At 59.6% G+C, this 57,451-nt stretch carries 55 protein-coding genes, 1 tRNA gene, 1 pseudogene and 1 riboswitch (1 of these 58 running past the window's edge); of the genes and pseudogenes, 38 read left to right on the top strand and 19 right to left on the bottom strand.

The genetic code is table 11. The annotated features are described in order from the left end of the window. Positions 1-87: 87 nt before the first annotated feature. The 21 genes from ETC27_RS17625 to ETC27_RS15125 all read left to right on the top strand — a co-directional run bounded on the left by ETC27_RS17625 (position 88) and on the right by ETC27_RS15125 (position 19,706). Positions 88-303, top strand: coding sequence for a multicopper oxidase domain-containing protein (locus ETC27_RS17625; protein WP_276605706.1), 216 nt, complete (start codon positions 88-90; stop codon positions 301-303). Between the two features lie 9 nt (positions 304-312). Beyond that, complete coding sequence (locus tag ETC27_RS15220) at positions 313-546, top strand: hypothetical protein (protein WP_136255824.1); 234 nt, start codon at positions 313-315, stop codon at positions 544-546. A gap of 106 nt (positions 547-652) precedes the next feature. Beyond that, positions 653-1,066 (top strand): hypothetical protein, encoded by a 414-nt coding sequence (locus ETC27_RS15215; protein WP_112056401.1) that lies wholly within the window; start codon positions 653-655, stop codon positions 1,064-1,066. Positions 1,067-1,544: 478 nt separating this feature from the next. Beyond that, on the top strand, positions 1,545-2,027 hold the full coding sequence (locus ETC27_RS15210) for an HAD-IC family P-type ATPase (RefSeq protein WP_276605705.1): 483 nt from the start codon (positions 1,545-1,547) through the stop codon (positions 2,025-2,027). Between the two features lie 984 nt (positions 2,028-3,011). Beyond that, a complete protein-coding gene (locus ETC27_RS15205) occupies positions 3,012-3,452 on the top strand; it encodes a DUF411 domain-containing protein (RefSeq protein ID WP_240724945.1) in 441 nt (146 codons plus the stop codon). 250 nt (positions 3,453-3,702) lie between these two features. Next, a complete protein-coding gene (locus ETC27_RS15200; RefSeq protein ID WP_136246719.1) occupies positions 3,703-4,173 on the top strand; it encodes a cupredoxin domain-containing protein in 471 nt (156 codons plus the stop codon). A 4-nt stretch (positions 4,174-4,177) separates the two neighbouring features. Further along, on the top strand, positions 4,178-4,843 hold the full coding sequence (locus tag ETC27_RS15195; RefSeq protein ID WP_136246720.1) for a response regulator transcription factor: 666 nt from the start codon (positions 4,178-4,180) through the stop codon (positions 4,841-4,843). Beyond that, on the top strand, positions 4,824-6,182 hold the full coding sequence (locus ETC27_RS15190) for an ATP-binding protein (RefSeq protein ID WP_112056394.1): 1,359 nt from the start codon (positions 4,824-4,826) through the stop codon (positions 6,180-6,182). The genes ETC27_RS15195 and ETC27_RS15190 overlap by 20 nt, the downstream gene beginning before the upstream one ends. A gap of 56 nt (positions 6,183-6,238) precedes the next feature. Beyond that, entirely contained in the window at positions 6,239-8,023 is a 1,785-nt protein-coding gene (locus ETC27_RS15185; protein WP_136246721.1) for a copper resistance system multicopper oxidase, read from the top strand. Between the two features lie 9 nt (positions 8,024-8,032). Then, a complete protein-coding gene (locus ETC27_RS15180) occupies positions 8,033-8,803 on the top strand; it encodes a copper resistance protein B (RefSeq protein WP_136255823.1) in 771 nt (256 codons plus the stop codon). Positions 8,804-8,913: 110 nt separating this feature from the next. Continuing rightward, complete coding sequence (locus tag ETC27_RS15175) at positions 8,914-9,660, top strand: TVP38/TMEM64 family protein (protein ID WP_205742751.1); 747 nt, start codon at positions 8,914-8,916, stop codon at positions 9,658-9,660. 394 nt (positions 9,661-10,054) lie between these two features. After that, positions 10,055-10,393, top strand: coding sequence for a cation transporter (locus ETC27_RS15170; protein WP_112056292.1), 339 nt, complete (start codon positions 10,055-10,057; stop codon positions 10,391-10,393). Positions 10,394-10,578: 185 nt separating this feature from the next. Beyond that, a complete protein-coding gene (locus ETC27_RS17775) occupies positions 10,579-10,731 on the top strand; it encodes a transposase (protein WP_112056372.1) in 153 nt (50 codons plus the stop codon). A 200-nt stretch (positions 10,732-10,931) separates the two neighbouring features. After that, positions 10,932-11,294 (top strand): NADH-quinone oxidoreductase subunit A, encoded by a 363-nt coding sequence (locus ETC27_RS15160; protein ID WP_112056293.1) that lies wholly within the window; start codon positions 10,932-10,934, stop codon positions 11,292-11,294. A gap of 119 nt (positions 11,295-11,413) precedes the next feature. After that, positions 11,414-13,225 carry a heavy metal-binding domain-containing protein gene (locus ETC27_RS17615; protein WP_240724944.1) on the top strand — a complete coding sequence of 604 codons (1,812 nt, stop codon included), beginning with the start codon at positions 11,414-11,416 and terminating at the stop codon, positions 13,223-13,225. Further along, positions 13,222-14,118, top strand: a complete 897-nt coding sequence (locus ETC27_RS15150; protein WP_112056301.1) for a complex I subunit 1/NuoH family protein — start codon at positions 13,222-13,224, stop codon at positions 14,116-14,118. Before ETC27_RS17615 ends, ETC27_RS15150 begins: the two co-directional genes overlap by 4 nt. Next, positions 14,118-14,654, top strand: a complete 537-nt coding sequence (locus ETC27_RS15145; protein WP_112056303.1) for an NADH-quinone oxidoreductase subunit J family protein — start codon at positions 14,118-14,120, stop codon at positions 14,652-14,654. Before ETC27_RS15150 ends, ETC27_RS15145 begins: the two co-directional genes overlap by 1 nt. Next, positions 14,651-14,962, top strand: a complete 312-nt coding sequence (nuoK, locus tag ETC27_RS15140) for an NADH-quinone oxidoreductase subunit NuoK (protein WP_136246725.1) — start codon at positions 14,651-14,653, stop codon at positions 14,960-14,962. Before ETC27_RS15145 ends, nuoK begins: the two co-directional genes overlap by 4 nt. Further along, positions 14,959-16,857 carry an NADH-quinone oxidoreductase subunit 5 family protein gene (locus ETC27_RS15135; RefSeq protein ID WP_136246726.1) on the top strand — a complete coding sequence of 633 codons (1,899 nt, stop codon included), beginning with the start codon at positions 14,959-14,961 and terminating at the stop codon, positions 16,855-16,857. The genes nuoK and ETC27_RS15135 overlap by 4 nt, the downstream gene beginning before the upstream one ends. A 15-nt stretch (positions 16,858-16,872) precedes the next feature. Then, positions 16,873-18,342 (top strand): complex I subunit 4 family protein, encoded by a 1,470-nt coding sequence (locus tag ETC27_RS15130; protein WP_136246727.1) that lies wholly within the window; start codon positions 16,873-16,875, stop codon positions 18,340-18,342. Continuing rightward, positions 18,342-19,706, top strand: a complete 1,365-nt coding sequence (locus ETC27_RS15125) for an NADH-quinone oxidoreductase subunit N (RefSeq protein ID WP_112056311.1) — start codon at positions 18,342-18,344, stop codon at positions 19,704-19,706. Before ETC27_RS15130 ends, ETC27_RS15125 begins: the two co-directional genes overlap by 1 nt. Before the next feature lie 400 nt (positions 19,707-20,106). Here the strand turns inward: ETC27_RS15125 and ETC27_RS17610 are convergent, their stop codons facing one another. The 8 genes from ETC27_RS17610 to ETC27_RS15085 form a co-directional block, all read right to left on the bottom strand. Continuing rightward, on the bottom strand, positions 20,107-20,364 hold the full coding sequence (locus tag ETC27_RS17610; protein WP_240724943.1) for a hypothetical protein: 258 nt from the start codon (positions 20,362-20,364) through the stop codon (positions 20,107-20,109). Positions 20,365-20,382: 18 nt separating this feature from the next. After that, positions 20,383-21,711: an APC family permease gene (locus ETC27_RS15115; RefSeq protein ID WP_240724949.1), complete on the bottom strand. Its 1,329-nt coding sequence runs from the start codon at positions 21,709-21,711 to the stop codon at positions 20,383-20,385. Positions 21,712-21,937: 226 nt separating this feature from the next. Then, complete coding sequence (locus ETC27_RS15110) at positions 21,938-23,008, bottom strand: YncE family protein (RefSeq protein ID WP_136255821.1); 1,071 nt, start codon at positions 23,006-23,008, stop codon at positions 21,938-21,940. A 116-nt stretch (positions 23,009-23,124) separates the two neighbouring features. Beyond that, positions 23,125-25,596 (bottom strand): copper-transporting P-type ATPase, encoded by a 2,472-nt coding sequence (locus ETC27_RS15105; protein ID WP_175070158.1) that lies wholly within the window; start codon positions 25,594-25,596, stop codon positions 23,125-23,127. 91 nt (positions 25,597-25,687) lie between these two features. Further along, a complete protein-coding gene (locus ETC27_RS15100) occupies positions 25,688-25,942 on the bottom strand; it encodes an SHOCT domain-containing protein (protein WP_205742484.1) in 255 nt (84 codons plus the stop codon). 175 nt (positions 25,943-26,117) lie between these two features. After that, on the bottom strand, positions 26,118-26,792 hold the full coding sequence (locus ETC27_RS15095; RefSeq protein WP_112056318.1) for a methyltransferase family protein: 675 nt from the start codon (positions 26,790-26,792) through the stop codon (positions 26,118-26,120). Positions 26,793-26,795: 3 nt separating this feature from the next. Further along, on the bottom strand, positions 26,796-27,140 hold the full coding sequence (locus ETC27_RS15090) for a DUF5676 family membrane protein (protein ID WP_205742485.1): 345 nt from the start codon (positions 27,138-27,140) through the stop codon (positions 26,796-26,798). Next, positions 27,133-27,486, bottom strand: a complete 354-nt coding sequence (locus tag ETC27_RS15085; RefSeq protein ID WP_112056319.1) for a YHS domain-containing protein — start codon at positions 27,484-27,486, stop codon at positions 27,133-27,135. The genes ETC27_RS15090 and ETC27_RS15085 overlap by 8 nt, the downstream gene beginning before the upstream one ends. A 481-nt stretch (positions 27,487-27,967) precedes the next feature. Here ETC27_RS15085 and ETC27_RS17310 point away from each other — a divergent pair, with 481 nt between their 5' ends. From ETC27_RS17310 to ETC27_RS15070, 4 genes are all read left to right on the top strand, one after another. Beyond that, positions 27,968-28,132, top strand: coding sequence for a hypothetical protein (locus tag ETC27_RS17310; protein WP_168709072.1), 165 nt, complete (start codon positions 27,968-27,970; stop codon positions 28,130-28,132). Between the two features lie 19 nt (positions 28,133-28,151). Further along, complete coding sequence (locus tag ETC27_RS15080) at positions 28,152-29,942, top strand: DUF3141 domain-containing protein (protein WP_168709071.1); 1,791 nt, start codon at positions 28,152-28,154, stop codon at positions 29,940-29,942. A 172-nt stretch (positions 29,943-30,114) separates the two neighbouring features. Beyond that, entirely contained in the window at positions 30,115-30,573 is a 459-nt protein-coding gene (locus tag ETC27_RS15075) for an ATPase (RefSeq protein ID WP_112056322.1), read from the top strand. Positions 30,574-30,682: 109 nt separating this feature from the next. After that, positions 30,683-31,405 carry a cytochrome c biogenesis CcdA family protein gene (locus ETC27_RS15070; protein WP_112056323.1) on the top strand — a complete coding sequence of 241 codons (723 nt, stop codon included), beginning with the start codon at positions 30,683-30,685 and terminating at the stop codon, positions 31,403-31,405. A 265-nt stretch (positions 31,406-31,670) separates the two neighbouring features. On the opposite strand, the gene ETC27_RS15065 is transcribed toward ETC27_RS15070, so the two are convergent. Beyond that, positions 31,671-31,760, bottom strand: a tRNA-Ser gene (locus tag ETC27_RS15065). Positions 31,761-31,855: 95 nt separating this feature from the next. Beyond that, the gene (locus tag ETC27_RS15060) at positions 31,856-33,565 is read right to left on the bottom strand and encodes a potassium/proton antiporter (RefSeq protein WP_136255820.1); all 1,710 of its coding nucleotides are present in this window, start codon (positions 33,563-33,565) and stop codon (positions 31,856-31,858) included. Positions 33,566-33,798: 233 nt separating this feature from the next. Between ETC27_RS15060 and ETC27_RS15055 the strand changes: the two genes are divergently transcribed. From ETC27_RS15055 to ETC27_RS15050, 3 genes and pseudogenes are all read left to right on the top strand, one after another. Beyond that, positions 33,799-34,947 carry an ABC transporter substrate-binding protein gene (locus ETC27_RS15055; protein ID WP_168709070.1) on the top strand — a complete coding sequence of 383 codons (1,149 nt, stop codon included), beginning with the start codon at positions 33,799-33,801 and terminating at the stop codon, positions 34,945-34,947. Positions 34,948-34,987: 40 nt separating this feature from the next. Then, positions 34,988-35,146: pseudogene (locus tag ETC27_RS18460) on the top strand (hypothetical protein); the annotation flags it as partial. 19 nt (positions 35,147-35,165) lie between these two features. Further along, on the top strand, positions 35,166-35,633 hold the full coding sequence (locus tag ETC27_RS15050; RefSeq protein WP_136255818.1) for a hypothetical protein: 468 nt from the start codon (positions 35,166-35,168) through the stop codon (positions 35,631-35,633). Here the strand turns inward: ETC27_RS15050 and ETC27_RS15045 are convergent. The 3 genes from ETC27_RS15045 to ETC27_RS15035 form a co-directional block, all read right to left on the bottom strand. Beyond that, positions 35,615-36,406 (bottom strand): alpha/beta fold hydrolase, encoded by a 792-nt coding sequence (locus tag ETC27_RS15045; protein WP_136255817.1) that lies wholly within the window; start codon positions 36,404-36,406, stop codon positions 35,615-35,617. The genes ETC27_RS15050 and ETC27_RS15045 overlap by 19 nt on opposite strands. A gap of 53 nt (positions 36,407-36,459) precedes the next feature. Next, a complete protein-coding gene (locus ETC27_RS15040) occupies positions 36,460-37,140 on the bottom strand; it encodes a 7-cyano-7-deazaguanine/7-aminomethyl-7-deazaguanine transporter (RefSeq protein ID WP_136255816.1) in 681 nt (226 codons plus the stop codon). Between the two features lie 123 nt (positions 37,141-37,263). Further along, entirely contained in the window at positions 37,264-38,760 is a 1,497-nt protein-coding gene (locus tag ETC27_RS15035; RefSeq protein WP_136255815.1) for an alanine/glycine:cation symporter family protein, read from the bottom strand. Positions 38,761-39,023: 263 nt separating this feature from the next. Here ETC27_RS15035 and ETC27_RS15030 point away from each other — a divergent pair, with 263 nt between their 5' ends. Then, on the top strand, positions 39,024-40,616 hold the full coding sequence (locus ETC27_RS15030; protein WP_136255814.1) for a Na+/H+ antiporter NhaC family protein: 1,593 nt from the start codon (positions 39,024-39,026) through the stop codon (positions 40,614-40,616). Between the two features lie 203 nt (positions 40,617-40,819). On the opposite strand, the gene ETC27_RS15025 is transcribed toward ETC27_RS15030, so the two are convergent. Then, a complete protein-coding gene (locus ETC27_RS15025) occupies positions 40,820-42,733 on the bottom strand; it encodes a propionyl-CoA synthetase (protein ID WP_136255813.1) in 1,914 nt (637 codons plus the stop codon). 486 nt (positions 42,734-43,219) lie between these two features. Between ETC27_RS15025 and ETC27_RS15020 the strand changes: the two genes are divergently transcribed. Then, positions 43,220-43,546 carry an ArsR/SmtB family transcription factor gene (locus tag ETC27_RS15020; protein WP_136255812.1) on the top strand — a complete coding sequence of 109 codons (327 nt, stop codon included), beginning with the start codon at positions 43,220-43,222 and terminating at the stop codon, positions 43,544-43,546. 140 nt (positions 43,547-43,686) lie between these two features. Here ETC27_RS15020 and sohB read toward each other — a convergent pair whose 3' ends face one another. Continuing rightward, positions 43,687-44,721, bottom strand: coding sequence for a protease SohB (sohB, locus tag ETC27_RS15015; protein WP_136255811.1), 1,035 nt, complete (start codon positions 44,719-44,721; stop codon positions 43,687-43,689). A gap of 208 nt (positions 44,722-44,929) precedes the next feature. On the opposite strand from sohB, the gene ETC27_RS15010 reads away from it, so the two are divergent. Continuing rightward, the gene (locus ETC27_RS15010; protein ID WP_136255810.1) at positions 44,930-45,241 is read left to right on the top strand and encodes an SCP2 sterol-binding domain-containing protein; all 312 of its coding nucleotides are present in this window, start codon (positions 44,930-44,932) and stop codon (positions 45,239-45,241) included. An 80-nt stretch (positions 45,242-45,321) separates the two neighbouring features. On the opposite strand, the gene nudC is transcribed toward ETC27_RS15010, so the two are convergent. The 4 genes from nudC to ETC27_RS14990 all read right to left on the bottom strand — a co-directional run bounded on the left by nudC (position 45,322) and on the right by ETC27_RS14990 (position 48,149). Beyond that, complete coding sequence (nudC, locus tag ETC27_RS15005) at positions 45,322-46,107, bottom strand: NAD(+) diphosphatase (RefSeq protein WP_136255809.1); 786 nt, start codon at positions 46,105-46,107, stop codon at positions 45,322-45,324. Further along, complete coding sequence (gene dnaQ / locus ETC27_RS15000; protein ID WP_136255808.1) at positions 46,107-46,877, bottom strand: DNA polymerase III subunit epsilon; 771 nt, start codon at positions 46,875-46,877, stop codon at positions 46,107-46,109. Before dnaQ ends, nudC begins: the two co-directional genes overlap by 1 nt. A 203-nt stretch (positions 46,878-47,080) precedes the next feature. Further along, entirely contained in the window at positions 47,081-47,542 is a 462-nt protein-coding gene (rnhA, locus tag ETC27_RS14995; protein ID WP_136255807.1) for a ribonuclease HI, read from the bottom strand. Continuing rightward, entirely contained in the window at positions 47,535-48,149 is a 615-nt protein-coding gene (locus tag ETC27_RS14990; RefSeq protein WP_240724942.1) for a class I SAM-dependent methyltransferase, read from the bottom strand. Before ETC27_RS14990 ends, rnhA begins: the two co-directional genes overlap by 8 nt. A 587-nt stretch (positions 48,150-48,736) precedes the next feature. Between ETC27_RS14990 and gloB the strand changes: the two genes are divergently transcribed. The 7 genes from gloB to thiM all read left to right on the top strand — a co-directional run. After that, positions 48,737-49,504 carry a hydroxyacylglutathione hydrolase gene (gloB, locus tag ETC27_RS14985; protein ID WP_136255806.1) on the top strand — a complete coding sequence of 256 codons (768 nt, stop codon included), beginning with the start codon at positions 48,737-48,739 and terminating at the stop codon, positions 49,502-49,504. Positions 49,505-49,644: 140 nt separating this feature from the next. After that, positions 49,645-50,787 (top strand): transglycosylase SLT domain-containing protein, encoded by a 1,143-nt coding sequence (locus ETC27_RS14980; protein ID WP_240724941.1) that lies wholly within the window; start codon positions 49,645-49,647, stop codon positions 50,785-50,787. A 204-nt stretch (positions 50,788-50,991) separates the two neighbouring features. Further along, positions 50,992-52,788 carry an extracellular solute-binding protein gene (locus tag ETC27_RS14975; protein ID WP_136255842.1) on the top strand — a complete coding sequence of 599 codons (1,797 nt, stop codon included), beginning with the start codon at positions 50,992-50,994 and terminating at the stop codon, positions 52,786-52,788. A gap of 183 nt (positions 52,789-52,971) precedes the next feature. Beyond that, positions 52,972-54,042 carry a microcin C ABC transporter permease YejB gene (locus tag ETC27_RS14970; RefSeq protein ID WP_136255804.1) on the top strand — a complete coding sequence of 357 codons (1,071 nt, stop codon included), beginning with the start codon at positions 52,972-52,974 and terminating at the stop codon, positions 54,040-54,042. Next, on the top strand, positions 54,042-55,142 hold the full coding sequence (locus ETC27_RS14965; RefSeq protein WP_136255803.1) for an ABC transporter permease: 1,101 nt from the start codon (positions 54,042-54,044) through the stop codon (positions 55,140-55,142). Before ETC27_RS14970 ends, ETC27_RS14965 begins: the two co-directional genes overlap by 1 nt. 1 nt (position 55,143) lies before the next feature. Further along, positions 55,144-56,748 (top strand): ABC transporter ATP-binding protein, encoded by a 1,605-nt coding sequence (locus ETC27_RS14960; RefSeq protein WP_136255841.1) that lies wholly within the window; start codon positions 55,144-55,146, stop codon positions 56,746-56,748. Between the two features lie 51 nt (positions 56,749-56,799). Next, positions 56,800-56,895: riboswitch (TPP riboswitch) on the top strand. A 41-nt stretch (positions 56,896-56,936) separates the two neighbouring features. Beyond that, positions 56,937-57,451, top strand: the 5' portion of a protein-coding gene (gene thiM / locus ETC27_RS14955; protein WP_240724939.1) for a hydroxyethylthiazole kinase. It continues 298 nt past the right edge of the window; only the first 515 of its 813 coding nucleotides appear in the window; the start codon lies at positions 56,937-56,939; its stop codon lies off the right edge, out of view.

The following is a 57,451-nucleotide window of genomic DNA, read 5'->3' as shown; positions in this document are numbered from 1 at the left end:
AATGGACCCTTCCACTGACGCCAACGGAGGTATCCACATACGCAAGACATTACTGGCGATCGCACTCGGCTAGTCGGCCACCGCAGCGTGGCCGGCGGCACTAAAGGTGGTAGTGACCAGAGTAGTCAGGCCACGGCCCAGGTGGACCGCACCATCAGCTTCGAGACCGGTGACATGTGGTTCACGCCCGGCGAACGGGTGTCTGCCCTGATCACCGCTGATGCCGAGGGCAGCTGGGCCTTCCACTGTCACCTGCTCTATCACATGGATGCCGGCATGTTCCGGGTCGTCAAAGTCGCGTAAGGAATGTTCATGAAGTCCAAGACTGTCGTTATCGGTACCGGTTCTACCCTCGCCATACTGGTGGCCGCTGGCGCTCAGGCCAGCGATGGCTACGATGCCCCGGCGAACTGGCCATCGCCGATGGCCGAACACTCACGGGGCTCGATACTCGTCGATCGCTTGGAATATGCTTCCCTCGACAAGGGCGAGGATGCCCTATACTCCAGCCTTCACTCGACACTCTGCATGGCATGGTATGGCTAGATAAAAATGACGGCTAGGTCATATCAAATCAATTTTGTGTATTTTCAGTGCCGTTTCAGCTTTCCCCTCCATGCTAGTTCTTGCCAAACAGCCAAGGAGGTCAATCATGAAACGTTATGCCACTATTCTCGGTGCTACCATGCTAGGTCTATTTTCAATGACGACCTTTGCCGTCACCGGTAATCAGACGTCAGAGCTATTGATGTTGAACGAGGGAGAGAGTGATAGCCAGATCATATCTTCCAACCCCAAACGCTATAGAATTCAAGTAATCGATGAGAGCATCGTACAGCTCAGTAGCGAGCACCTGGCCAGCGACTCTAGTGCTAGCGTCAATATCCAGGGAAGTCTATACGACGAAGAAGGGCGCCTCGTCTCCAAGGACTCAGATCAACGAGGTCACTTCCTGATTACCAAACGAGTAGCGCCCGGAACCTATATTCTGGAAGTGGAAGGGAATGCGATGGGAAGCCCTGATGAAGTTTCCAAGCGCTATAACCTGCACTTGGACTTCGAATAAAGCTAGCCAATTAGTTCGTCACCGACTAGGCCGATCGTTGCTGGCCTCGTCATTGCCAGATGTCTCTTCAACGCTAGCTGCGTTGAAGAGACATACTCCACCCCTAGAAGCACACTTTGGCTGCTACCAAAATAGCACCAGACCAGATCATGGGAGGGAAAGTCCCCCCTCACTGCTCGACACACCGCGACCTCACTTGCCTATTCAGGCTATATCCAGAAAAGTCGCCCATACTGACCCCTTTCATGAAACACGGGGAAAGTGCACGCACAAAATCAAACCCTCGATTGCTGAAATATGACCTTTAACGACCATGGCTTGACCTTGGGGATAACACCAAGGTATTGGAGCCAGAAGAGTAGTTATTGATCACAATCATTATTCGGCCCCAAGTCGTCTCCTGCTCGATATGGCCAACGATCTAAAGCAAGCCGGGCAGCATTAGAGTTACTGACATGACGTCACGCCGAGACGACCATTGTCACGAAGAAACCTCGACACTGGCGCCGGCCCGATCGAGGACACTACGGCTGAAGCTATCCGCGCCCTGTATGAGGAAGGCATCCGCATCGTCATGCTCACCGATGACAGCGAGACCAAGGCTCAGGCCGTGGCGAAGGAGCTGGGAATCGACGAGATCATCGCCGGGGTGCTGCCGGAGCAGGTCAAGGCACTGCAGGCCGAGGGGCGCTTCGTCGCCATGGCCGGCGACGGCATCAACGATGCCCCGGCGCTCGCCCAGGCCCGGGTCGGCATCGCCATGGGCACCAGCACCGATGTGGCCATGGCAAGCGCCAGCGTCACGCTGGTCAAGGGTGACCTGATGGGTATCGTACGCGCTCGCCGCCTTAGACGCGCCATCATGCGCAATATCAAGCAGAATCAGATCTTGCCTTCGGCTACAACAGCCTGGGCATACCCATCGCCGCCGAGGTGCTCTACCCCGCCGTCGGCCTGCTGATGTCTCCGACCATTGCCTCCGTGACAATGTCATTCAGCTCGTTCTCGGTGGTGGGCAATGCCCTGCGTTTACACGAACCGAAGATTAAACCATGAGAGTAGGCAAGCCTCCCATGACCGTTGACAAACACTGACGAATGGATACGGCGGTCGACATGCAGGACCAGTAGGATGAGACGGTAAGCTACGTCGCCGACAAGGCCTACTTTGTAACAAGGGCCTCACCTCCAGCCTTCTATAGCTGCAATGAAAAAGCTGGCAGGTAATCGGCTCGGGAGCTCTAATAGCCGGGAGACAACCATTCCAGACCCGACACCCATATAAAAAAGACTACGACCATAGTGACACCAGCGCTATGTCTCGCTCAGCAAACGATTCTCACGAGCCGGCATATGACGGCCACGACCATAACCTTGGAGACATGACCGCCATGAGCGGGCACAAGCCAGCTTCCTCAGGCTCCTCCTCGGCAGACGCAGAGCTCCAGTTGGCCGACTCGCGCCAGGGTGGCTCCCAGGGACACCATGAGCAGGATGCCTCGTTCTCACCACAATCCACTAACGACCACTATGCGGACGGCCACACGCATTGAGGCCCTCTGGCTCCTCCTTCCCGCCAGCCTTGCCCCGGGTGATTGCATCTTCCGGGGCAACCGGAGTTCAATGGGAGCCGACATATTGAGGAGTCCGTCATCACACCCTCGCGCCTGGCCCCTCATCAAGGCGGCCATCGCCGTGAATGACCACATACATCAGCCCGCCGCCGACCCCGAAAGCCTGAGCCATCCCAACAGGCACCAGACCCGTTGCCTGTCACCTGACGACCGTTACCTTTCAGGACAGCCACTCATCGGAACTGCGCCGTGTCCACCGACACCACCATGGGGCACATGGGCTGGCTGGGTTGGCTACGTCCTTTTGCTTCTAGTTTTCGGCATTGCCACCCTCATCAAATATCTGTTTACCTCCGACAAGGGAGATCGCTCATGAAACTCACCATGCCTCACCTGCTGCTGGCGACCGGTCTGCTGCTGGGCGCCACCACCGCTCATGCTGCCCTGCCGGACGAGGCCACACTCTACAAGAATCCCCAGTGCGGCTGCTGCGATGGTTATGACCGCCACCTGCAACGAACGGGTATCGACGTCACCATCGTCGATGACAAGGGCTTGAGCGCGATCAAGAAGGCGGCAGGCGTCCCCTTCGGCCTCGGCGCCTGCCACACCATCATCATGGACGACTATGTGATCGAGGGGCATGTCCCCCTGGCAGCAGTAGAAGCGCTCTTCGAACAACAACCCGACACCAATGGCATCGGACTGGCCGGCATGCCGAGTGGCACGCCAGGCATGCCGGGGCCGCAGATGGAGCCCTATGAGGTCTACCAGTTCCGGGACCACCAGGAGTCGCCCTTCATGGCCCTATAGCGCGACCCGCATGATACCCCGCCGGACACCTATCAAGAGACAGCCGGCGGGCGTCCGGCATCCTCCGTCCAGGGACCGGAGTGACCTCGCTCTAGTCACTGGCGTTCCTGTGAGGAAAAGATGCCTCGCCGCTTGGAAGATGAGGCCGGATAATCACTGGTTCATAGCTGAGACCTTTTCGGCATTCAGCCCAAATTCAGCTTGATGACTTATAAACGGACCTGTCAATTGATCCAATGGAGCTATCCATATGCGCAAGACAATCCTAGCAACGACCCTGATCCTCGCCTCTACCGCGGTCCTGGCCAGCGGCGAACATGGCAGTGAGAATCCCGCTCAGGTGGACCGCACCATCAGCTTCGAGGCCGGTGACATGTGGTTCACGCCCGGCGAACTCGCTATCGCACCGGGGAAGACGGTGAAGTTCGAGATCACCAACACCGGCAACCTCGAGCACGAGTTCGTGATCGGCGACGCCGCCGCTCAGGAGCAACACCGCGAAATGATGCGCGAGATGGCATCGGGCGGCGGCCACGACATGTCCGGTGGACATGGTGACGGCGGGCACGGCGGCGGCATGCCCTCCGTGACCATCGCCCCGGGTGAGACCGCGACACTGGTGTGGACCGCCCCGCAGGACACCGATAAGGTCGAATTCGCCTGCAATATTCCGGGCCACTACGAGTCAGGCATGAATGGAGAGATCAACTTCCAGGGATGAAAGCATGAAGCTGTTGCTCGTCGAGGACGATGACCTGCTGGCCGAGAGTCTGGCAGAGACCCTGCAGGACGACGGCTACAGCGTCGATACGGCCACACGCATGCGTGTGGCCGACGCGTTGATGGCCACGGAAGACTATGCCCTCGCCATCCTCGATATCGGCCTGCCCGACGGTTCTGGCCTGGACCTGCTGCAACGCTGGCGGGAACATGGTCATCGCTTGCCCATCCTGGCGCTGACTGCACGGGACACCTGGGAAGACAAGGTCGTGGGGTTGCGGCGCGGAGCCGACGATTACATGACCAAGCCCTTTCACGAGGCCGAGCTGCTGGCTCGATTGCATGCCCTACTGAGGCGACAGGCCGGGGGGCTGACCCAGTGCTTGACCGTCAATGGGGTGCAACTGGATGAGCAGACCCAGGCAGTCAGCACCGATGGCGCGACCTGGCAGTCCCTGACCGCCACCGAATTTCGGCTACTGCGCTACCTGATGCATCACCCGGATCACGTGCACTCCAAGGTGCGGCTGCTCGACCAGCTCTACACCCTGGATCAGGATGCCCCCGCCCCGAACCTGGTCGAGGTCTATATCGGCCGGCTGCGCCGCCGGCTTGGCAATCACATCATCCAGACGCGTCGCGGCCAGGGCTATGTCTTTGCTTCGCGTTGATCGTCGTAGCCTGCGCTTTCGCCTATCCCTATGGCTGGGTGGCGTGGCCCTGATCGCCGTCGCCATCACCTGGCTGCTGCATGGCATCCTGCTGCGCGACCTAGCTCGCGACTTCCTCGGCGATCGCCTGCGCCAGGAAGCGCACTACACGCTGCAACGGTTGCGTCAGGAACAATCCCAGGTGAAACCCTGGCTGGACTCCGCCAGCCTGACCTCGCAGATGTTTCATCATCTCTATGTGCTGCGGCTGGATGGCACGGTCAGCACCTCCCACCCCGGCTGGCTGACCAACCTTTCCCCCTACCTGGAGGGCGAAGACGATACCCTGCTCGAGGTGCAGTGGCAGGGCCGCCACCTGCTGCTCTATCGTGAGGTCTTTACCCTGGAAGACGGCGCCGCCGGCACCTTGTTGATCGGCGAGGACTTCGCCGAGGTGGAAGCCGGCCTGGCCACCCTGCACTGGTGGGTCGGTGGCATCGCGGGCCTGGTACTGCTCCTGCTGATTACGCTCAACCTGGTCGCCGTGAATGCAGGACTGTCACCCCTGGTTCGGCTTCAGCGGCAACTCGATGAACTGCGTGCGGGGTATCGCGAGCGCCTGCAGTTGGACACGCCATCAGAACTCGATGGCCTGGTCGGTCAGCTCAACCGCTTCATGGACGAGCAGGACAAGCGACTCAAGCGCTCGCGGGACGCCGTCGCCAACCTCTCTCATGCACTAAAGACGCCCCTGGCGGCCGTCACGCAGGTGCTAAGAGGCTCTCGCCCCATCGATGGCGATCGCCGCCTGAAGCTATTGACCCGCCTGGAGGACATGCAGGCTCAGCTTGACGCGGAGCTGCGTCGTTCACGCATCGCCGGCCCCTATGCCGGCCAGCTCACCCGCGTCCGGAAGGAGGCCGAGCAACTGATCGAGATGTTCGCCACCCTGCACCCCGACAAGCGCTTTCACCTTGATGGACTGCAGGATGGTCGGGCCACGGTCAGCGTCGAGCGCCAGGACTTCACCGAGATGCTGGGGATCGTCCTCGACAATGCCGGGAAATGGGCGCAGCGCGACGTTCACTGTCGCCTGAGCGTGACGACGACGCTGACGCTGGTCATCGAGGATGACGGTCCCGGCGTGGCAAGGGCGGATCTCGCCCAACTGGGCCGACGCGGGCTCCGCCTCGACGAAGGGCGCCCGGGTCATGGCCTGGGGCTCTCGATCCTTCGGCAGCTGGTCGAGCAGTATGAGGGGCGCGTGACCTTCGCCGCGGCGGTCGCGGGGGGCCTGGCCGTCACCATCGTGCTGCCAACCGCCACAGCACGCGTAAATTCCTCCAGCGACTCAGGCTAGATTCAGTTTACCCCGGCATGATCGATTCCTCTCACCTCATCGCAAAGGAATCGTCCATGGTCGCCGCGAAGCAATCCAGGCTTCCCCTATCACGCCGCCAGCTGCTCAAGAGTGGTGCCGCCCTGGGTCTCGGTACCGCCGCCCTGAGCCTGCGCCCAGCCTGGGCCAATCCCTGGGGCCAGGCCGCTGGCTATCCTCAGGGCGTCGAAACCGGGCCCGACCTGGCTCTGGCGATACGCCGTGACACCTTGCCCATCGCCGGCAAGACCGCCAGCCCGATCAGCATTAACGGCACCAGCCCCGGCCCGCTGATCCGCCTCAAGGAAGGCCAGGATGCCGTGCTTCGAGTCACCAATCTGCTCGAGGAACCGACCTCCATTCATTGGCACGGGATGATCCTGCCTCCCGGCATGGACGGCGTACCCGGCGTAAGCTTCGCCGGCATCGCACCCGGCGAGACCTTCACCTACCGTTTCCCGGTTCGCCAGAACGGCACCTACTGGTATCACAGCCACTCGGGGCTGCAGGAACAGCTCGGTCATGCCGGCCCCCTGGTCATCGATGCCGCCGAGCGTGAGCCCTTTCGGTATGACCGCGAGCATGTGCTACTGCTGACCGACTGGACCTTCGAGGATCCGGCCAGTCTCTTTCGCAACCTGAAGCTCGGCGAGGGCTACTACAACTTCCAGGAGCGCACCGTCGCCGACTTCTTCGCCGACGTGGAGCAGCATGGCTTAGCCGATACCGCGACCCAACGCGCCATGTGGGCCCAGATGCGCATGAGCTCACGGGATATCGCCGACGTTACCGGTAGCACCTATACCTACCTGCTCAACGGCCACGCCCCGAGCGATAACTGGACCGCCCTGTTCAGGCCCGGCGAGACGCTGCGACTGCGCATCATCAACGGTTCGGCGATGAGCTACTTCGACATGCGCATCCCAGGCCTAAAGATGACGGTGGTGGCCGCCGATGGCCAACCGGTACAGCCCGTCCCGGTCGACGAGTTCCGCATCGGCGTGGCGGAAACCTATGATGTCCTGGTCACGCCAAAGGATGACAGCGCCTATTCGTTATTCGCCGAATCCATGGACCGCAGCGGCTTCGCGCTGGGCACCCTGGCGCCGCGCCTGGGCATGACCGCCGCCGTCCCGGCGCGGCGCCAGATCGCCGACCGTGGCATGGAGGCCATGGGCGCTCATGGCGACATGGACATGGCCGGCATGAAGGGCATGGATCATTCCAATATGCAGAGCTCGGGCCCGTCCGGCATGCAGGGCATGGACCATTCCAACATGCAGAACTCGGGCCCGTCCGGCATGCAGGACATGGCTTCCCACGAGGCCGGTGCGATACTCCCCGTGGGCGCCGCACAACCCGGCTCTCGCTATGATCAGGCCGGTGTCGGCATCGACCCGAGCGAACGCCGCGTGCTGGTCTATCGCGACCTCAAGGCCTTCACACCCTGGCCGGACCGGCGTCCTCCCGGTCGTGAACTGGAGCTGCACCTGACCGGCAACATGGAACGCTACATGTGGTCCTTCGACGGCAAGAAGTTCAGCGAAGTGACCGGCCCCATCCACTTCGAGAAGGATGAGCGGCTGCGCCTGATCCTGGTTAACGACACCATGATGGAACACCCCATTCACCTGCACGGCATGTGGATGGAGCTGGAGAACGGCGCCAGCGAGCTGATTCCCCGCAAGCACACCCTGAACGTCAAGCCCGGCGAACGGGTATCTGCCCTGATCACCGCCGATGCCGAGGGCAGCTGGGCCTTCCACTGTCACCTGCTCTATCACATGGATGCCGGCATGTTCCGGGTCGTCAAAGTCGCGTAAGGAATGTTCATGAAGTCCAAGACTGTCGTTATCGGTACCGGTTCTACCCTCGCCATACTGGTGGCCGCTGGCGCTCAGGCCAGCGATGGCTACGATGCCCCGGCGAACTGGCCATCGCCGATGGCCGAACACTCACGGGGCTCGATACTCGTCGATCGCTTGGAATATGCTTCCCCCGACAAGGGCGAGGATGCCCTGGTCTGGGATTTCCAGGCCTGGTACGGCGGCGATGTCAATCGAGTCTATCTAAAGGGGGAAGGCGAGAATGTCCAGGGTGACAATGAGGATGCGGAATTCGAAAATCTCGATCTGCTCTACAGCCGTCTGATCACCGATTTCTGGGAGCTCCAGGGCGGTATCGGCTATCAGGGTGGCATCGCTTCGAACGATCACCCCGAACGCTACTTCGGCGTCATCAATCTCCAGGGGCTCGTGCCTTATCGTTTCGAAACCGATCTCGACCTGAGGGTCAGCGAGGACGGCGATGTCTCGGCCAGCCTGGAAAGCGAATACGACCTGCGGATCACCCAGCGGACCTACCTGCAACCGCGCCTGGAAGTCGCAGCGGCAGCCGATGAGGTGCCGGAATTTGGCGTCGGTGAGGGCCTCAACTCGGTTCGCACCGGGCTTCGGTTGCGATATGAAATCACCCGAAAGTTCGCCCCCTATATCGGCGGCTACTGGGAAAAGTCCTATGGTGACACGGCTGACTTGGCCCGCGCCTCGGGGGATGCCACCGAAGATACCGGCGTCGTCGCCGGCGTGAGGATGTGGTTCTGATCCTGCCCTAACGTCATCATGATTCGGTCCGAACCCGCATGAAATAGCGAAGGGTCAGGGTCTCACGGTCCTGACCCTTCGATGCGCCCCGACGTCAGGGCAAGGGAGACATGGTTAGCCCGCACAAGATCGATACTGGCGCCCCGAAACGCCTTTCCCGTGCTTCATGGCGACGCATCATGTTGGGCATGGCGGTACTTACCGTTTTTCTCGCCACCGCTCTGGTGCTGTGGCGAACCGGCATGCTGGATGCCTTGCTGGCCGGCGACACCCTCGAACAGGCAGTGATACGGCTTGGCCCATTCGGTCCAGCACTGGTCGTTGGCCTAATGATGATCGCCATCGTCATGAGCCCGATCCCAAGTGCCCCGATCGCGCTCGCTGCTGGCGCGGCCTATGGTCATGTCTGGGGCACACTTTACGTGGCCATCGGCTCCGAGGCCGGCGCGCTCATCGCCTTCGCCATTTCCCGCCTGCTAGGATATGACGCGATGAGAGCCTGGTTGGGCATGCGTCCCTCCAGCGGTCTTCTTCATCGTTTCATCACCTCCCAGAACGCCCTGATGGCCGCCGTTTTCGTGACCCGGCTGATGCCGTTCCTTTCCTTCGACGTCGTCAGCTATGCGGCCGGCCTCTCGCCTCTCAAGGCCTGGCGCTTCGCCATCGCGACGCTGCTCGGCGTCATGCCGGCGAGTTTCCTGCTGGCGCATTTCGGCAACGAACTCGCCTCCGACGATCTGCGCCGTGCGGGCCTAACGGTGCTCGCGCTCGGCACCCTCACTCTGCTGCCGCTGGCCTGGAAGGCGGCGCCGACACGCTACCGATCCGCCCTCAAGCGCTTGCTGCATCTGAGGTAGCCGGTCAGCGTCTCACCAAACACCCGCTGAGGCCGGCTATGACTTGCACCCCGGACATTTCTCGCTGACGTATCCATGACATCCACAACAGTAGCTCCCATTCAGCCTTGGTTCAGCTTTGTCGCCCAGGCTGATGGCGTGCGACGTAGGAGTGAGAATTGCATAACCGTGATCCAGGACTGGTGCTGCCCACCCTCTAGCGGCACACCACAATTTGACCATTGGGTAACACAAGGGTTGTAGGATACTCACACATGATAAGTGGAGGCTCCGCCTGCATCATCCGGGCTGCTCCGTTCTGCGAGCCCCGTCCGGAACGATCAGAAAATCGCCCCCCTGCAGGGAAATGACGCTAGCGAGGTCATGACGACACAGACAAGAAGGAGTGCTCCACATGTCCAAGAATGAACTCCGTCTAGGCGTGAATGAGATCCATCTAGTGACGCGTAAGTTGAAGCTCGAGCCCTGCGATGCCGATGCGTTACGTCTGGCCATCGCACAGATAGACGAGCTATTCGGACTGCAACGCGTCACCTACGACACCGACAAGTGCAAGCTCATCATGGCCTATGACGGGTCGCGGCTGTGCATCGACCATATCGAAGCGATCCTCGCCCGGCACGCCATTGAGATCAGTCACGGCTGGTGGAACCGCTTCAAGGAAGACCACTACCGGTTCGTCGACCAGAACATCAAGGACAATGCCAACAAGGAGCCCTGGAGCTGTCATTGACGGCTCCCGTCGTCACCGACGCCAGGTCGTTCCACGCGGCATCGATGGTGCGGAGTGCCCGTATTTACGTCAGACGAAGATCCCCCACTGTCAAGCTAGTTGGAGCCTCAGCGGCTGATAGACTCTGAACCCTGGAGGGGCGAGACGAGGCTCCGATGAAGTAATCCGACGAGCGCCGGGAAGCTATCCTCAAGAAGCTATTCCCGCCCCATAACCGCACGGTCGCGGAGGTAGCTGAGGAAGAAGGTATCTCGGCGACCACGTTGTACAACTGGCGGAATAAGGCCCGGAAAGCGGGTCGTCTGCTGCCCGACCAGGCGGATGATCCCGAAGGCTAGAGCTGATGTGACAAATTCCATGCCGTGCGTGAAATGGCCGCGCTGAGTGACGCCGAGCTGGCCGAATACTACCGGCAGCGTGGTTTGTACCCTGATTAGTTCCAGCATTGAACGTGCGTCAAGCGTTCGGGCGATGGGCCAAGCAACGCCCACCGGATCATAGATTTCACCGACGTGTAACTGGCTACTCTGGAGGAATAATGAACGCTACGCAGCAATACGTTCTGCTACTTGGCCTGGCGCTGGGTACCGTGGGTATGGTGCTTTCCCTTTACAGCTTGTCCCGCGCCATAGGCCCGACACGCGGGGAGCCGGGCAAGGATGTGCCGGCGAGTTCCGGAGTCCTGTCGCGGGATCCGGTATGGGGGCGGTATCACGCTCGTTACTATGGATACGCGTTGCTGTTTCTGGCTTTCGATATGGAGATGGCATTCATGTACCCGTGGGCCGTTGTGTACAAGGAAGTAGGAATGGTTGCCTTGCTTGATATGGGCGTGTTTCTTGCCATTCTTTTTCTCGGTCTGCTCTACGGGTGGAGTCAGGGGGCTTTCAGGCGGCAATGAGTTCTGATCCAGCAATAAACCTAACGGGCGCACGGCAGAAACGTTACTCAGTGCTGCAGAAGCTGGTTTCCCGGGCCCTGGCGCGTAACCTGAGCTGTCTGATCGTTCCGGGCCCGGAAGTGGCCCTGGCGCATGGTCTGGACGTGACTGCAGCAGGCTTGCGCATTGCAACCACGCCACGCGATGCCAGCGTGCTTCTGATTGTCGGAGATCTGCCCGGGAAAATGGGGGATGCCGTGGCAGTGCTCTACGCGCAGATGCCCCGGCCGCGCGCGATTCTCATGGTAGGCGGGCAGACACCGTCGACTTTATCGGGTGACGATATCTCCTCAGACCTCTCGCAAGAAGATCTGACCGAAGCCGTAGGTCAGCTAAAGCGGGCATTGGCTGACGGTGCCTTTACAGACTCGCCGGAGGATTTCGACGCCTCTGTAATGCACGCCAGGATCGAGTATGTCTGCCCCATGCATCCCGAAGTTGTGGAGGATGAGCCGGGTAGCTGCCCCAAATGTGGCATGGACCTGGTAGCCCGCGAAGCCGGGGAGTCGACCCCTGAAGGCGGCAGCGATCATGAACATCACGAAGATCACGAACACCATGGCCACGAACACGAGCATTGCCATGACCAGGAGCACCAGAGCCACCATGAGCACCAGAGCCACCATGGGCATCATGAGCATCATGATGGCCATGATCAGGACCACGGCCACGACCACGACCACAATAACGAACACCAACCGGAACACGCTCCCGAAAATGCTGGGACCGAATATACCTGCCCCATGCACCCCGAAATTGTTCGGGACGAACCGGGCAGCTGCCCGAAGTGCGGCATGGATCTGGTAGTCCGTGAATCTGACGACCACTCAGAACATGAACATTCCGGCCATGATCACGGTGAACACGATCACGGTGAACACGATCACGGTGGGCATGATCATGAAGGACATGATCATGGTTCCTCGGGATTCATGTCCATGATTGAAGTCACCAAAGACCTGCCGCGCAGCGCCGACGGCCTGCAGATGGACTGGCTTGAGGTGCCGTTCGGTCCGGTCTTCCCTGGCTTGCCCGGCGGACTGAAGTTGACGCTGACCCTTGATGGTGACGGCGTAACGGAGGGGCAGGCGATCTCCCTGGTGGGGGTGACCAGCAAAGGTGACAATGTTGAAGAAAGTGAAGAGATGGATGCCGAGACCTTCATTGCGTATCTGTCAGCTGCAATTCCGCTCGCGCCGGTGAGCTACCGTCTTTTGGCTTGTCTGGCAATAGAGCAAGCGGCAGGACTGGAGGACGATTCGGCAAACGCCGGTGCCCGCACTGGCGCCCTTGAGCGTGAGCGCATCGCCAGTCATCTTGGCTGGCTGGCTCAGTTAGGGCGCCAGCTCGGCTTCGCCTGGCTGACGCAACGGGCTTCAACTCTGCAACTGCAAGTCAGAGAGGCTAACCGGGACAGTCTTGCTGCCCTGGAGCCAGCGCTGCGTACATTGGGTACCCGCCTTGAACGAACGCCTTTGCTTAAATCGCGGCTGATGGGAGTCGGTATACTGCCAACGGAATCTTCTGGTTTGCGCGGCCCCGTAGCGAGTGCTGCCAACGAAGGCGGAGATGCCTGGGCGCGCCTGTGGCAGCGCCTGGCCGAAATTTCGGCCAGCCTTGACCTTATAAAGTCGGGCGCAGAACCGGAGCTGCCGGTTCTGCGCGACGTTGGCGATGTGGCAGGAACCGGTGAGGCAACCGTTGACACTCCGCGCGGCGAGGCCCGGCTAAGTCTGAAACTGGAGCGCGGCCATGTTAAGTCATACGAGCTGGACACCGCCTGCAGTCACCATATCGGCCTGGTCCCGAAGCTTGTCGAGGGCCAGGAACTGGGCGATGCGCTGCTGGCAGTCGGGTCACTGGACCTTTCGCCCTGGGAGGTGACTTCGTGACTGTCGCCATCGTTTTGCTCGCGCTGCTTGGCAGCGCCTGGCTGCTGGCTGTGATTGAGGGCTGGATGGCCACTGGGCGTCTGAGTCCGGCGGCGCCGCTGTTCAACGGCCTGGCTCACCTCGGACGTGAATCTATTGTGCCGCGCTCGCCGGACCGGGTCTTTTTCGAGGCGGCGCCGGTGCTGCTATTGGTCGTAGCAGTGCTTGGCATGGCGGTCCTGCCGCTGGCGCCGGATCTGATCATCGCGGACCTGGGCACCGGCGCGCTCTTCATCAACGCGGCCCTGGCCTATGTGCTGGTCGCGGTGATCATGGCTGGCTGGGGGCCGGATGGCGCCTACGCGATGATCGGCGGCTGGCGTTTTCTGGGCCAGCTTATTGCCTATTCCATGCTTATTGTCATGCCGATCACGGCCGTGGCCATGCGTGCAGAGTCCCTGGTGAACACCGCGATCGTTGGTTCCCAGAGCAGCTTGTGGAACATCGTCTACCAGCCTCTGGGCTTCGTGCTGTTTTTCATTGCCGCCATGGCGCTGGCGTTCCGTGCCCCCTTCGATCTGCCCACCGCAGAAGGGGAGCTTGGCGGAGGTGTGGACGCCGAGTACACCGGGGTGCGCCTGGCAGTGCTGCGCCTGGCCCGACTGACGCTGGTGGTTACTCTGGCTTCGGCGACCACGGTGTTTTACCTCGGCGGCTGGCATGGCCCGCTGCTGCCGCCCTGGGCCTGGAGCCTGATCAAGACCCTGGCCGTAGCCGTGTCGATGCTGCTCGTCGGTCGCTACCTGCCACGCATTCGCGAGGCGGATCTGATGCGGTGGTGCTGGATTATGGGCATCCCCCTGGCACTGGTTAATATCATTATTGTCGGTTTACTGATCCTGGTGGTTCCCTAATGTACGCACAGGCTTTTTTTGTCGCTGTGTTCGGGCTGGCCGCAATCGGCTTCGGCCTGGTGGTGTTTCGCACATCGTCCATGGTCCGTTCCGCACTGGCGCTGTTGTTTTCGCAGACCGCCGTCGGCTGCATGTTTCTGGCGATGCAGACCGAATTTCTGGGTGTACTGCAGATCATGATGATGGCCACGGAGATGAGCATCATGGCCATCTTCATGGTGATGTTCATGATGGATCCCGGTGGGCTTGGCGGTATGGATATGAGCCACCAGAAGCGCTTCTCGATCGGTGCCGGGGTCAGTGCCGCCGTTGTTGCCATCGCCATTGCACTGCTGTCCGACTGGGGTCCCTTGGCGGACCAGGTGCCGGACGCGGAGGCGCAGACACGGGCGCTGGGCATGGAGCTGCTCGGGCGCTCGATGATGATCTTCGAAACCGCTGGCATCACCATCCTGACCGCGATGATTGCGGCCACGGCGGTGGCAATTCCGGTGCAGAACCTGGCGAGTAAAAACGACAAGGAGTCATCGGAATGACCGCAGTTCTGATAGTAGCGCTTCTGATCGGCGCAATACTCTTCGGTATCGGTATCTATGGCGCACTGTCCCAGACCAATCTGGTGATGATCATGATGGGCGTGGAGCTAATGCTGGCGGGCGCGATGGTGAACCTGGTCGCTTTCTGGCGCTTTCTGCACCCAGAAGCCTATTCCGGCCAGATGTTTGTGCTGGTGGTGATGACGGTTATGGCGCTGGAGATGGCGGTCGGCTTTGGCATTGCCATCGCCCGCTTCCGGGCCAAGGGCTCGGTAGAGATGGAAGAAGCGGAGGACCTTAAAGGATGAATGCAGTGGTCCTGCCGATATTACCGCCGCTGATCGCCGCCCTGGCCGTGTTGATACTGCGCCGGTGGCCGCCTGCACTGGCCCTGGCTGGCGCAACGCTCAGCCTGGCGGGAAGCCTCTGGCTTCTGGCCCGGGTGGCTAGTGGTCAGACCGAAACCCTACTTATGCCCGGTCTGCCGGACATGCCACTGCGACTGGTCGGCGTGCCGCTTACGGCGTTATTGGCCGTGACGGTGGCCACGGTGGGTACATTCGTGCTGATCCATGCCGTCGGTTACATGAAGCGAGAGTCTGGTCAGGCGCGCTTCTACGCCGTAATGTCCCTGTTCCTGGCCGCCATGCAGGCGCTGGTGCTGGCCGGCGACTGGGTTCTGCTGCTGGCGGCCTGGGAACTGATCGGGCTCTGCAGTTACCTGCTGATCGGCTTCTGGTTCCAGCGGCCCGAAGCCGCGAACGCAGCCAGCCGCGCTTTCCTCTATACCCGCAGCGCAGATCTCGGGCTTTACGTTGCGGTATTCATACTTATCGGGTCGGCAGGTACCAGTGAGATTGCCGTCTCCCTGACCGCTGGTGGTAGTGCCTCGACCGCGGCCGGGCTTCTGTTACTGCTGGCCGCCATGGGCAAGTCGGCCCAGGTTCCCCTGCAGGACTGGCTGATGCGCGCCATGGCGGGCCCGACACCGGTCTCGGCGTTGTTGCACTCGGCCACGCTGGTGGCGGCGGGCGCGATCCTGCTGATCCGCTCGGCCCCGCTGCTGACTCCTGAAGCGCTTTTCGCCATTGGGCTTGTTGGTGGCGTTACCACGGTGGCAGCCGGGGTGATTGCGCTGGCCGAGCGTGATCTCAAACGCCTACTCGCGGCTTCTACGGCCAGTCAGTACGGCCTGATGCTGATCGCAGTGAGCGCCGGGGTTCCGCTGGCCGCCCTGTTGCACTTGCTCGCCCATGCTGCCATCAAGAGCAGCCTGTTCCTGGCTGCCGGTGAATTCCAGCATGCGCGTGGCGATACCACTTTCGATCGGCTGAAGGGCGTTGGCCGCGCCAGACCCTGGGCCTTCGCTGGCTTTGCTCTGGCGGCGCTGGCACTGGCTGGCATTCCACCGCTGAGCGGGTTCTTCTCCAAGGATGCGGTGATCACCGCCGCTCTGTCTGCACAGGGCGCCGTCTGGCTCGGCCCTCTGGCCCTGGCAGGAACTCTGCTGACCGGCGCCTATATGGCCCGGGCTTTACGCTTGCTCTGGCAGGGCTCCGGCGATACCCGGCCGGTCGCCGGTACTGGCTGGATGCGCGCTGGCATCTGGGGTCTGGCGACCCCCGCCGCAGGCCTGGGTCTGGCCTTTGGTCCACTCGAAACAATGCTTGATCTGCCGGCGCCGGAAACCGCAGGTATCGGCGCCATATTGTCCGGACTCGTCGCCGCCTTGGGTGGCCTGGCGCTGGGCTGGCTGGTGCCGGTCAAGCGTCTGCTTGGGCCTGCCCATCAATGGGCAGCATCGGGGCTAGTGGTTGCGGGCGGGCTCACCGCCTGGGTAGGTCGGCCCGTAATGGCTGTTGCCCGGCAGTGTGACCGTCTGGAAGGCCACCTTTATGCGGCCGCGCTTGGCGTCGGCCATACAGCTCTCACCATTGCCCGCGGGGGCGAGCGCCTGGAACAGCGCCTGTATCTGGCCGTACTTGGCGTCGGTCGCGCCAATCTGGCGGTGGGTCGCTGGGTTCGGGGCGGGGATGAGCGTGGTATCGACGGTCTGATCTTCGCCCTGGTGGCCGGTGTGCGGGCCCTGGGCGCGCGGGCGAGAACCCTGCAAAGCGGCCTGATCCATCACAGCCTGGCGATCAGCGCCGTAGCCACCGCTGTGCTCCTTGTCATCCTGTTTTCAGCTTCACTGAGTTTCTAAAGGAACCCTGTATTCATGATACCACTCGTATCTCTGACCTTGTTTTTGCCTCTCGCCGGCGCCGTGCTGATTCTGTGTTTGCCGAAGCCGACGGCGCGGACAGTGCATGGCATAGCGATCGTCAGTGCCGCCCTGACTCTGGTCGGCGCTCTGGCCATGTGGCTGCAGGGGGTGAGTGGTGAGGGCTTTTCCCAGGTTGAAGAGCTGGAATGGATGCCGGCCATCGGCGCCGCTTATCGGGTCGGGGTTGATGGCATAAGCCTGCCGCTGGTGCTACTGAGTGCCGTGCTTTTCCTGGTTGCACTCATCTACGCCTCGTCGCTTCGCGATCGCCCGCGGGCCTACGTGGCCCTGGTCCTGCTTCTTGAGACCACGGCAATCGGTACCTTTACCGCGCTGGACGGGATTCTGTTCTATGTGTTCTTTGAAGTTTCCCTGGTGTCGATGTATTTCATGATCGCAGGGTGGGGACACGAAGACAGGCAACGTGCAGCGCTGATGTTCTTTATCTACACCCTGCTGGGCAGCCTGCCATTGTTGCTTGCTATTCTGGGGCTTTACCTCGGCAGCCCTGATCCTACCTTCGATATGCGGGCCTGGATTGCCCATCCTCCGCTGGAGGGGGCGGCGGCCATGTGGGCGCTGATCGCCATGCTGATTACCTTTGCGGTCAAGATTCCCGCCGTACCGTTGCATACCTGGCTGCCGGCAGCCCATGTTCAGGCGCCGACCGTTGGTAGCGTCATCCTGGCTGGCATCATGTTGAAATTCGGGACTTACGGGCTTGTGCGCTTCGCCCTGCAAATGACCCCTGACGCTTTCCGCGAAGCCGGAATCGTTGTTCTGTTCTTCGGTGTCGTCAGCGCGATTTACGGCGCCTTTGCCACCCTGGCACAGACGGATCTCAAGCGCCTGGTGGCCTATACCTCAGTCAACCACATGGGCTACGTGATCGTCGGCGTCGCCGCGGCTGCGCTAACACTGGATCCTGCCGTGCGTGCCACCGCTCTGGACGGTGCCGTGCTGCAGATGTTCAGTCACGGTCTGGTCACCGGTGCCCTGTTTTTCCTGGTGGGCATGATCCAGGTGCGCGCCCAGACCCGCGAAATGAGCGAGTTTGGTGGCCTGCTCAAAACAGTTCCGCTGCTTGGCTGGCTCTTTGTGCTGGCAGCTTTCGCGTCTCTGGGTCTCCCGGGCCTCGCGCACTTCCCGGCTGAGTTCCAGATATTCCTCGCGACTCTCGGTACCACTCCCATTGCCGTTATCGTGATTCTGGGCATTGCCATTATCGCCGGAACCTTTCTCAAGGCACTGCGTGAAACCTTTCTGGGTGAGCCCCGGGAGCGCTGGAATAAAATGCCGGATCTGAGCCCGCGCGAAATTCTCGCTGTGGCGCCCCTGCTGGTGCTCACTGTCGCCACAGGTGTTGCGCCGTCCTGGGTGCTGGACATCATTCACCGGACCACATCGGTACTGGTGCTGTAATGGGTCGAGATCTCGCATTATTAATCCCGGAAATTGCCGTCCTGTTGACGGCTGTCGGTGCGCTGATCGCGGAAATGCTGCGCCGGCCCCGAATTTCGCTGGCTGTCGCCGTCATCGGCTTGCTCGTTGCCACGGGGCTGACCCTGCGCCTGCTGGGCACAGACACAACGGTGTTTGGAGGCAGCTTTCGAATCGATGCTCTGAGCATCTGGGCCAAGCTTATTTTGCTGCCTGCTACAGTGCTTTCGATGCTGTTGGCGCGGGTGGATGTTCGGGGGAGCGCCCGCGAAGGTACGGTCTATAGCCTGCTGATCTTTGCCACCCTCGGCGCCCTGGTTCTGGCAGGGGCAGGGGATACCATGTTCCTGGTACTGGGTACACTGCTGACCGGCCTGGCCACCTTTGCCCTGGTTGCCTATCCGGATACTGATCCGGCGACCGAAGCTGCGATGAAATTCTTTGTATTCGCTTCGGTCACCACATCGATCATGATTTTCGGCCTGAGTTACTGGTTCGGCGCTTCGGGCTCCACACTGATTGCCGATCTGCCGGGGATGGATACGATGCCGATGGCTGTCATTCTCGGGTTCGTGGCTGTTGTTGTTGGTCTGGGCTACAAGGCATCGCTGGTTCCGTTTCATTTCTGGGCGCCAGATGCCTACGAGGGCGGGCCCCTCTCGATTGCAGCTTATCTGTCTGTAGTGCCCAAGGTTGGCGCCCTGTTTGCGCTAACGCAGGTGGTTCGTGACCTGCCCCCGGAAACCGGTTGGACTGCCGTCATTGCGGGCCTCGCGGTTCTCAGCATGACCTATGGCTATCTCGCTGCACTGGTGCAGGACAACGTCATCCGGCTGCTGGCCTATTCGTCGATTGCCCAGTCCGGTTATTTTCTTCTGGGCATTGTGGCGGTGGGCTCAAGTGAGCTTGCACTACCATCGATCATTCTGTTTGCCGCCGCCTATGCGGCCATGAACCTGGGTGCTTTCGCGGTTGCCGCCGCAACCGGGCGCACTCTGAACGATTTTGACGGGCTGGGACGTGCACGGCCGATTATGGGTATTGCAATGGTGATCTTCCTGCTGTCGCTGGTCGGCATTCCGCCGCTGGCCGGCTTCGTCGGCAAATTCATGCTCTTTGCTGCTGCCATCGACGTCCAGTTCACCTGGCTGGCAATCATAGCGATCGTCAACAGCGTGCTCTCGCTCGCGGTGTATCTACGCATCGTAGTGCCAATGTACCGGACGGCGGAAAAGACAACCATTTCACCGGGCACATGGCCCGGCATCGTGGTCATGATCACGTTTGCCGCCACACTGATCATCGGACTGGCCGCTCAGATTTTTCTAGCGGGACTGGCGACGTGATCGGACTCGCTATCAAAACGTCCGAGACCATAGACTCACGGACTGACGGAGCATCTAGGTATCGTTCTTTAGGCTTTGACACCTGGACTCAGGACAATAAACTTCTTATAGCTGCGCCTCTCCTTATAGGCGCATCAGCAGGTTAGCAGTATTTCGGAGGTCGGGCTCACGGGTCTATGTAGTTATAACCCGGCAATTTCACAGATCATCCATCCTCCCCGTCTGACGAACAAGGCGCATTGCTTCGTGTTGCTCCAGCTCAAGAAGGGATTCGAGTAATTCCTTTGCTTCAGGAATTTCTGCCTTACCTATGAGGTTGCGATAAAGGTCCGTCACCTGATCATGGAAATCGAAGATTTCCCGGCAGATCTCATTGAAACCCAGCGCAGCATAGGGTGCATCACAGGTTCGATGCGTACGGATCGGGCTTGTGTTCCAGATGATCATATATATAGGTATTCAATGCTTTGGGGTCGGCTCGACGCTTGAACTCTCTGACAACAAATTCCATCTCATTCTCATGATCCGCCAGATAAGTAAGCAGCATCCTGGCACGCTCTTCTTCATTATGATCGGCACAATGAGAAAGACAGCGTGCCAGATTCTCATGAAGCTGGCGTGTCCAGTCGACCAGATCACCAAACGTTTTTACCTCCATGATCCTGCTCCTCTGAAATCAGTGGGAATGCATATTGTCGCTGTGATTTGATGATTCTTTACGAGACAGAAAGAGACGTTCGCCAACCAGGATAGCCGCCATGACAACCGATGCTACTATCAGCACCAGGGGATCTGTCGTCGCTTTTACCCAAAGGAAGCCTGCCAGCACGACGGCATCCAGCAGTATCGCAATAACCAGCACGATTGGGTTGGCACCGACTTCCTTGCGAAGATGACGCAACACCCCCCAATGAATAGCGATATCCATGATCAAGTAAAAGATGATACCAAGTGCGGCGATACGGCTAAGGTCAAAAAATGCCGTCAGAACCAAACCAAGCACGACGGTATAGACCAGGGTATGCTTCTGGATACTTCCTGGCATATGAAAGTGACGATGCGGCACCAGTTCCATTTCCGTCAGCATTGCCAACATACGTGAGACTGCAAATATACTGGCAATGATGCCACCCGCGGTGGCCAGCATGGCAAGAATGACGGTAAACCAAACGGCGGCCTCTCCAAAAGCCGGCCGCGCAGCAGCCGCAAGTGAATAGTCTTTAGTTTCGATGATTTCCGTCAGGGACAAGTTACTCGCTACTGCAAACCCCACCAACGCATAGATAACGACGCAAAAACCGATCGATATCATGATCGCCCTGCCGACATTGCGATGGGGATCTTTTATCTCTGAGCCACTGTTGGTAATCGTCGTGAACCCCTTGAAGGCCAGAATACCCAACGCAGTCGCACCCAGAAAGCCTGTAAAAGACCCCTCAGGAGCCGATGCCGAGGTTTCCATACCGACGGAGTCGGCGAATATGACACCGACGACGCCAAACAATAGAATCCCACCAATTTTTATGAACCCGATTACTGATGCAACGCCCTGGATCAACTTGTTGGCGGTGAGGTTGATTAAGAATGCAGAAATAAGCAGCGCCACACCCAGTAGAGGCACATACAGAGACCTATCTCCTAGATCGAAGAGTTCAAGTGTGTAGGACCCGAAGGTTCTCGCCAGGAAACTCTGAGCGATCACCATGGAGAAATACATCAAGAGCGCATGAAAAGCGGTAGGTAGCGTCGATCCATAAGCTTTCTGCAGATACATGCCGATCCCACCTGCCGAAGGATAGGCATTAGACATCTTCACATAGGAGTAGGCACTGAAGGAGACGATTAGTGCCGATGACAAGAAGGCAAGAGGGAAAAGCGCTCCCGTCATCTCGGCCATCTGTCCTGTCAAGGCAAATATGCCAGCTCCAATCATGACCCCGGTCCCTAAAGCAATCGCGCCGACCAGAGACAGGCTATCTTTTTTATATTGTGGCGTTCTATCCATTGGCTCCATTATCTTTCTCCTAGCAGTTCACCTTGCGTCTCATCGATGCTTGGTTCCCGTGCCGATCTAGTACAGGCCGATCCCCTTCTCGATCACGCAGTAGATGCCAGTCAGCCATGCGACGATTCATGCCACACCCAATCGATGGCATATAACCGGCCTGGCCATGCCCCCCTGATGTGCGCTAGCTGCCATGAATCCTTCTCGATCGTAAGAAGAAATAATTCTATCGCGTGTCCAGTGAGATCTGGTGACCTATTCCATCGAGCGAAATGGTGTATAGAACCTCGAGAGAAGCCGGGTCGAGCACCCAGAGCTTGCTTTCCTCACGACTGGTGACAAGCAGCCGGCCATCATCCGGTACCACCGCCAGATGGTAAGGGGCCGTGGACAGGGTGATACTCTGCCGAGTCCCGTCGTCGAGCGTAATCAGGACTAACCGATCATCGCCCTGGCTGGTCGCGTAGAGGATTTGCCCATCTGGGCTCAGACCGACACCATGGGGGGCATCGCCGACCTCATATTCGCCCGTCACGCTGCCGGCAGGCAGATCGATCACGACGACGCGTCCGGCCGAGTCATCATTGACATAGAGCCGCTGATTGTCGCGTGAGAGCACCATATGCTCCGGGCTGCCGCCGACACGCAGGTTTCGCTCAACGAACCAGTGCTGAGTGTCGATTTCGCTGACCGTCCCGTTACCCGCGTTGCTGACCAGCAGCGATTGACCGTCTTCGCTTTCGACGACGTAGTTCGGATTCGGACCCGTTGCCACCGTCTGGATATGCTTTCCGGAATCCAGCGACACGACGCTGATGCTGCCCCCCATGGGATGAGTCGAGACGGCATAGCGACCATCGGCCGTCACCAGCACATGATGAACCGGGCCGGGAACTTCCAGCTTTCGCACAATGGCATTGGTGGTCGTATCCACCATATACAGCACGCCGGTGTTCTGCTGATTGGCCGCTGACTTTTCTCCGCCACCGTGATGGGCCGCATGTTCGTCTTCCGTCACGCCCTCCGGGGGGCTGACGTTTTCCTTCGTATCGCGTGGTGTGAGGCTGCCGGCGATCAGGTAGCGACCGTCCGGCGTTAGTGCAGAACCGTGCGTATTGAGGGTATTCGGAATGGAGGGCATCACCTGGTAGCTCTCCAGGTCAATGACGCCAATGGCATCTGCCGAGCCCATCGGCACGAAGGCGCGACTACCGGCTGCCATCGCGGCCATCGATGCGCCCAGCATGACCCCTGCCACGATTGCGTTGAGCCATTGCTTCGTTGATTTGCGTTCCATGCTGGCACCTCTTTGCTGGATACGCCGCGGGACGTAGGCCCCATAGGGGCGATGCCCACACAGCACTTAGTTGTTGGGTCCCGAGAAGAAGTCCTAGCGCTTGTCCTCGACCATGGTCAGATCTTCACCCGACGCAGCCGCAGCGAATTCGTGACCACCGACAAGGACGACGCGCTCATCGCAAAGGCGGCGAACATCGGCGAGATAAGGATACCGAGGAACGGAAACAGGACCCCGGCCGCGACAGGCACGCCGGCCCCGTTGTAGATCAGCGCGAAGAACAGGTTCTGCTTGATGTTGCGCATCGTGGCCAGCGACAACTTGCGGGCCCGCACGATGCCGTCGAGATTGCCCTTGACCAGGGTGAAGCTTGCGCTTTCGATCGCCACGTCGGCGCCGGTGCCCATGGCGATGCCGACATCGGCCTGAGCCAGGGCGGGGGCATCATTGACCCCGTCGCCCGCCATCGCCACCTTGCGGCCTTGTTCCTGCAGTTCACGGATGATGCGGGCCTTGTCTTCAGGCATCACATCAGCGCGGATCTCGTCGATGCCCAGTCGCCCAGCCACCGCTTTCGCCGTCCGCTCGTTGTCGCCCGTCGCCATGATGATGCGGAAGCCCAGTTGGTGCAGCGCCTTCAGTGCCTCGGGCGTTGTCTCCTTCACCGGGTCGGCGACACTGACCAGACCCGCGATGGCGCCGTCGAGGACGACGAACATCACCGTCTCGCCCTGGTCACGGCGGTCATTGGCGGTGTCCGACAGCTTGCCGCCGTCGAGGCCCAGTTCGGCCATCAGCTTGGCATTACCCAGCGCCACCGGCTTGCCGTCGACCACACCCTTGACGCCCATGCCGGTCACGGCCTCGAAATCGCTGGCATCGGCGAGTGTCACCCCACGTTCCTCGGCGCCGCCTACAATCGCCTCGGCCAGCGGGTGTTCGGAGCCGCGCTCCAGACTGGCCGCCAGGCGTAGCACCTCGGCCTCGTCATGCCCCTCTTCCGGCAACACCGCCACCAGCTTCGGTTTGCCCTCGGTCAGGGTGCCGGTCTTGTCGACCATCAACGTATCGACCTTGGCAAAACGCTCCAACGCCTCGGCATTCTTGATCAGCACTCCCAGCTGGGCGCCGCGCCCGGTGGCCGTCATGATCGACATCGGCGTGGCCAAGCCCAGCGCACAGGGACAGGCGATGATCAGTACCGCCACCGCCGAGACCAGCGCATAGGACAGCGCCGGCGCCGGCCCCCAGATCGCCCAGGCGATGAAGGAGAGAATGGCGACGCCGATCACCGCAGGGACGAACGTGCCCGCCACCTTGTCGGCGAACTTCTGGATCGGCGCGCGGGAGCGCTGGGCATTTGCCACCATCTCGACGATCTGGCTGAGCATGGTATCGGCGCCGACACGGGTGGCTTCCATGACCAGACTGCCGGTGCCATTGATCGTGGCCCCGGTGACCTTGTCGCCGTCGACCTTTTCCACAGGCACCGGCTCGCCCGTGATCATCGACTCGTCGATCGAGGAGCGGCCTTCGACCACCACGCCGTCCACCGGCACCTTGTCACCCGGCCGCACCCGCAGGTGATCACCCACCTGCACGTCATCCAGCGCGACCTCTTCTTCGCTGCCATCGGGCCGGATCACCCGCGCGGTCTTGGCAGCCATGTCCAGCAGCGCGCGAATCGCTTTGCCGGTGCCTTCACGGGCGCGCAACTCCATCACCTGACCCAGCAGGACCAGCGCGACGATCACCGCAGCGGCCTCGAAATAGACGCCGACATTGCCGCTCTCGTCGCGAAAGCCCTCGGGAAAGATGCCCGGCGCCAGCAGCGCGACGATGCTGAACAGATAGGCCGAGCCGACTCCCATGGCGATCAGGCTGAACATGTTAAGATTCATCGTCCGAAAAGAGTTGACACCGCGGACGAAGAACGGCCAGCCCGACCACAGGATCACCGGCGTCGCCAGGACGAATTCGATCCACAGCGTGGTGCGCTCGCCGAAAACGTCGCGGATCGCCGTGAGGCCCAGGAAGGGAGACATCGTCAGCACCAGCAACGGGACCGTGAAGATGGCCGCGACCCAGAAGCGCCGGGTGAAGTCGATCAGCTCGGGATTCGGCCCCTCATCGCCGACCGCCGACGATTCCAGCTCCAGCCCCATGCCGCACAACGGGCAAGCGCCGGGGGCGGTCTGGCGCACCTCGGGGTGCATCGGGCAAGTGTAGACGGCGCCGGCATGCCCGGCCGGCACCTTGTCGTACTTGCCGCCACGCACCGGCGTACTAGCCTCATGGTTGGCATTATGGTCCGCCTCGTGCTCGTGACACTGGTCGTGGACAGTATCGTCATGGCCGGCGAGGGCCTTTGGGTCATCGCTTACCACGGGCACGAGGTGCATGCCGCATTTCGGGCAGTCACCCGGCTGGTTGGCCACCACCTCCGGGTGCATCGGACAGATGTACTGGTCGACACTCTGGTGGTCTCCCTGGCAGCCGGCAGAGACGTGGTCCGTCTCGCCACTGCCTCGTGCTGATACATCATGCGATGCATGCCCGTGACAATGGTCGTGCTGATCTTGTTTCATGGAATCGTCTCCGTCGCCTTCATTGGCAGATGGAATCTCAGGATCGCCTGTTCCGTGATCGATTTGTCGCCATGGTGCTCATGCAGATCCATCAATGACGCAGATCGTTCCTGCGTTGCTCGTATTCCTCACGGTCGATCTCTCCCCGGGCATAGCGTTCTTGAAGAAGGTCCAGTGCCGTTGGCCGGGGCGGGTCCATGGCGTCGCCCCGCCCCCGGCTCAGGCGACGTACCAAGAAAACGGCCAAGGCGATAACGGCGCCCCAGAACAGCACCATCATGAACCCGCCGAAGAGCACATGCCCCCAGCCATCGTTGCCCATATACCCCATCATATCGCCCCACATGGTCGGATCTCCTTTCGTCATGAGGCACTCTGATGTCAGGCTAAGACCTGTGTGTTGCCCAAGGGTCAAGCTGAAGAGGCGAACGCATGCAGCTCTCGACTTCGGTCAACGTTCGGCCTGGATCATGGCATTTCGGACTTAAGTGGCCGCTACTCCGGGATTCTGGCAAGAGCTCTTAGTGCCGCCCTGCCTGCTCATCATGAGAAATACGTGATCCATCGGCTAGCGTTCGCCACTGCCCCCAGCGAGGAATGAACATCGGCACCCTCCGCTGATAGGCGCGATAGGCGTCACCGAAATGGGCCAGCATCTGCTGTTCCTCGCGATGGGCCAGCCAGGCATAGGTGATTACGATCAACGGAAACAAACCAACCGAGAATAGCGTTGGCCAATGCACCACCCCCTCACCGAACAAGGCGATGAACAAACCCGTGTATTGCGGATGCCGTACGAGGGCATACAGTCCTCCGGTAACCAGGCGGTCCTCGCGCCGTGCCTTGTAGACTTGCCGCCAGCCTTGGATAAAGATCCCGATACCGGTAAACGCCAGTCCATAACCGAGCAGCATGGAGACAAGCATGCCGGTTTCTCCCAGCCCCACCAGCGTCGACCAGAGACTGGCGCTAACATACTCGCTATCCAGGCCGAAGAAACGCACCAGCAGATAGATAGTGAGTGGAAAGCCATACATCTCGGCGTAGAGCGCGATGATGAAGGCCTGCACCGCGCCGGCACCGGCCCATTCGCGCCAGTTCTTCGGTGCGAAATAGCGATAGAAGAACCAGGACACCAAGACGATGACGATCAGCGCGAGGCCCCAGGCCCCGGTATGATTGATGGATTCGTTCATAGCCTAGGCTCCGCTGTGCCGGTGGAGGCGTGTGACAAAGAAGTTGTAGAGCGGGCCGAAGACCAGGGCCACGTACCAGCCGTAGCCGAAGCTTTCAGCCAGGCCCAGGAAAAAACTTGGCCAACTCAACCAGGTGAAGCCAGGCAGGAATCGCAACCAGCTTTCGTACATCGCCTGGTCGGGAAACAGCAAGTCGAAGCCGACACATAGGATGAAGGTCACTGCCAGAAATAGCCCCAGGCTCATCCCCAGTGCGATCACGGGAATCCGCGGCGCGGCTTGACCCGGCAAGGGCGTGCCATGACGCGACCTGGGCTTGGCCATCGGAGCTGGATCGACGTCAGGCATCTTGGTTCTCCAGTTGGGCTGGCCGACTTTCGGTATCCGGGCTGACATATTGCTCGGGCGCTGCCTCGAAGCGTTCCCGACAGTCACGCGAACAGAAGTAATAGACGGAACCGTCGTGGACGCTCGGCTTGGCCTTCTCGGTGCTAACGGTCTTGCCGCAGACAGGATCCACGTCTTCGGCTGGCGGAATCCAGCGCGGGCCTTCGGAGGCCGCCCGGCTCTCTGACGCCACCTCGCCATGCTTGCCCTTGTCACGGCCATGCCCCATCACGTGAGCACCGCAGCCGAAGCGCATCATCAGGAAGATGAGTCCTGCCCAGAGCATGAAATACACCAGTTCGTTCATCGCCCTTCTCCTTTATCATCAACGCCTCACCGCTGGACGCCAGCGAGCTCGATGCCAGTCTGAGGCCTATGGGCAACCCAAGAGGCAAGCAGAACGAGATGTCACGTACTGCGATGCGATTCTTATCCCTAGAAAGCGTATCCCGCCAAGCTGAATCGATGCTGAATGCTGATCTTCGACTCCCGACGAGTATCACTCTCCCGTCCCTATCTAGCGATCGGAGGCACCCATTCTTCTGCGGTCACCGTAAGCGGCCTGTGACCGCGCGGCCTGTCGAGGCTTATCCGTGAGTCAGTGCAGTCAGGGGCGGCGGGTGCCAAAGCAAGTGATCGAACACCGCACGATTAGGCCTAGCTAACTGGACTCAGCCTGGTTTCAGCTTCGCCCTCTACACTAAAAAAAGACAGTAAGAGGTGTCTCATCGAGCATCTCTGCGTGCCGCCCTCAGAGTGGTGACGGCTCTCGATTCCAGGAGGCGATCATGAAACAACGACGCTTTCTCATCGGCGCGTCGAAGGTAGGAGGTTGCATAGGGGCGACATTCACGACGGAACCAACACCGATCAATCTGGAGGTTCCGCCTTACCGTTTCCTGTCCGAGGCTCGAGTCAAGATCGGCGTCGACCCCCAATCAATGACAGCCTAATACCGAGAGGCAAGTCACCATGACCGCCAACACAGCGACAGACAAGGCACCAACGGTCCGCCGGGCCAAGCGCAAGCGCAAGCGCCAACCGGCAGCATCACAAGAGCTGCCCGAGCAGATGGCCGCACCCGGTCCAGATGAGGTTACTGTCCCAAGCAACGCAGCAACGGAACTGCTCGCCTATCAGGGCGACCTGTGGCGGCGCGGTCTGCGCTACCTGGATACCCTGCGTGAGCGCGCCGATAAAATGCTCGAACATGAGCAGGCGGGTAAGCCGCCACTGCTCGACTTCGACTACGAGATGATCCTCGATGGTCGGCAACTGGCGCGGCCTGCCAACTATGCCCTGCTGCGCATCACCCGGGTCGGCGACGACTGCCTGGAGGACTGTCTCGACGAGAGCAAGCCGCCGGTCATGATCATCGATCCCCGCGCGGGTCATGGGCCCGGCATCGGTGGCTTCAAGCGCGACTCCGAGGTGGGCATGGCGCTCCACTTGGGGCACCCGGTCTACTTCGTGATCTTCTTCCCCGAGCCCGTTGCCGGGCAGACTCTGGAGGATGTGCAGCATGTCCTGCGACGCTTCGTCGAGACCCTGGGGGAGCGTCACCCCGGCAAGCCGCCGGTGCTCTACGGCAACTGCCAGGCGGGCTGGGCCATCGTCCTGCTCTCCGCAGACTGTGAGGGCCTGGTCGGGCCGGCAGTTCTCAACGGCTCGCCGTTGTCCTACTGGTCCGGCGAATCCGGGGTCAATCCCATGCGCCTGGCCGGCGGGCTGCTGGGAGGGGCCTGGCTGACCCACCTGATAGCAGACCTAGGAGACGGGCGCTTCGACGGCGCCCATCTGGCCGCCAACTTCGAGAGCCTCAAGCCGGCGAATACCTTGTGGCAGAAAGACTACCAGCTGTTTGCCGACATCGACGGCCAGCGCGAGCGGTTCCTGGCGTTCGAGCGCTGGTGGGCGGGTTTCTATACGCTAAGCAAGGAGGAGATCACCGCCATCGTCGAAAACCTGTTCATCGGCAACAAGCTTGAGCGTGGTGAACTGCAGATCTGCCCGGGGTGTACCGTCGACCTCAAGCACATCCGCAACCCGCTGGTGATCTTCGCCTCCAGCGGCGACAACATCACCCCGCCCCACCAGGCACTCAACTGGGTCCCGGCGGTGTACCCCGACACCGAGGCACTCAAGGCCGCTGGCCAGCGCATCATCTATCTGCTCAATCCGCATGTCGGCCATCTGGGGATCTTCGTTTCCGCCAAGGTCGCACGGCTGGAGCACCGGGCGATCCTCGAGAGCGTCGGCGAGCTGAATGACCTCGCGCCGGGGCTCTACGAGATGAAGATCGACAACCCCACCGGCGATCCCGACTGCCACAAGCCGCAGTTTCAGGTGCACTTCGAGGAGCGCCGCGTGGAGGAGCTGGACTACCCCGAGCAGGAACCGGCGTTCGAGCAGGTAAAAGCACTTTCCACGCACAATGTGGCCCTCTACGAGACCTTCGTCGGGCCCTGGGTACGATTGTTCGTTACACCTTGGTCCGCCGAGGCACTGCGTCAACTGCATCCGGCGCGGACCAGCCGGCTGATATTCTCGGAGCGGTTCGCGCCCTGGATGGGCAGCGTGAAGTGGCTGGCCGAGATAGTGGAGACCATGCCAACGCCGGTCGATAGCAACAATCCCTATCGGCAATGGGAGACCTTGATGAGCGAGGCGATCACCTCGACGCTGACGCTTGCCGGCACGAGTCGCGACAGCGTCTTCGAGATGGTGTTCAAGGGGCTCTATGGCCGTCGCCCAGCCCGATGAGTCGCGGCCCTACAGGGGCCAATGGATAGATCGAGGTCATTCACACCCTGCGCCAGCCGTACTTGATGCGAGTCATGGGCCAAGGCATCCGGCAGGGGTATCCTGCGAGAACCACCGCTTTGGTGCAGGCCTATCGCCGACCAGGCATCCCATAACACAAGAGGGCGTCAACATGCAAGTCGAAACCTTTCAGGATCTCATCGACTGGACCCGGGAGCTCCATGGCTTCCTGGCCAAGTGCCTGCAGCACTGCTCTGTACAGCAAGATGAACCCCGGGCCAAAGCGCTGCTTGAGTACCTTGCCACTCATGAAGCGAACCTGGAAAGTACCGTGGCGAGCTTCGAGCAGCAGGCCGATCCCAAGGCCCTGCATACCTGGGTCTATGACTACTTGCCCCATCCGCCCATCTCGCCCCATCAGGAGTGTGACCTGCCCTACGCCAACATGAGTTTTGATGAGATCTGTCGTGAGGTATTCGCCTTCCATGATCAGGTCGTCGAGCTGTATCAATATCTAGAAGGCCGCGCCGAGATCCCCGAGGCACGCACCTTGATCCAGCAGCTGCTGAAGATGGAGGAACACGAGGCGATGCGACTTTCCCAACAGGCCAATCGCGCCAGAGACCTGTAAGCGTGTATCTTGCTGAGGCCACAGCGCGCCATCATCGTCAATGCGGGTATCGGTGGAGCGGTACTGATGGTGATCCCATTTGCTACGTCGCACTGAAGGAAAGTGACTCGTGGAAACGCTCTCGTCCATTGGACTGATCGGCGCCCTCGTCGGCGGGCTGCTGTCGTTTTTCTCGCCCTGCACCCTGCCACTGCTGCCCGCCTATCTGTCGGTAGTCACCGGCGGCAGTGCCGGCAAGGCGGATCGGCGCTTCGAGGCGTTGCTGCTGAGCACCTTCTTCGTCTTCGGATTCAGCGTGGTCTTCATCCTGATGGGCCTGGGTGTGACCAGCATCGGCCAGCTTCTGCGCGGCTATCGTCAGGAGCTCAACTGGATCACCGGCAGCATTGTCATCGTGCTCGGCCTGTTCATGACCGGCGTGTTCCGACTGCCCGCCCTACAGCGCAGCTTTCAGTGGTCGCCCGAGTTGCGAGGGGGCTCCCCCATGGCAGCAACCTTCTTCGGCGTTTCCTTCGCCATCGGCTGGACGCCCTGCATCGGCCCGATCCTGGGCGCCATCCTGATGGCCACCTCGACCACCGCCAATGCCCAGGCCGGCATGCTCTATCTTGCGACGTACTCGATGGGATTGGCCCTACCCTTCCTGGCCAGCACACTGCTGCTCAACAAGTTCAGCCGCTATCGGGGCAGTCTGGGCAAGTGGAGTGCCTATGCCCGTCCGATCGCAGGCGTGATCCTGATTCTGATGGGGCTTCTGATCGTCTCAGGGACGCTAACCAGGCTCTCCAGCATGCTGGTGGACTGGTTCCCGGCCCTTGCCACCATAGGCTAAATGCTGCCTTCCTGAGACATCTTACCCTTTACACCACCCAATTCGGCACGGGTGAAACCCTACCAAGGATACTCAGTGCGCAGTTCGTGGCACAGAACTGTAAGCTCGGGTGGCAGTGATGAGCCGGAGACCTAACAGGAGAAATTGTCCGTGCTAGTCCAACTACATCTTGTAGGAGCCAGGTACAAAGTATGGGCTAGAGTATGGGCTGATAGAATTTAGACATAAAAAAAGCCGCTGAAATCAGCGGCTTATCTTTGTTTGGTGGCGGAGGGACAGGGATTCGAACCCTGGGTAGGTATTAGCCTACGCCGGTTTTCAAGACCGGTGCATTAAACCGCTCTGCCATCCCTCCGGCTTATGGCTGCGTATAATACCAGCCTCGTGCGATTCGTCAAGAGGCAGTTTGCGATCAACACGTTACGACGCTAATCCGGTTAAGCCTCGGCGCTAATAATAGAGGCGCAGGCCCACCCGGGTGATCTTGTTGCCGCGCATTTCGTTGACCACCCAATGAAAGCCATGCCAATCCACGTCGTCGCCTACCACCGGGTGCCCGCCAACTCTCAGCGACACATATTCACCAAGCGTCATCTCCTGCTCTCCGGGGCTCAGGGTCAGGCCGTAAGCTTCGGCTACATCCGACATCAAGGCATCGCCTTCTAGGGTAAAGGTGCCAAAGAAGGCGCGCACTCGAGCCAAACGCGCATCTCCATTGAAGAGGCGGTTGAGTGCCGGAAGATCATCGTTTCGCCCGATGACGCAAACCACATCGCCTAACCGCAAGCGGGTGCTGCCCTTGGGATGAAGCATTACGTGCTGCCGAAACATCGCCGAAATAAGAGAACCCGAGGGGAAGCGCAGCAACCGAATCGGTACGTCATCCAGGGCCTTATCCTCGACATGATAGACAAACATTTCGTAGTCATTCTCCGGCAACACGCCGAGCGGCCCACGCCGATGCGGTGAGGCCGTGGCGGGCACTTCAACCTTCATCAAGCGAGCCATCAACGGCAAGGAGCCGCCTTGAATCAACAGTGACAACAGCACCACCGCGAAGGCGATATTGAAATACAGGGAGGCGTTTTCGACACCACCGATCACCGGGAAAATGGCCAATACGATCGGAACCGCGCCACGTAACCCCACCCAAGCAATAAAACCGACCTCGCGCCAGCGAAATTTGAAGAAGGGTTTGATGGCAATCATTACCGCCAGCGGGCGCGCCACGAAGATCAGTGCCAGCGCGACCAAGAGCGAGGGCAAGGCAAAATCGAGCATTTCACTGGGATTAACCAGCAGACCCAGCACCAGAAAGAGCCCAATCTGACTCAGCCACGCCAGCCCATCGTGAACCGGCAGGATATAATCCAGATGGCGCCCAGGCTGATTGCCGATCATTAGGCCGGTCAGATAAATGGCGAGAAAACCACTGCCCCCCAGCCAACTGGTGGCACCGAAGACACAAAAGCCAAGCGCCAGCGCCAGCAATGAGTAGAGTCCCGGCGCCAGATCCAGCCAGCGCAGCAGGCGAGCAATGCACCATCCAGCGCCCACCCCGATCGCCAGGCCCAACCCGAACTGGGTGAACAGGAACATTAGGGTGCCAGTCACGCCCCCCAGGTCACCGACCAGCAGTTCGACCAGGGTCAGCGTCAAAAAGATCGCCATCGGGTCGTTGGTGCCGGACTCAATCTCAAGAGTGGCACCTACCCTTTCATTTAAGTTGATGCCCTGCCCACCCAGCATCGAGAATACGGCGGCAGCGTCGGTGGAACCAACGATAGCGCCCACCAGCAACCCCTGAACAAGGGTCAGATCAAATACCCACATGGCCAGAAGACCCACCACACCGCTGGTAATGAAGACGCCCAGGGTGGCAAGCGACAGGGCAGGCTTGAAGCCGACTCGGAAGGTTTTGAGGCGGGTTCGCAAGCCACCATCAAGCAGAATCATGGCCAAGGCCAGGTGGCCGATCAAGAAGGCAAGGGAATAATCATCAAACTTGATACCCAGCAGCCCTTCCTCACCGGCCAGCATGCCTAGGCCAAGAAAGATGACCAAAAGCGGTAGGCCAAACAGAGTGGAAAGTCGACTTGCGAGGATGCTCAAGGCGATCAGGAAACCACTAAGCAGAAAAAGAGTATTGATGCTATCCATGGTCATCCGCAGTCGAATCGAGCCAGGCCATAGTATGCCATAGTCGCCGTGTAGCAGCGATGCAGGCCCATGGTGTTGGGTGGCTCATTCATGCTCAAGAGGGATAAACTACTACCGTGTTGGCCGATAAAACCAACGCCCCTCTTTGCCTTGGGAGTCCTTATAAGATGACAACATGTTCGATGCCGCCATCATGGCGCACCGCTCGGCTCACGAGGCTGATAGCCACCAGCATGCTTATTTCCCTGTTCGCCTCAGCCCCCGCTTGGGCCGAGTCATCTGAGAACCAGATGCCGGAACAAGCATCGTCACAGTCGGATGAAGCGCCTGCGGAAGAGCCGGCACCACCCAGTTCCGACGAAACACCCAGTGACATGTCACAGACGGCTCCTGAGGAAGAAGGCTCGGCGGTTGGTGCCGAAGAAGCAGAAGCATTAATCGTGGAAGTCCCCTCAGTGGCTGAGGGCTCGCCCGAGCCCATCGAGCCGCCACCCACACGTGAATTGCACCTGGTGCTCGACTGGTACCCGTCTCTCCATCATGCCGCTGTGTTGATTGCGAAAGCCCACGGTGAACTCAAGCGCCAAGGAGTGTCGTTGACCATCACCTCTCCCGCCGATCCTCGCGTACCGGCTAAGTTGGTGGCCGCCGAGCGGGCCGACCTGGCAATGGGGCGCCAACCACAGTTGCACATGCTGATCGACAAAGGCCTGCCGCTGGTGCGTGTCGCCACACTGATCGACACCCCTTTATCGTCCCTGATCGTACGCGAGGATAGTGATATCACTAGCTTCACAGACCTTGAAGGCAAGACACTCGGTTATGCCTTCAATGACAGCATCACCCCCGTTCTTGCGTCGATGCTGAATCATCACGGTATGTCACTGAATGACGTAATGCTCGAGAAGCTAGACTTTGACATGGTGCGTGCGCTGATCGAAAAACGCGTCGATGCAGTCATTGGGGCGCCCCGCAATGTCATCCCGGCCCTGCTCGCCCAGGAAGGGGTGCCCAGCCGCCGTTTCCTGGCTGAGGAGCACGGCCTGCCCCTTCATGATGGCCTGATACTGATCGCCAACCGAGATCGGCTCGATGACAAACGCGGCGACATCAAGCATTTCCTCACCGCCCTAGAAGAGGCGACCCACTGGATACTCAATCACCCGGATAAAGCCTGGGCGCTGCTCGTTCAAGAGGAGCCGAGTCTAGATAGCACTGCCAACCGTCAAGCCTGGGAGGCCACCCTGAGGCGCATGGCACCAAGCCCTGGGACGCTGAATGCCGGCCGCTACGCTGACGTCGAGATGTTCCTTGAAGCACGCTCCTTCATCGACAAGTCAGCATCGGTCAAACGCCTGGCGGTAGAGCCTGGCTCGACATAAAAGCGGCACGAGCTCATCAGCCACTATCGTCATCGAGACGATGGTGATGCCCGAGCATTGCTGGCTTTATGGCAACACTGGCAACAACATGTCGAAGCAGGAGGCGCCCAAGCTAGTCGCGGCCGAAGCGATCACGCTTCACACGGGCATACCCCTATACGGGCTCTTCCGCGCCGCCAAAGAGGCGCGACAAGCACTCAAACAGATTGCGGAGCATCATGGCCTATGCCCACGCCTACTGGGATTGGAAAAGGGACGCGGGCAGCTGCTTCTCGAGTCAGCTGGGTCGCTGTCATGGCGCCTGTCATGGGAAGGAGTCGAAAGACAGTCGCGATGCTCGCGCTCGCGAGGCATTGGAAAGACTGCGCGTGCAGCAATGGCCCTGGCCTGGTCGCATCGCCATTGGCGAGGGCGCAACCGACAGCGATGCCGAGGGCGCTTTAGCCTGGCACCTGGTCGACCACTGGTGTTATCTCGGCAGCGTCAAGGCACTGGATGCTACCTCACTGGCAACGCTCGATGAGCGGCCTGTCAGTTTCGACATCGACACATACAAGATACTCCGCCGCGCCCTTGACCAGCACACAGGTCACGACCAGCGTCCTAGCCAAGGGCAGTTCAAAACAGCGTCGCTTACGATTCACCCCATCGACACCGACGGTGCTTGTCAGGACGGAAAAGGCTGATCCAGTGACTCGATGAAGTCCGTCACCGTTCGCTGGAAAGCGCTAGGCTGCTCGGCATGCAGCCAATGGCCGGCATCCAGCGTCGCGATCTGTGCAGAGGGCAGGATGTCTTTCACGGTCGGCAACATGTCATCGCTCACATAATGCGAGCGACCGCCGCGGAGCAACAGGCTTGGCCCCTCGTAGGCGCCCTCCCCTGCGGGCTCGCCGCGGATATCTTCATAGCCTGCTTCGATATGATCGAGTCCGATGCGCCAGCGCATACCACCTGCCTCGTCACGTTCCAGGTTAGTTGCCAGGAACATGCGAATGGGCTTCTCATCGACATGCTCGGCCATCAGGGCATCAACCTCACGGCGGTTAGCGGGGGCGTTGGCCTCCACATGGCGCAATGCCTTGAATATCTCATCGTGACCGTGATCGTAAGTCACCGGAGCTATGTCGGCGATGATCAGAGAGGCCACACGCTCTGGCGCCAGCCGCGCCACCGTCATCGCCACCTTGCCACCCATCGAGTGACCCAGCAGATGACATTGCGCGATTTCAAGCCGGTCCAGCGCGGCTAACACGTCCTCTGCCATAGCCTGATAGGCCATCCCTTCCAGGTGCGGAGAGCGCCCATGATTGCGCAGATCCAGCACCACGACTCGATGCCGACGCTCCCACTGCTTGGCGAGTGAGCGCCAGTTGTCGGCACTGCCCAGCAGGCCATGGATGACCACCAATGGCGTGCCTTCACCACCACTATCGAGGGTATGCAGTTCAGCTGTCATGAGATCTCCTGAAAATGAGTGCCGGTGAACATAGATGAGAATGGGCTAACGTCTCAGTAGCCTTCGGCCAGCGCTGGATCACGATCGCTTTGTCCTGTCCATGCCATTAGTCGCCGGCTCAGCCAGGCCAGCAACAGGCCATAAAGCGGCAAGAAGAACAGCAGACTGATACCGAGCTTGATGGCGTAATCGACCCAGGCAATCTCCGGCCAGTTGGCGGCCATGAAGGCATCAGGACTGTTGTGAAAGGCGATCGAGAAAAAGGCAAAGGTATCCGCCAGATTGCCGAACAGTGTCGATACGGCTGGTGCTACCCACCAGGCACGCAGTCGACGCAGGCGATCGAAGATCTGAATATCCATTAGCTGGCCCAGCACATAGGCCATGAAACTTGCCAGGGCGATACGTCCAACGAACAGATTCCATTCAGTCAATGCGCCGAATCCAGCGAAACTGCCCTGCGGAAAGATCACCGAGACGACATAGGACACCAGAAGTGCGGGCAACATCACGCGGGCGATGATCATCCGCGCGGGCCCCTTGCCGAATAGCCGAACCGTCAGATCGGTAGCAAGAAAAATGAACGGGAAACTGAACGCTCCCCAGGTGGTATGGAAGCCAAACAACGTAAAGGGGAGCTGAACGAGATAGTTACTGGCGGCGATCACGGCAATGTGAAAAGCCATCAGAATGCTCAGACAGCGACGTGTCTGGGCGGGTGTTAACGTAAACATGAGTCGCCTTTTTGGTAAGCGGAGGGGTGAGGGAACCCTCGAAACACAGAGCGCCACGGCTTTGGCCGTGGCGCTCCTCGTATACGTCAGTATACCTGCTCCCTTGGGGAGGGTGAAACGCGCTTAGTTCGCCTTGCCCGACTCGGGTGTATCGGCGGCAAGCGATGCATCACGCTCTGGCCAGGCATTAGGATCGACCTTGCCCGCAAGCTTGGGAAAGCGGCGCGGATCGAAGACAGGCTCTACGCCAGCGCGCAATTGACGATCGTAATCCTTAAACAGCGCCACGGCGAGCGGCGATAGCAGCAGAATGGCCACCAGGTTGATCAACGCCATCATGCCCATCGACAGATCGGCGAATCCCCATATGGCCTTGAGACTGCTCACCGAGCCGATCATCACCATCGCCAACACCGCCAGGCGGTACATGAACACCACGGTACGGGCACGGCGTGGTCCGGCCAGGTACTCAATGTTGCTCTCTCCATAGGAGTAGTTGGCAATCACCGAGGTGAAGGCAAACAACAAGATGGCAATGGCAATGAACATGCCGCCCCAGTCACCGACATGAGACGATAGCGCCGCCTGGGTCAGCTGAATGCCATTGGGCGAATCGCCACTGGCCATCATCGGGCCAGAAATGATGATGATGGCCGCCGTGGCGGTGCAGATCACCAGCGTATCGAGAAAGACCCCCAGCATCTGGATAAAGCCTTGAGCCGCCGGGTGATTCGGTTTGGTGCTGGCGGTAGCCGCCGCGTTCGGCGCCGAGCCCATACCGGCTTCGTTGGAGAAGAGGCCACGCTTGATGCCTTGCATCATCGCCTGCGCCACGGCATAACCCACGGCGCCGCCAGCGGCCTGCTCGATACCGAAGGCGCTGCGCAGGATGGTCATGATCGCACCCGGCAGTTCGGACGCGTTCATTGCCACAACGACCAGCGCCAACGCCAGATAGAGCACTGCCATCAGCGGCACAATCAACTCGGCCACCTTGGCGATCGATTTCAGGCCACCGAAGATGATCGGTGTCACCACCGCTACCAAGGCAACCCCCACCATCCAGGGCGGCACTTCAAAGGCTTGCTCCATGGCCAGCGCAATGGAGTTGGCCTGGACGCTATTGAAGGCAAGGCCGAAGGCGATAATCAGACACACCGAGAAGGCCGTGGCCAACCAGCGGGAACCGAGCCCTCGCTCGATATAATAGGCCGGGCCACCGCGGAAGGTTTGGTCCCCGTGGTTGACCTTGTAGGCCTGAGCCAGGGTCGACTCGACAAAGCTTGTAGACATGCCGACAACGGCCGTCATCCACATCCAGAACACGGCACCGGGACCACCAAAGTAGATAGCCACGGCCACCCCCGCCAAGTTGCCGGTGCCCACGCGTGCGGCAAGACTGGTCGACAGCGCCTGGAAGGAGGAAATGCCCTCCCCAGCTTCACGCGAACGCCTGAGCAGCTTGAACATGTGGCCGAAATACCGGAATTGCACGCCACGGGTCATGACAGTAAATAAGAGCCCTGCCCCGATGAGCAGGTATATCAGCACGCTGCCCCAGATCAGACCGTTACCGGCGCTGACCAAACTGGTGAAAAGGTCAGAAAATGAAGTATCCATGGTAATGCTGGGCACCCTTTGTGAAGTCATTGTCGCCCGACATTCTTCATACAATATGCTTTTGCGCAAGTATCCCCATGGAAAGGGGCTCTTCCATCGTCTTTTTGCCAGGCTTTTACATGATTGCCCGGTATTTTCCTGCCTTGAAGCTTTCGCGCCTTTCTCCGACCTTGGCAGTGGGGCATAATCCGCGCCGCCAATGCCCTGCTAGCAATAGCTCTCTATCACCATCGCGCACTGCGCCCGACACGATACCAATCAACATGGAACTGACCTCGCACGCCACCTCATATCTGTCACTGCTTGCGCCACTGGTGGCCATCGGTCTTGCGGTCCTCACCCGTCGCGTGCTGCCAGCGCTGGCTGTAGGCAGCGTAGTCGGCGCTCTGTTGCTGAATGGCGGCCAGCCGTTGACCACCGCTGCCGACCTTGCCCGCCGCTTGATTGGCGTCTTCTGGACACTGCCCGAGAGCAGCGATGTCGGCTTGGGAGAGGCGAATAGCTGGAACTTGTCGATTCTGACCTTTCTGCTGCTGCTGGGGGCCATGGTCGCACTGGTCACGCTATCCGGTGGCACCAGAGCCTTTGGTGAATGGGCTCGCGAGCGTGTCCGCACGCGCCGTGGCGCTCAGCTAACCACGGTGCTGCTTGGCGCCATCATCTTCATCGATGACTACTTCAACAGCCTGGCCGTTGGCAATATCAGCCGCCCACTGACGGATCGCCAAGGCATATCCCGAGCCAAACTGGCTTACCTGATCGATTCCACCGCGGCCCCCATCTGTGTGATCACCCCAATCTCCAGCTGGGGCGCCTATATCATCAGCTTGGTCGGCGGCGTGCTCGCCGCCCATGCAGTGACCGACATCACCGCCCTGCAGGCCTTCCTTGAGATGTCGGCGTTAAATTTCTATGCCATCAGTGCCTTGGTCCTGGTTATCGCCAGCGCCTGGCTGGACCTGAACCTCGGTGCCATGCGCCGTCATGCGGACATGGCCCGGAAGGGAGACGTCTTCGATGGCTCCCGGGGCGAACCACCGGGCAATCTGACTATCGAAGAAGCCGAGGGCGGTCGAACCCGCGACCTGCTACTGCCGATTCTTACCTTGGTGGCCGCCACCGTAGCGATGATCCTGTATACCGGCGCGTCAGCCCTGAGCGCCGATGGCCAAGCCTTTAGCCTGCTCGGCGCCTTCGAACAAACCGATGTCGCCACGTCACTGCTGATCGGCGGCGCAGTGGCATTGATCGCTACGCTTGCGCTGCTATGGCCTCGCTCGACGGTGCGTCGTCGCGCCGGACTCGCGCTGCTGAGCGGTATTCATAGCATGCTGCCGGCGGTGTATATCCTGGTGCTTGCCTGGCTCTTGACCGGCATCATCTCGGACCTGGGCACCGGCGCCTATCTGGCCAGCCTGGTCGAGGGCGTGCTGGCGGCCCAATGGCTGCCGATGCTGCTGTTCGTTTTGGCCGGCATCATGGCGTTCGCCACCGGCACCAGCTGGGGGACCTTCGGCATCATGCTGCCCATCGCGGGCGACATGGCTGCCGCAACGGACATCGCCATGCTGCTGCCCATGATGGGGGCGGTGCTGGCCGGTGCCGTCTTCGGTGATCATTGCTCGCCCATCTCCGATACGACCATTCTTTCCTCCACCGGTGCTGCCTGCCATCACATCGATCATGTGCTCACCCAACTGCCCTATGCCGGTCTGGGGGCCCTCTCGACCCTTGCCGGCTATCTGACGCTGGGGCTCACTGGCTCGGGGCCTCTCGGCTTGATGGTGACACTGGCAGTTCTGGCGCTCGCCGTCGCCTGGCAATATCGCCGCCCACCTAGCCAGCCGGGAGCCTAGGCGCCAGGCTGATCTCGCCAAGTGTCAGCCAAGTACGCACGTGACGGCTAGACGACCCACCCAACGACAAGGCACACCCTTGCGCGAGAGAATATAAAAAGAGGCCACCTTCTCATGAAGGTGGCCTCCTCTTTTTGTGGCTTTCGTGGCAAGCCTTGTAAATAGCGAGTGCTGGCATGATGTCGCCATGCAAGCCGGGATCGTCAGTCCAACGGCTGAGCTTCATTTGCCAAGCCAAGGTCCCGATCGCACATCAAGTCGTGGACTTCCTGCAAGCTGGTCGGGTCATCGATGGTTGAGGGAATCGCGAACTCTTTCCCGTCGGCAATCGTGCGCAACAGCTTGCGCAGAATTTTCCCCGAGCGCGTCTTGGGCAGGCGGTTAACCACCAGGACCTGCTTGAGGCTGGCGATGGCGCCAATCCGCTCGCGAACCAGGGTGACCAGCTCACTTTCCAGCTTAGGCTCGTCACCATCAAAGCCATCCTTGGGAATCACCAGGCCGACTGGCACCTGTCCTTTCAGAGCATCGTGTATGCCAATTACCGCGCACTCGGCTACCGCCGGGTGCCCACCGAGCACCTCTTCCATTTCGCCGGTGGAAAGCCGGTGCCCCGCCACGTTGATGACATCATCGGTGCGCCCCATGATGAAAAGATATCCCTCTTCATCGAAGTGGCCACCGTCGCCGGTCAGGTAACAGCCCGGAAACGCTGACATATAGGCCTGTTGGAAACGAACCGGGTCCCCCCATATCCCGACCAAACAACCAGGTGGCATGGGTTCGCGAATCACCACACTGCCCTCTACACCTGCAGGAACCGGCTCACCGTCCCGTCCCAGAACCTGGACATTGAAACCGGGCACCGGGAAAGTCGCCGAGCCGGCCTTGCTGGGCATAGGCTCCAATCCCTGAAGATTAGCGGCAATCGCCCAGCCGGTCTCGGTCTGCCACCAATGATCAATCACAGGCACATTCAGCAGATCGTTCAGCCAATGATAGGTCGGTGGGTCGAGACGTTCACCGGCAAGAAACAGCGTTTTAAGGCAGGAAATATCGTACTTCTCGAGCCACTTGCCATCCGGATCCTCCTTCTTGATCGCTCTGAAGGCCGTAGGTGCTGTGAAAAAGGTCTTGACACCGTACTCGGCGATCAAGCGCCAAAAAGCACCGGCATCCGGTGTGCGTACAGGCTTGCCCTCATAGACCAGCGTGGTGCAGCCACGTAGTAGCGGGGCATAGACGATGTAGGAATGACCCACGACCCAGCCGACATCCGATGCCGAGAAGAATACCTCACCGGGTGCCATGTCATAGATGACATCCATGGAATAGTGCAACGCTACGGCATGGCCGCCATTGTCTCTCACTACACCTTTCGGTTTGCCGGTAGTGCCAGACGTATAGAGTATATACAGGGGATCGGTGGCCTTGACGGGGACACAAGCGGCCGGTTCAGCCTTGCTAACGAGTTCTGCCCAGTCATGATCCCGCTCCCCCATCTCACCACGAGCCTGATCACGTTGAAGAATCACGCAGCCTTCAGGCTGGTGATGACTCTGCATCAGTGCTTCATCGAGCATTGGTTTATAGGGAATGATGCGATCGACCTCGACCCCGCAAGAGGCGGCAATCACTACCTTGGGCTCGGCATCGTCGATGCGCATAGCAAGTTCGTGCGGGGCAAAGCCACCAAACACGACTGAGTGAACGGCACCGAGTCGTGCACATGCATACATCGCCACCAACGCTTCAGGCACCATAGGCATATAGATCACCACGCGGTCACCCTTGCTAACCCCCATCGTCACCAGCGCACCGGCAAACACCGCTACCTCATCACGCAGTTCTCGATAGCTCAGGCGTCGACGCTGCCCCGTGACGGGGGAGTCCCAAAGCACGGCAGCCTGTTGTCCACGGCCCTGATCGACATGATGATCCAACGCGGCATGACAGGTATTCATCTCTCCATCGACAAACCAACGCGCATGCCCCTGCTCGTCGTAGTCGAGGATGGTCGCCGGAGGCGTGAACCAAGGAATGCGATCGGACTGTTCGGCCCAAAAGGATTCAGGCTGATCTTTGGCATGGCGATAGGTGTCGTGATAGCGGCTCATGGCAGTACCTTAAGTGGAAATGAGCATCTTGGACCTCGTTGCGGTTGCAACCCTTGGCGGCCTCCGCACAAACGATTGTTGACACTCTAGAGGTTTTCTCAGGTTTTTCTCTGCGACAATGGGCTAATCATCAGCCTAACCGCCAATATTGTTGACAACGATCAAGCTTCCCGTATATCAGCCAGGCCTCACGAGCGACCTATCAGACGTTGATACTGCGTTGGTCTTAAATGATTCATGCTTGCAGTGTTAATAAAACTTTACTAAACCGATATAAAAGATTCGCTTAATGAAGCGAGTAGCATCCGTCCGATTGCCCTGTAGGCAGTATCTCATCAGTCCGACGAGCATCGTGATGACAGAAACAACGTGGTGCCGGCAATCAACCAAGGAGGGTGATGCTCGAGCATTTCCCTATCCGGCGTGTTTTGCCTTTAACACTGACCTTCAGGCAAGCGCACGCCCGAAACGTCAGGAGACCACTTCATGAGCTCGCGCCAATCCGCCATTCAACTGCTCGAAGCCGGAGACCCAGTCCTGAGCACCGCGACATCGTTGCTTAAGGCAATGGCGAATGAAAACCGGCTTCGCATCCTGTGCCTGCTAGATGAGGTTGAACTCTCTGTTTCCGAGCTCAACGCACGCCTGAGTCTCAGCCAATCTGCCCTGTCACAGCATCTGGCCATTCTTCGCCGGGAAGGCATGGTCACGACCCGGCGCGCGTCTCAAACCATTTATTATTCATTGAAGGGTGATCAGGCGAGGGTCATCATCGACGCCATCAGCCGGCTATACCTGAACCAATCGAATTGACACCCTGCCTCACGCGTAACGACAAACGCCTCGAGAGTTGCCTCGAGGCGCTTGCTTGCAAAGCATCAGCGTATTGTGATCATGAGCCTTGCTTAGCACCTATGCGCTTGTGGGCGATTAAGGGCAGCTGGGTCACAGGCCTAGCGCTTGAGCCACCGACTGGCGTCCACGGCTTCCAGCAGGCGGGTCATGCCCCGCTCGATGCCTGCTGACAGGGAAAGCCCCAACCGTTCGGGAAGCCCTTTCTGTGCCTCTAGGCGTACGGTCAGCACTCGAGCACTCTGCATACGCTTCAGAAGGTAGGCATCGCTGGTCATGACCTCATCGGCCAAGCCTTTCTCGATGGCATCTTGCCCATACCATATTTCACCGGTAGCCAACTGTTCGATATCCATCGACGGACGCCGCTCGCTGATATGGCGTTTGAAGAGGTCATGGGTATGTTCGATATCGGCAAGAAACTTATCGCGCCCCTCTTCGGTATTTTCACCAAGCACCGTAAGTGTTCGCTTGTAGCGCCCGGCAGTCATGACCTCGACATCCACATCATGGCGCTTGAGCAGGCGGTGAACATTGGGGACCTGCGCCACTACCCCTATCGAGCCCAGCACGGCGAAGGGCGCGACCTGAAGGCGATCCGCACAACAGGCCATCATGTAACCACCGCTAGCGGCCACCTTGTCGACACAAATCCGGGTGCTGATGCCAGCTTCACGTAACCGGTCGAGCTGGGCAGCCGCAAGGCCATAGGCATGCACCAGGCCACCGGCAGATTCAAGTCTCACCACCACTTCATCGCCCTCGGTCACGACGTCCAACAGCGCGGAAATCTCCTCCGCAAGGTGTGCCGTCCCCGAGGCTTTGAGATCACCATGGAAGTCGACCACCCAGACACTACTTCGCCCGGGCTTATCGCCACCGTGCTTTTGTGCCTGCTTGTCATCACGGCGAAAAATCTTCAGCAACCGTTTACGGCCTGACGGCTCGGTCGCCGCCAGTTTTAGGCGACGCACTCGCTTGCGCTGGCGAAGATTGAGCTCCTCAATGCGAAGCTGTGAGGGTGTTTCTCCCTGCCCACGACCTTTCGTGATGAGAACGATGATGACACCCAACACCGCCAATACCGTAAGTGCCTGAGCCAAGAACATCGTATAGTCCAATATCCAATCGTTCACTGCTGTCTCCTTGGGTGTGCGCGCTCTCGAACCTGCCGATTCCATCATCCTGCCGACAAACGGAAAAGCTTTTCGGCAGGGGATCATATAAAGTCTTGATCAAAACATTCGTTTTAAATAGCCTCAGTCAGGATAGAGGCTATCAATGCCCTCGCCTTTTTCCATCGCTGCCTTTTTTCATCGCTGCTATCGCCCCCAAGGATTCATCATGACCGACAACGTACTCGAAAAACTCCAGACACGCTTCGACTCTCAGGCGGCGCAAGGCATGGACGATGTATTCCAATTCAATTTCAGCGACAAGGGCAGCTACTACCTGGTGGTCAAGGAGGGTAGCCTGGATATTCAGGAAGGCGAGCACGACGATCCCTCGGTGACGCTGTCAATGTCCAGCGACACACTGAAAGGCGTTATGAACGGTGATATCAGTGGGATGAGTGCCTTCATGAGCGGCCAGCTCAAAGCGACCGGGAATGTCATGCTGGCAACACGATTGAACAGCCTGTTCCCAGGCCGCTAACCTCATCGGCTCGCCTTACGCCCCTCAACGACATCATGCGAAGGCGGCCCATCATTGATGTGACCCGCCTTTTGCCTTGCTTAGTAGCCTCGCGCTGAGACAGCCTTCAGATGGGTATCGATCAACTGTCTGGAGATCGAAAAATCAGGGGGTAGCTCGGGCAGTTCGTGGGGATGAAACCAGGCCGCATCGGCGATTTCCCGGTCATCGACGCGAATATCTCGGCTAGCTGCCTCGGCGAAGTACCCGAGCATCAGCGAATGCGGAAATGGCCAGGCCTGACTGCGGAAATAGCTGGTTCGCCCGACCGAGACACCGACCTCTTCGAACACTTCGCGCCGGACGGCTTCTTCTGCCGATTCACCCGGCTCGATGAAGCCCGCGAGGGTCGAATAACGCCCCACCGGGAAGCGCGGACTCCGCCCCAGGAGCATGGCATCACCGTGAGTGACCAGGGTGATAATACACGGTGAGATACGTGGGTAGTTGCGATGACCACAGGCATCACAGTGCATCGCAAACTCCCAGGCGACATGGCGGGCCCGGCTGCCACAGCGGCCACAGAAGCGGTGATTCTGCCACCAACTGGCGACCTGCAGCGCAGTCGACATCAGCGGAAAATAATCGTAAGGCAAGCTCGACAGCCAGGCACGTCCATCTGGCCAATTTTCTGCGGCCTGAGGGTCATCATCATCGAATACCAGCGCTATTGGCTGGTTATGCCAGTAGCCAAGGGGAAGCGCTTCGGAAGGCCAGGGACCAGGGCCGTGCAGGGGAGCGCGCTCCTCCCCGGGAGCGAATCGCCCTCGGTGCAGGCGAAGCATCCATCCTGACGACGCTCCCTTGGGAAGAATGCGCTGAAACATCAGCTCACCTCGCCATCAGGCGAACCAGGCACCTGGGGCCAGCCTGGTAAATGATCCCAGGCACACTCGCCCGACGCTTCGCGTATTCCTGCCAACTTGGCATGATGCGCCGCCAACTCTGCATCGTTTGGCGCAATGACAGTGAGACGCGGGCGCGTCTCATCCAGGCGTCGGATATCACTGCTCTGCTGAGCGCTGTCTTGTTCATTGCCAGACTGGGCATCCAACGTCAGTGCTGTTTGCCCACCGGTCATGTGCAGATACACATCGGCCAGGATCTCGGCATCCAACAACGCGCCGTGCAGCACTCGATGGCCATTCTCTATCTGATAGCGCTTGCATAGCGCATCAAGGCTATTTCTCTGCCCTGGGTGCATCTTACGCGCCATTACCAGCGTATCGAGTATCCGGCAATGGTCTGCGACGGGCCCCAGAGGCGTGCTGCGCGTGGCGTTGAGCATCGACAGCTCGTTATCGATGAAGCCAACATCGAAGGGCGCATTATGAATAACCAGTTCGGCGCCTTCGATAAAGGCCCAGAATTCATCAGCAATCGCCGCAAAGACGGGCTCGTTGGCTACACGGTCATTGGTAATCCCGTGAATGCCGATCGCCTCTTCCTCAATCACCCGCTCCGGGTTAATGAACTGATGGTAAGTGCGACCGGTCAGGCGTCGATTGATCATCTCCACACCCCCGATCTCGATCAGGCGATGCCCATCACGAGGGTCGATGCCCGTGGTTTCGGTATCAAGAATGATCTGACGCATGATATCTCTCTGTGTTTTAGCGGGCTTTCTGATTAGGAATGACGCTATGTCGTCTCGGTTGTCAGCAAGGTCAGCGGCACTGAGTCCGTCACGATGTCCGTCACGATGGCTGCACGCATGAATCGTAAGCGATATCCATGCGTCCTCAGGGTGGTGTTGCGGTACTAGCGCCAGCTTACGGGCGGCAAACCAAGGGGCGGCTGCTAGCCAGCCGAGGCTTGATGCTCGTCAATGGCCTCGTTTGCCAAGGCATCTGCGGCATCGTTTCCTGGATGGCCACTATGGCCCTTGACCCAGTGCCATTCGATGGAGTGGCGATGCGTTTCCTTGAGTAGCTCCTGCCAAAGCTCAGCATTCTTGACCGGTTGGCGAGACGCTGTTTTCCAGCCCTTTTTCTGCCAGCCATGGATCCACTCGGTGATGCCCTTACGCAAGTACTGAGAATCGGTCCATATTGCCACTTGGCACTCTCGCTTGAGCTCACGTAGGGCCATGATGGCTGCCATCAGCTCCATTCGATTATTGGTGGTTCTGGCTTCAAACCCCTTGAGCCGCTTCTCGTGATCACCGCTCTTCATAAGGGCGCCCCACCCTCCAGGGCCAGGATTTCCTCGACAGGCCCCATCGGTATAAATCGTCACGCTGGTTAATGCGGTGTCAGTCACCCTCGGTCATCCTATCGGGTTGTCGTGCCAAGCCGGTTGCACGGCCAATGCCGGCAGCTCCCAGCGAAGAACTCATCCTCAGCCGCGGCCGCTGCACGGTCGCCAGATGTGAACGACGCCGAGCACGTATCATGAACGTATCCCCGAGCGGCAGATTATAACGCCGACCCAGGGCCTCAAGGCCGGTATTGCGGGGCGCGCCACCCGGCCAGTGAAAACCGCAGTAGTCTACCCGTTCGATCTCAAAATCGACAAATGTCAGCCAGTCCTTGAGCCGGCCAGGCGTTCGCCATTGACCCTTCCAAGGCAAGCGCCGACGTTTGTTGGGCAAGAAACGATTCCAGCCGGAGACGCCCTGGGGACTCCAGCCGAAGATAAGCAATCGCCCCTCATCCGCCGTGACTCTGGCGGCTTCCTGCAGGACATGATGAGGCTGAGCGACTACCTCCAACAGGTGATGGATCACCACCAGCGTCATGGATTCGTCAGGCAAGGGAAGCTGCTCGGGCAGGCAAACCAGCGTTGAGGGATGCTCGGCAAGCTCATGCGTGGGTGACCACTGGATGGAGTGGTTAATAGGGCACATGTCAGTCAGGGGCGATGTCATCCCCAGCTCAAGGCTGTGGGCACCGAATAAACGCTCGCAGACAGGCCCCAGGCAGGCGCGCTCCGCTGTCCAGTGCGCACGCCCATCCTCAGTGGACCAGTAGCGACGGGCTTCTCGCACCATCCTTGCCAGGTATATCGGATCAGGCGAATTTGACACGCTATGCCGGAGCCTCCAAGGTAACGACTATTTTTGACAACGGCCATCTAGGCATCATGCAGAATTGCCTGCGATGACATGATAGTTAGTCGGTATAGCTCACATCACTGTGCACGATGGTGAACCGCCCTCCTAAGATACGGCCATCTCTATCTCTGTCATGCCTGAAAGAATCGAGGCACCCAAGGGATGATGGGTAACTCGCCAAGGCGAGATATGATCGAGGTGGCCCCGGTGATGATGCACACAGATGATACTGGGCGGAAGAAGTGCGCTTCAAATAGGCGTGAGCGCAGAGACCATTCATATACTGATACGCCATTTACCGCCACCATGCTCGCCTGCTTATTGATTCGCAACCGCTGACAGCAATATAGCAGCATGAATCGCCCGACATGATGCCGCCTAACATCGAGGATACTCCCCCCATGCTGAGCGTGACACCGATCCCGGCCTTCAAGGACAACTACATCTGGCTATTGCGCCAGGACACAAGCCCCAAGGTGGCAGTTGTCGATCCGGGCGATGCCTCGCCGGTTATAGAGTTCCTGGAGCGTGAGGGCTTGACCCTTGGCACCATCCTCATCACTCATCATCACCCCGATCATACCGGTGGCCTTCCTGAACTTATCGAACGCTACCATCCCCGCGTCATTGGCCCGGATAACCCGAGGATAGACGGCATTGATGAACGCTTGGCAGATGGTGACGAGTGCCTTGTAATGGGGCGGCGTTTCGAAGTCATGGCGGTACCTGGCCACACGCTGGATCATATCGCCTTCTTTGCTGCTGGCGTGCCTCCTCTTCTGTTTTGTGGTGACACCCTATTCTGCGGAGGCTGTGGCCGACTCTTCGAGGGCACAGCCGAACAGATGCATGCCTCGCTCTCACGGCTGACCACCCTGCCCGGCGATACTCTGGTTTTCGCCGCGCATGAATACACGCTTGCCAATCTAGAGTTTGCCAAGGCTGCCGACCCAGCCAATACGCTACTCGATGCCTTTCAGCGAGATTGCAAACGAGCACGCGAGCTTGAGCGGCCAACGCTTCCCAGCAACATGGCACGCGAGATGCAGATCAACCCGTTTCTGCGCAGTGATCAGCCAAGCGTTCAGCAGGCCGCCGCTCACCAAGGCAAAGCAGACACGCCGCTTGCCACCTTCACCACCCTTCGTGCCTGGAAAGATGCCTTTTAAGTCACTCTGGCCCTTTACTCATCAGGCCCGACAATTTTCATTCCCCAAGAACCATCTGCCCCTGGACGCACTAGCATCGCGCCCGAGAGGACCCTAGTTTTATGTCAACTTACATCACTGCGCGCCGCCGGATTATTTGTATGACCGGTACGCTCATCATTAGTAGCCTGACTCTTGCTGCCTTCGCGGCCAAAGCCAATACGCTTGATACTAGCGACGATCACCATGAAAGCGGAGAGCACCAAAACTTCCAGTACGACCACCAGCCCACTCGCCATTTCTGGGACGAGCTAGCACTCAAGAAACCGGATCTTTGGGAGACGCTGCGCGAGCGCTTTGCCTGGCAGGACCAGGTCGATCAACCTCGTGTACAGGAATGGATTGACCATTATCAGCAACACCCTCGAAGCATCGCCGACATCATCCATCGTTCACGCCCCTGGATGCACTGGATCATCAGCCGCGTCGAAGATCGCGGACTACCCGGCGAAATCGCCCTGCTGCCCTTCGTTGAGAGCGCCTTCGATACCCAGGCCCGCAGTCATCGCGGCGCCACTGGGCTATGGCAATTCATGCCGCGCACCGGTGACGCTCTGGGACTGACGCGCACTCGTGGCTACGACGGTAGACTGGACGTAGTGGCAGCCACCGAGGCGGCGCTCGACTACCTTGAGAGCCAGGCGGACCAGTGGTACGAGGGCGACATGGAACTGTCGCTTGCCGCCTACAACGCAGGCGCTGGTACCGTTAACCGAGCCCAGCGTGCCGCAGAGAGCCGAGGGCAAGCATCTGACTACTGGAACCTCGACTTGCCGGGCGAGACCATGAACTATGTGCCCAAATTGCTAGCAATTTCGGCCATCATCAATGATCCAGAGCGCTATCAGGTGTCGTTGCCCACTATCGACAACACCCCTGCCGTTGCCGCGGTCGAAATCGAGGTTCCTCTAAGTCTTGCTCGCCTGTCCCATATGGCCAATGTCAGTGCGGAGCGTCTTGAAGCCCTAAACCCAGGGAGTCTTGATGGCTTCTTGAATCCAGCCAATACGCCGGAAATCGTTGTGCCCGCCGACGCCAAGGCCACGCTGTTAGCCAACCTGAATAGCGTCTCCACTGGCACCGTTCGTTACGTGGTGAGCGGTGGCGATAACCTGTCGGCCATTGCCGATCGGCATAACGTAAGCCTGGCATCTCTTCGCCAGCGCAACGGTCTTAGTGGTGACATGATCCGCGCCGGACAGACACTGTATATCCCCAACCAGACAATCCTGGCCTCGAACTAACATTCCGAAGGATGCGCGGCCGTTTTGGTGGATAGCGCGCAGCAGAGTTTACAAGTCACGCGCCGGCTGACACTTTAACGACTGGGCTCGCATCACCAGATGTGAGCCGCCTGACAGGATTCAAGGACGTCGCCGATGATCACTGCTGCCTTCCCCCTTAATGCCCGAACGTCTCGGGGCTGCTTCATTATTTCCTGGGTTGCTATGGCGAGCCTGGCCTTACCGGTTATGGCGATAGCATCGACCCCAGCGACTACGGTTCATGGTTTGGCACTCTATGGGGCGCCTGCCCTGCCAGCAGACTTCAAGCATTTCCCCTACGTCAATCCAGACGCGCCCAAAGGCGGAAGCCTGTTACGGGCAGCCATTGGTGGCAGCTTTGACTCGACCAACCCTTTCATCGTGCGTGGCACCGCTGCCGCCGGCCTAGACCAGGTATATGACACCCTGCTCGAGGGCAACCCGGACGAGACCTTTTCAAGTTACGGCCTCCTCGCTGAGGGCATTCGCCTTGATCCAAAGCGCCGCTGGATCGAGTTCGACCTGAGACCCGAGGCACGCTTTCATGACGGAGAGCCGGTCGAGGCCAGTGATGTGGTGTTCAGCTTCGAGACCCTGACTGAACAGGGACAACCCTTCTATGCGGCTTATTACGAAGATGTCAGCGGCGTCCGTGCACTGGATGAAGACACCGTCCGCTTTGATTTCGCGCCGGATAATTCCCGAGAACTGCCACTGATCATCGGCCAACTGCCGATCCTGCCCGAACATTACTGGGCCGATCGCGACTTTACCGCTACCACGCTGGACCCACTTCTCGGCTCAGGCCCTTATCGCATCAGCGAGGTACAGCCCGGTCAACGCATTGTCTATGAGCGGGTGGAAGACTATTGGGGCAAGAACCTGCCAGTGAATCAGGGCCGCCACAATATCGGCGAACTGGTTTATGACTACTATCGCGATCAGACAGTGGCACTGGAGGCCTTCAAGGCCGGTAATCTGGACATGCGCATTGAGTCCAGCGCCCGCCAGTGGGCTATCGCCTATGACTTCCCGGCCGCCGAGAACGGCTTCGTCAAGCAACTGGCGATTCAGGATGGCCAGCCGTCCGGGATGCAGGCCTATGTGATGAACCTGAGACGCGATACCTTCCAGGATCCCCGCGTTCGCGAAGCCATCAACCTAGCTTTCGATTTTTCCTGGCTCAACGACAATCTTTTCTATGGCGCCTACGAGCGCAGCCAGAGCTTTTTCGAAAACTCTCCCATGGCGGCCAACGGCTTGCCTTCAGAAGAAGAGCTTGCCCTGCTTGAGCCCTTTCGCGACCAGCTCCCCGCTGCCGTCTTCGAAACACCTCTGCCACTGGAAGAACCTGAGAAGCTGCGACCACGCCTGGCCAAAGCGTTGGAACTGCTCAACGAAGCTGGCTATGTCGTCCGCGATGGGACGATGACCCATGTTGATACCGGGAAGCCGTTAAGCGTAGAAGTGCTGCTCTACGACACTCAGTTCGAGCGTGTCGTCCAGCCACTGCTGCGCAATCTGGCCCGCCTCGGCGTGCAAGGCGATATTCGCATCGTTGATGTAAACCAGTATTTAAATCGACTGCGCAGCTTCGATTACGACATGATCGTCGGCAGCTTCCCGCAGTCCAACAACCCAGGCAATGAGCAGCGCGAGTACTGGACCAGTGATTACGCACACAAACCTCAGAGTCGCAACTTGATTGGCCTGGAAAATCCGGCGATCGATTCACTGGTCGAGACGCTGATTCGCGCCGATAGCCGCGACGAGCTCAACACCGCTGCCCACGCCCTGGATCGCGTGCTGCGCCATGGGTTCTATGTCGTCCCTCAGTGGTATCTCGACAAAACACGTATCGCCGTGTGGGACATGTTCGACTATCCGCAGCCATTTCCAGAGTACAATCTCGATCTGGCCGCCTGGTGGGTCGACCCAGAACGGGCAGCCGACATCAGGAAGCGCCAGCGGAGTCGCTGATAATAGCGCCCCACCTCCCTGATCCGGCACCTGATCAGGGAAGGTGGGACGCTTGCAATATCTATTGCTCCCCCCCTAAGCGAGATCCATGGAAACCCGACATCACATGACCGGATATGCCCTGCATCAAGGTCCCGGGCCTTTTCACTAAAACTACTGCTGGAATGCTAAAAAGGACTCTTCGTGCCTGCCTACGTCCTTCGCCGCCTTTTGCTGATGATTCCTACGCTGCTGGGAATCCTGTTGCTCAACTTCATCATCGTTCAAGCCGCGCCTGGCGGCCCCATCGATCAGATGCTCGCACGGACCCAGGGGCTGGACAGCTCAGCCAGCACGCGGCTCGAGGGCGGTGGCGGTGATCGTGTTCAGGGGGAGTCCCGCGGCTCGAGAGGCATCGAAGAACGCTTCATCGCTCAGCTCGAGGAACAGTTTGGCTTCGACAAACCGGCCCATGAACGTTTTTTCGACATGCTCGGGAGCTATGCCACCTTCGATTTCGGCGAGAGCTTCTTTCGCGACCGACCGGTCGTTGACCTGATGATCGAGCGGTTGCCGGTGTCGATCTCTCTGGGACTCTGGACGACTCTGCTGGTCTACCTGATATCGATTCCCCTGGGAGTGCGTAAGGCCTTGCGCCATGGCTCACCCTTCGATGTCTGGACCTCAGGTCTGGTGATCGTCGGCTATGCAATCCCCGGGTTTCTGTTCGCGATCCTGCTGATCGTACTGTTCGCAGGCGGCAGCTACTTCGATGTCTTCCCGTTACGCGGTCTGACCTCGCCGGATTTCGACACGCTTTCCACCTGGGGCAAGATCAAGGACTATTTCTGGCACATCTCATTGCCCGTGCTGGCATCCGCGATCGGTAGTTTTGCCACGCTGACCATGTTGACCAAGAACAGTTTTCTCGACGAGATCCACAAGCAGTACGTACTCACCGCGCGAGCCAAGGGCGCGAGCGACCGCCAAGTGCTTTATGGTCACGTCTTTCGCAACGCCATGCTGATTATCATTGCCGGCCTACCCTCGGCGCTGATCGGTATATTCTTCACGGGCTCACTGCTGATCGAGGTTATCTTCTCCCTCAACGGGCTTGGCCTTCTCGGCTTCGAAGCCGTCATGCAACGCGACTATCCGGTGATTTTCGGCACCCTCTACCTGTACACCCTGATCGGCCTGATCCTGAAGCTGATATCCGATCTGACCTACGTGTGGGTCGATCCCCGCATTGATTTTGCGACGAGGGAAGCCTGATGATCGGCACCCGATGGTTCCAGTCACTGTCACCTATCACACGCCGCCGACTCGCTGTCTTCAATGGCAACGGTCGGGCTCGGATTTCGCTATGGTTGTTCCTTGGCCTGTTCATCTTGAGCCTTGGGGCCGAGCTGATCGCCAATGACAAGCCCCTGGTCATGCAGTATCAAGGCGACTGGTATGTACCGCTTTTGGTCGACTACCCGGAGACGGAGTTCGGTGGATTCCTGCCGACGACCACCGACTATCGCGACCCCTATGTGCGCGAGGCCATCGAAGCTGAAGGCTGGATGCTGTGGCCGCCGATCCCTTACTCCTACCAGACGCTGGACATGGAGCTCAGCCGACCAGCCCCTTCCTCACCGGATGGGCGTCACTGGCTGGGTACCGACGATCAGGGTCGCGATGTACTAGCACGAGTGATCTATGGGTTCCGGCTCTCGGTGATCTTCGCTCTGGTGCTGACCATCGGTTCACTGATAATGGGTGTGGCTATCGGCGGCATTCAGGGATACTTCGGCGGTAAGGTCGACTTGATCGGCCAGCGGGTGATCGAGATCTGGTCGGGGCTTCCAGTGCTATTCCTGCTGATTATCCTGGCGAGCCTGGTCGAACCCAACTTGTGGTGGCTGCTTGGCATCATGCTGCTGTTTTCCTGGCTGGGGCTGGTTGACGTCGTCCGCGCCGAGTTCCTGCGCGCACGTAATCTCGAATACGTGCGCGCAGCCAAGGCCATGGGCCTGCCCTCTCACCTGATCATGTGGCGCCATGTGCTGCCCAATGCCATGGTCGCTACGTTGACCTTCATCCCCTTTCTGTTTACTGGCGCCATCACGACCCTGACCGCCCTGGATTTTCTGGGATTTGGTCTTCCGCCTGGCTCGCCCTCACTTGGCGAACTGGTCGCACAGGGCAAGAACAACCTTCAAGCCCCCTGGCTCGGCATCACCGCCTTTGTGAGCCTTTCATTGATGTTGTCGCTGCTGGTGTTCATCGGCGAAGGGCTACGTGATGCCTTCGACCCACGCCACATTCAGACCAGCCCCAAGGCACAGGTGGCCACCCGCACTGAGGCCAGGAGCACGGACGATGCCTGAGATGAAGACTCCCCATACCGGCCGCCCACTGCTGAGCCTGGATGAGTTGACCATCAGCTTCGATGGCGAGACGGTCGTCGATGGCCTCTCGTTGCATATCCATGCTGGCGAAGCACTGGCCCTGGTCGGCGAGTCGGGCTCCGGCAAGTCGGTCAGTGCCCTTGGTGCCATGAACCTGCTGCCAGGCAATGCCCAGGTTAGCGGACGCCGCCAACTCGGTGAGACCAACCTGGAAACGCTTAAACGCCGGGATTGGCAGGGGCTACTAGGCAGCAGAGTGGGCTTCGTCTTTCAGGAGCCCATGACCTCGTTGAACCCGCTGCATACCGTCGAGAAGCAGATCGGCGAGACGCTACGGCTCCATCAGGGGCTTAGTGGCAAAGCCGCCCGCGCCAGAGCCCGCGAGCTGCTGGTTCAGGTCAAATTACCCCGACCCGATGAGCTGCTTGATGCCTGGCCCCACCAGCTATCTGGCGGCCAACGCCAGCGGGTGATGATCGCGATGGCGATCGCCAATGAGCCGGACCTTTTGATCGCCGATGAGCCCACCACGGCGCTCGACGTCACTGTGCAGCAGGATATCCTGGCGCTGCTCAGAGAACTTCGCGAGCGCCATGGAATGGGCATGCTGTTGATCACCCATGACCTGAACCTGGTGCGTCGCCATGCCGATCGGGTCTGCGTGCTCTATCACGGCCGCGAGCAGGAAACCGGGCCGGTGGAGCGCGTGTTCCGCGACCCGCAGAGCCACTATACCCGCACGTTACTGGATGCCGAGCCGCGGGGCCGGCCCCTGACACTCGACACCCCGCCGATGCTGCTGGCCGCCCGGTCATTACGCGTCGCCTTCTCACGACCCAAGCGCCTGTTCTCACGCACTCCCCCACCCTTCGTCGCCGTGCAGCCCCTCGACCTGATCCTTCGCCGTGGTGAGACACTGGGTATCGTCGGCGAATCAGGTTCAGGGAAGACGACCCTTGCCATGGCACTGCTGCGCCTGACCAGAAGCGACGGGGAGATCGATTTCGCAGGCGAACGGCTGGATACGCTCAGCGGTAACACCCTGCGCCAACAGCGGCGACGCTTCCAGATCGTCTTCCAGGACCCTTACGGTTCGCTGTCGCCTCGCCTGCCTGTCGCCAAGATCATCAGTGAAGGCCTTCGCTTTCATCATCCCGATCTCGATGACGCTGAAATCGAGCGCCGCGTACAGGCGACGCTAGTTGAAGTCGGCCTTCCCAGCGACTGCGCCTCACGCTACCCCCACGAATTCTCCGGTGGACAGCGCCAGCGCATTGCCGTGGCGAGAGCCATCATCCTAGAGCCTGAACTCATCGTGCTCGACGAGCCGACCTCTGCGTTGGACCGTACCGTACAGAAGCAGTTGGTCGAGCTGCTTAGGGATTTGCAGGCAAGACGTGGGCTGAGCTATCTCTTCATCAGCCATGACCTCGCCGTGGTCCGGACCATGGCGCATCGTGTCATGGTCATGAAAGACGGCGAGGTAGTCGAAGAAGGCACAAGCGAGCAGGTGCTGGGCGCACCGCAGACGTCCTACACCAGAGCACTTGTCGAGGCCGCCGGCCTAGCGCCGGCGACTGACTGAGGCGAAGAAGAGCGGGCTTTACAGCTGACCTACCGCCAGAGATAGTGAGCGTACTGACGACAGGGGCGCCGGCAAGTCGCCGGCTGAGAGGCACCCTTCGAACCTGATCCGGATAATGCCGGCGGAGGGAGTCGTGTGGTAGATGCTTGCTGCGCCTGCCACACGGCCGCCTCCGCCACGGAGGCCCAATGACCCGCCCAATGAGTAGCATCGACCCCGTTCCTCACCTGATGCGCGTTCGTGAGACAGCGCCGCTGATCCACAACATCACCAACTACGTCGCCATGAATGCCATGGCCAATGTGCTGCTGGCCATCGGCGCGTCACCGGCCATGGTGCACGCTCGCGAGGAAGCCGCCGAGTTTGCTGGCCTGGCGCAGGCTTTGACGATCAACATCGGCACCCTGTCACCACACTGGGTCGACGCCATGCTGGAGGCCGCAAGAGCGGCCAATGCCGTCGGCACACCCTGGGTACTGGATCCGGTCGCCGTGGGGGCCACTCACTATCGCCGCCAGACGGCCAAGCAGCTGCTTGAGCTGTCACCGACCGTGATCCGCGGCAATGCCTCTGAAATCATTGCGCTGGCAGGCCAAAGCAAGTCCGGACGCGGTGTCGACAGTACCGATGCCTACGACGATGCCATTGACTCAGCCCTTCAACTGGCCCGCCACACAGGCGCGGTGGTTGCTGTCACCGGCGA

Origin of the sequence: Onishia niordana, from assembly GCF_004798965.1 — a bacterium.
GTDB lineage: Bacteria > Pseudomonadota > Gammaproteobacteria > Pseudomonadales > Halomonadaceae > Onishia > Onishia niordana.
Note: the sequence above shows the minus strand (reverse complement) of the source record. Positions and strands in the feature narration are given on the sequence as shown.

Excerpts from the sequence above, each read along its gene's own strand:
- ETC27_RS15080 (WP_168709071.1), top strand. The coding sequence starts at position 28,152 with ATGACCGCCAACACAGCGACAGACAAGGCACCAACGGTCCGCCGGGCC.
- ETC27_RS15100 (WP_205742484.1), bottom strand. The coding sequence starts at position 25,942 with ATGTGGGGCGATATGATGGGGTATATGGGCAACGATGGCTGGGGGCAT.
- ETC27_RS15050 (WP_136255818.1), top strand. The coding sequence starts at position 35,166 with ATGGCCTATGCCCACGCCTACTGGGATTGGAAAAGGGACGCGGGCAGC.
- ETC27_RS15170 (WP_112056292.1), top strand. The coding sequence starts at position 10,055 with ATGTCCAAGAATGAACTCCGTCTAGGCGTGAATGAGATCCATCTAGTG.
- ETC27_RS15060 (WP_136255820.1), bottom strand. The coding sequence starts at position 33,565 with ATGGATAGCATCAATACTCTTTTTCTGCTTAGTGGTTTCCTGATCGCC.
- ETC27_RS15045 (WP_136255817.1), bottom strand. The coding sequence starts at position 36,406 with ATGACAGCTGAACTGCATACCCTCGATAGTGGTGGTGAAGGCACGCCA.
- ETC27_RS15090 (WP_205742485.1), bottom strand. The coding sequence starts at position 27,140 with ATGCCTGACGTCGATCCAGCTCCGATGGCCAAGCCCAGGTCGCGTCAT.
- ETC27_RS14980 (WP_240724941.1), top strand. The coding sequence starts at position 49,645 with ATGACCGGTACGCTCATCATTAGTAGCCTGACTCTTGCTGCCTTCGCG.
- ETC27_RS17310 (WP_168709072.1), top strand. The coding sequence starts at position 27,968 with ATGAAACAACGACGCTTTCTCATCGGCGCGTCGAAGGTAGGAGGTTGC.
- ETC27_RS15200 (WP_136246719.1), top strand. The coding sequence starts at position 3,703 with ATGCGCAAGACAATCCTAGCAACGACCCTGATCCTCGCCTCTACCGCG.
- ETC27_RS15010 (WP_136255810.1), top strand. The coding sequence starts at position 44,930 with ATGACCGACAACGTACTCGAAAAACTCCAGACACGCTTCGACTCTCAG.
- ETC27_RS15030 (WP_136255814.1), top strand. The coding sequence starts at position 39,024 with ATGGAACTGACCTCGCACGCCACCTCATATCTGTCACTGCTTGCGCCA.
- ETC27_RS14965 (WP_136255803.1), top strand. The coding sequence starts at position 54,042 with ATGATCGGCACCCGATGGTTCCAGTCACTGTCACCTATCACACGCCGC.
- ETC27_RS15185 (WP_136246721.1), top strand. The coding sequence starts at position 6,239 with ATGGTCGCCGCGAAGCAATCCAGGCTTCCCCTATCACGCCGCCAGCTG.
- ETC27_RS15125 (WP_112056311.1), top strand. The coding sequence starts at position 18,342 with ATGGGTCGAGATCTCGCATTATTAATCCCGGAAATTGCCGTCCTGTTG.
- ETC27_RS15160 (WP_112056293.1), top strand. The coding sequence starts at position 10,932 with ATGAACGCTACGCAGCAATACGTTCTGCTACTTGGCCTGGCGCTGGGT.
- ETC27_RS15020 (WP_136255812.1), top strand. The coding sequence starts at position 43,220 with ATGAGCTCGCGCCAATCCGCCATTCAACTGCTCGAAGCCGGAGACCCA.
- ETC27_RS15175 (WP_205742751.1), top strand. The coding sequence starts at position 8,914 with ATGGTTAGCCCGCACAAGATCGATACTGGCGCCCCGAAACGCCTTTCC.
- ETC27_RS15215 (WP_112056401.1), top strand. The coding sequence starts at position 653 with ATGAAACGTTATGCCACTATTCTCGGTGCTACCATGCTAGGTCTATTT.
- ETC27_RS14990 (WP_240724942.1), bottom strand. The coding sequence starts at position 48,149 with ATGACATCGCCCCTGACTGACATGTGCCCTATTAACCACTCCATCCAG.
- gloB (WP_136255806.1), top strand. The coding sequence starts at position 48,737 with ATGCTGAGCGTGACACCGATCCCGGCCTTCAAGGACAACTACATCTGG.
- ETC27_RS15180 (WP_136255823.1), top strand. The coding sequence starts at position 8,033 with ATGAAGTCCAAGACTGTCGTTATCGGTACCGGTTCTACCCTCGCCATA.
- ETC27_RS15130 (WP_136246727.1), top strand. The coding sequence starts at position 16,873 with ATGATACCACTCGTATCTCTGACCTTGTTTTTGCCTCTCGCCGGCGCC.
- ETC27_RS15085 (WP_112056319.1), bottom strand. The coding sequence starts at position 27,486 with ATGAACGAACTGGTGTATTTCATGCTCTGGGCAGGACTCATCTTCCTG.
- dnaQ (WP_136255808.1), bottom strand. The coding sequence starts at position 46,877 with ATGCGTCAGATCATTCTTGATACCGAAACCACGGGCATCGACCCTCGT.
- ETC27_RS15105 (WP_175070158.1), bottom strand. The coding sequence starts at position 25,596 with ATGAAACAAGATCAGCACGACCATTGTCACGGGCATGCATCGCATGAT.
- ETC27_RS15220 (WP_136255824.1), top strand. The coding sequence starts at position 313 with ATGAAGTCCAAGACTGTCGTTATCGGTACCGGTTCTACCCTCGCCATA.
- ETC27_RS15040 (WP_136255816.1), bottom strand. The coding sequence starts at position 37,140 with ATGTTTACGTTAACACCCGCCCAGACACGTCGCTGTCTGAGCATTCTG.
- nuoK (WP_136246725.1), top strand. The coding sequence starts at position 14,651 with ATGACCGCAGTTCTGATAGTAGCGCTTCTGATCGGCGCAATACTCTTC.
- nudC (WP_136255809.1), bottom strand. The coding sequence starts at position 46,107 with ATGTTTCAGCGCATTCTTCCCAAGGGAGCGTCGTCAGGATGGATGCTT.
- ETC27_RS15115 (WP_240724949.1), bottom strand. The coding sequence starts at position 21,711 with ATGGATAGAACGCCACAATATAAAAAAGATAGCCTGTCTCTGGTCGGC.
- ETC27_RS15110 (WP_136255821.1), bottom strand. The coding sequence starts at position 23,008 with ATGGAACGCAAATCAACGAAGCAATGGCTCAACGCAATCGTGGCAGGG.
- ETC27_RS15035 (WP_136255815.1), bottom strand. The coding sequence starts at position 38,760 with ATGGATACTTCATTTTCTGACCTTTTCACCAGTTTGGTCAGCGCCGGT.
- ETC27_RS14960 (WP_136255841.1), top strand. The coding sequence starts at position 55,144 with ATGAAGACTCCCCATACCGGCCGCCCACTGCTGAGCCTGGATGAGTTG.
- ETC27_RS17610 (WP_240724943.1), bottom strand. The coding sequence starts at position 20,364 with ATGGAGGTAAAAACGTTTGGTGATCTGGTCGACTGGACACGCCAGCTT.
- ETC27_RS15135 (WP_136246726.1), top strand. The coding sequence starts at position 14,959 with ATGAATGCAGTGGTCCTGCCGATATTACCGCCGCTGATCGCCGCCCTG.
- ETC27_RS15145 (WP_112056303.1), top strand. The coding sequence starts at position 14,118 with ATGTACGCACAGGCTTTTTTTGTCGCTGTGTTCGGGCTGGCCGCAATC.
- ETC27_RS15025 (WP_136255813.1), bottom strand. The coding sequence starts at position 42,733 with ATGAGCCGCTATCACGACACCTATCGCCATGCCAAAGATCAGCCTGAA.
- ETC27_RS15095 (WP_112056318.1), bottom strand. The coding sequence starts at position 26,792 with ATGAACGAATCCATCAATCATACCGGGGCCTGGGGCCTCGCGCTGATC.
- ETC27_RS15195 (WP_136246720.1), top strand. The coding sequence starts at position 4,178 with ATGAAGCTGTTGCTCGTCGAGGACGATGACCTGCTGGCCGAGAGTCTG.
- ETC27_RS15190 (WP_112056394.1), top strand. The coding sequence starts at position 4,824 with ATGTCTTTGCTTCGCGTTGATCGTCGTAGCCTGCGCTTTCGCCTATCC.
- ETC27_RS15055 (WP_168709070.1), top strand. The coding sequence starts at position 33,799 with ATGCTTATTTCCCTGTTCGCCTCAGCCCCCGCTTGGGCCGAGTCATCT.
- ETC27_RS15205 (WP_240724945.1), top strand. The coding sequence starts at position 3,012 with ATGAAACTCACCATGCCTCACCTGCTGCTGGCGACCGGTCTGCTGCTG.
- ETC27_RS15075 (WP_112056322.1), top strand. The coding sequence starts at position 30,115 with ATGCAAGTCGAAACCTTTCAGGATCTCATCGACTGGACCCGGGAGCTC.
- ETC27_RS14975 (WP_136255842.1), top strand. The coding sequence starts at position 50,992 with ATGGCGAGCCTGGCCTTACCGGTTATGGCGATAGCATCGACCCCAGCG.